We start from the raw sequence: 56643 nt of genomic DNA on the forward strand, positions 1-56643 counted from the left end.
GATTGGGCGCGGCTCGCGCTGTCGGGCGCAACCGTTGCCGTCTATATGGGCCGTACGGTCGCCGCCTCCGTCGCCGAGCGGCTGATGGCGGGCGGCCTCGCCGAAGACACGACGGTTGCCGTTGTCGAGAATGCCGGGCGCCGTGACAGCCGTCTGCTGCACGGCACGCTCAAGGAATTGCCGGGACTGGAGGCTCGCACGGAGCTGACCGGCCCGGTCATGGTCATCATCGGCGACGCTGTCGCCGGCGCCGATTTCAGCCGCTCCGAACCGCTCGGTGCGCATGTCTCGGCTGAACTGGAAACTGCAAGGATTTGACGATGGTAGACAAGGTTCTCACAGCAAACCGCCTGACTGACGGCATCGCCGTCTGGCTGGACGCCAATGGCCAGTGGACCGAGCGTCTGCAGGAAGCCTTCGTCGCCCGCCATGCCGAGGCGGTCGAAGCCCTGGAAGCCGCCGGCAAGCAGGCCTTCGCCAGCAACCTCGTCGTTGACGTCAATGTCATCGAGATCGAGGAAAAGGATGGCAAGCTGCGCCCCTTGCGCCTGCGCGAGCGCATTCGTGCGGAAGGCCCGACCATTGCATATGCCGAGGGTCACGGCTATGCCGACCCGGCATTCATCGCCGCTTGAGGCTTGAGGTAAGACATGTATCGTTATGACGAATTCGACCACGCCTTCGTATCGGCGCGCGTAGAGCAGTTTCGCGACCAGGTGGCCCGCCGCCTCTCCGGTGAACTTGCCGAAGACGCCTTCAAGCCGCTGCGCCTGATGAACGGCGTCTATCTCCAGCTCCACGCCTATATGCTGCGCGTCGCCATTCCCTATGGCACGCTGAATTCGAAGCAGATGCGCATGCTGGCCCATATCGCCCGCAAATACGACCGTGGTTATGGACACTTCACCACCCGCCAGAACATCCAGTACAACTGGCCGAAGCTTTCGGACACGCCCGACATCCTGACCGATCTCGCAAGCGTCGAGATGCATGCCATCCAGACCTCGGGCAACTGCATCCGCAACGTTACCGCCGACCATTTCGCCGGGGCTGCCGCCGATGAAGTCGCCGATCCGCGTCCCTATGCCGAAATCCTGCGCCAGTGGTCCTCGCTGCATCCGGAATTCTCCTTCCTGCCGCGCAAGTTCAAGATCGCCGTTACCGGCGCCGAGAAGGACCGTGCCGCGATCCAGGTGCATGACATCGGTCTGCATCTTAAGAAGAATGAAGCTGGCGAACTCGGCTTTGCTGTCTATGTCGGCGGTGGCCAGGGCCGCACGCCGCTGATCGCCAAGAAGATCCGCGACTTCCTGCCCGAAGCCGATCTCCTGACCTACATCACCGCGATCGTGCGCGTGTACAATCTGCATGGCCGTCGCGACAACAAGTACAAGGCCCGCATCAAGATCCTGGTGCATGAAACCGGCGTCGAGGAGCTGACTCGTCAGGTCGAGGCCGAGTTTGACCAGATCCGCGACAGCGAGCTGAAGCTGCCGGAAGGCGATATCCGCGCCATCGAGACCTATTTCGCTCCGCCGGCACTCGCTGCCCGCGCCGATGGTTGGGATGCCCTTGCCCGCGCGCAGAAGGCAGATGCCGCCTTCGCCGCCTGGGTGCGCCACAATGTCCAGGAACATCGCCACCCGGATTATGCCATGGTGACGATGTCGCTGAAGCCGATCGGCGGTACGCCGGGCGATGCCTCGGACGCCCAGATGGATCTGGTGGCCGACCTTGCCGAAACCTATGCCTTCGACGAGATCCGCGTCAGCCACGAGCAGAACCTGATCCTGCCACATGTCGCCAAGGGTGATCTCTATCCGCTCTATCAGGCGCTGGAGAAGGCCGGCCTCGCGACGGCCAATTCCAACCTCATCACCGACATGATCGCCTGTCCCGGCTTGGACTACTGCGCGCTTGCCAACGCGCGCTCGATTCCGGTCGCCCAGGCGATCTCCGAGCGCTTTGGCTCCCAGGCCCGCCAGGAAGAGATCGGCCAGCTCAAGATCAAGATCTCCGGCTGCATCAATGCCTGCGGGCACCACCATGTCGGCCATATCGGCCTGCTCGGCGTCGAGAAGAAGGGTGCCGAACTCTACCAGATCACGCTGGGCGGGTCCGGCGACGAAAACTCCTCGATCGGCGAAATCATCGGTCGCGGCTTCGAACCGGAAAAGGTAACCGATGCGGTCGAGACGATCGTCGATACCTATCTCGGCCTGCGCCTCGACCCGAAGGAAACCTTCCTCGAAGCCTATCGGCGCGTCGGCCCCAAGCCGTTCAAGGAGGCGCTTTATGGCAACGCTTCTGTCGAAGCCGCGTGAGACTGGAAAAAGTATGACCAAGATCTGGAAAGAAACCGGTTTCGTCGATGGCGACATCTGGGTAACCGAAACGGAAGAGCGTAAGGCAGGCGAGGGCGAAAAGGCCCTGCTGCCACTTGAGGCCTTCCTGGAAGCGGTCGCTGAAACCAATGACGTCGGCCTCGGCGTTTTGGTCGCGCCCGCTGATGACGTGAAGAAGCTGGAGCCGCATCTCGACCGCATCGCGTTGATCGCCGTGGCTTTCCCGGCCTTCAATGATGGCCGTGGCTTCAGCCATGCCACGCTGTTGCGCGAGCGCCTCGGCTATGCCGGCGAACTGCGCGCCGTCGGCGACGTGCTGATCGACCAGGTGCCGCTGATGCTGCGCACCGGCTTCGACAGCTTTGCCGTAACCAACCCGGTGGCCCAGCGGCGGCTTGCAGAAAACTGTCTCATGGGCGTTGCCCAGCGCTACCAGCCGACGGCTCGAGATTCGCAAGCCGTCGGTGGTTTCAGCTGGCGTCGCCTCGGCTCCACTGGCGCCTGAGACATATAAAAACCGCTATTGAAGGGCGGCGAATTGACCTCGGTCAAGGTTGCCGCCTTCGCTTTAACGGATATCTTGGCTGCGAAATGCGCATGCCGGCTGAATTGTGGAATGGGACGGTCTGGATTATAGGCTTGGTCCCAATCGACTGAACGATGGGACCGACAGCCTATGAATGCTCCTGTGAAGACCGACAACGCCGAACTGATCGTGCCCGAGGGCGTCTATGCCGAAACGGTTCTGAGCGTCACGCACTATACCGACCGCCTGTTCCGCTTCCGCATGACCCGTCCCGCCGGCTTTCGCTTCCGCTCCGGCGAGTTCGCGATGATCGGTCTGATGGTCGAGGGTAAGCCGATCTACCGCGCCTATTCGATCGCGAGCCCCTCCTGGGACGAGGAGCTCGAATTCTTCTCGATCAAGGTTCCGGACGGCCCCCTGACCCAGCACCTGCAGCGCATCCAGCCGGGTGACACGGTGCTGATGCGCAAGAAGCCGACCGGCACGCTGGTGCTGGATGCTCTGACCCCGGGCAAGCGCCTCTACATGTTCTCGACCGGCACCGGCATCGCACCCTTCGCGAGCCTGATCCGTGACCCGGAAACCTATGAGAAGTTCGAGGAAGTTATCCTCACCCATACCTGCCGCGACGTCGCCGAACTGAAATACGGCTTCGATCTGGTCGAGGAAATCAAGAACCACGAATTCCTCGCCGAACTTGTTGGCGACAAGCTCAAGCACTATGCGACGGTCACCCGCGAAGACTTCCCCTTCAAGGGCCGCATCACGGACCTGATCGCAAACGGCAAGATGTTCACCGACCTTGGCGTCCCCCCGCTCGACCCGGCGATCGACCGCGGCATGATTTGCGGTTCGACGGCAATGCTGAAGGACACCAAGGAACTGCTGGAAAAGGCAGGACTGACCGAAGGCGCCAACAACAAGCCGGCGGAATTCGTCATCGAGCGCGCCTTTGTCGGCTGATACAACAGCAAATCACTGAAACGGAAAGGGCGCCCTGCGGCGCCCTTTTTCATTTCAGTGGATTGGTCTTGCCTCAGTTGCCGCGACGACGGCTGCGGCGGCCGCCTTCCTGTGCGCCGCTCTCGTCGGCGGTCTTGTTGCGCAGCGGTCCGATCCGCTCAACGATGACCTCGAGCGTCGGGCGCGGACCCGGGGTGTAGTCATCGAGTGCCTGGCGCATCGCAGCCAGATGGCCACAGGATGTGCCGCAGCAGCCGCCGATGATCTTGGCGCCGGCGTCGCGCGCGAGCCGGGCATAATCGGCCATCAGCGGCGGCGTGCCGGAATAGAAGATCTCCGAGCCACGGAATTCCGGAATGCCGCAATTGCCCTTGACGATGACCGTGGCATCCGGATTGGCGCTCGTCATGTCGAGCAGGCTCTGCAGGATGTCGGAGGCGCCCACGCCGCAATTGGCACCAACGGCCAACGGGCCTGAGCCAATGTCCGCAGCCACACCGTGAATGTCCTTCGGATGCAGACCCATCATCGTCTTTCCGGCCGTGTCGAACGAACCGGTGAACGTGTAGGGTAAGCCAACCTTGACGGCGGCTTCGGCCGCAGCACGGATTTCCTCCGGCGACGACATGGTTTCGATCCAGGCCACGTCGGCACCACCGGCCTTCAGGCCTTCCATCTGCTCGACAAAGGCTGCGACCGCATCCTCGTAGGAGAGGGCGCCAAGCGGGATAAGCAACTCGCCGGTCGGGCCGACGGAACCGGCGACGATCACCTTGCGCGGCGCCTTGTCGGCGACCGAACGGGCAATCTCGGCTGCCTTCTTGTTCAGCTCATGAACCCGGTTCTCGGCATGGTGCAGCTTCAGACGATGGCGCGTGCCACCGAAGGAATTCGTGAGGATGATGTCGGCACCGGCATCGACGAAATCCTGGTGCAGCTTGACGATCTTTTCCGGCTGCGCCTCGTTCCAGAGCTCCGGCGCCTCGCCGGCCTCAAGGCCCTGAGCGAAGAGATTAGTCCCGGTCGCGCCGTCGGCGAGCAGCACGCCTTTTTCGGCCAGAAGTTCGGAAAGCGGATTGGACGGACTTGCCATGGAGGTTCCTCTGATTGTCATGCTGATCATATAAAGAAGTCTTTATATGGTTTCAATCACCAAAACGATAGCGGCCCCGCTGAGGGCGGGGCCGCATGGGAGTAGGGACCGCAAGTCAGCCGCCGTCAGGCCGCCGCCATCTGCGTGTCTTCATGCGACTTGGGCTTGACCATCGCCGCGATGATCTGCTGCAGGTCGACGCGACCGATCGGAGCGCCAGCATCATCGGTGACGAGAACGCTCGACTGATGCGCGTCGGTCATGATGCGTGCGGCGGCCTCGAGCACCGTGGCACCCGGCAGCGAGAGACCCTCGCTCTGACCGGAAACCGGTCCCATGATCGTATCCAGCCGGATGACGCGGCCGCGGTTCACTTCCTTGACGAAGGCCGAGATGTAGTCGTCGGCCGGCTGCAGCACGATCTCCTGACCCGAGCCCTGCTGGATGACTTCGCCATCCCTCAGGATCGCGATCTTGTCGCCGAGACGCAGTGCTTCGTCGAGGTCGTGGGTGATGAAGACCACGGTCTTCTTCAACTCCTGCTGCAGATCCAGCAGAACCGTCTGCATGTCGACGCGGATCAGCGGGTCGAGTGCTGAATAAGCTTCGTCCATCAGGAGGATGTCGGCGTCGTTAGAGAGTGCTCTGGCAAGCCCGACACGCTGCTGCATGCCGCCCGAAAGCTGGTTCGGATAATGGCCTTCGAAGCCGGAGAGACCAACACGATCGATCCAGCGACGGCCGATGTCCTCGCTCTTCGAGCGCGGGATTCCCTGTATATCCAGACCATAGACGGTGTTTTCGAGCACGGTCCGGTGCGGGAGCAGGGCGAACTTCTGGAAGACCATCGCTGTCTTGTGACGACGGAATTCGCGAAGCTCCGTGGGGTTCATCCGACAGACATCGACGCCGTCATAGAGCACTTCGCCGGAAGTCGGCTCGATCAGCCGGTTGATATGCCGGATGAGCGTGGACTTGCCGGAGCCGGAAAGACCCATGACAACGGTGATGCCGCCACCGGGCATCTGGATGTTGATGTCCTTCAGACCCAGAACGTGGCCATGGGTCTCGTTCAGTTCCGCCTTCGACATGCCGGCCTTCACCTGGTCGATGAAGGCAGACCCATCAGGTCCGAAGATCTTGTAAAGATTGCGGATCTCGATGTCGTGACTAGCCATGGACCACCTCCGTATGGCGCTGAAGGCGCTTGCCATAAGCCTGGCTGGCGCGGTCGAAGATGATGGCAATGGCAACCAATGCAAAGCCGTTGAGGAACCCAATGGTCAAGAACTGGTTGGAGATAGCCTGGAGAACATTCTTGCCGAGACCACCGACACCGATCATCGAGGCAACGACGACCATGGCGAGCGACATCATGATGGTCTGGTTGATGCCGGCCATGACGGTTGGCAGGGCGAGCGGGATCTGCACGTTGAACAGCTTCTGGCGCGGAGAGGAGCCGAAGGCGTCGGCCGCTTCCAGAACTTCACGGTCGACGAGCCGGATGCCGAGATTGGTCAGGCGGATCATCGGCGGGACGGCATAGATGACGACGGCGATGACGCCCGGCACCTTGCCAATGCCGAAGATCATGACGACGGGGATCAGGTAGACGAAGCTCGGCATCGTCTGCATGACGTCGAGGATCGGGTTGACCACCGACTGCGCTCGATCCGAACGGGCCATCAGAATGCCGATCGGGATACCGATGGCGATCGCAAGCAAGGTGGAGACGGTCACAATGGCGAGGGTCACCATCGTATCCTCCCACAGGCCGACAAAGCCGATGAACAGCATGCCGATGATCGTCAGGGCGACGATCCGCATATTGCGGCTGGTCAGATAGACGATCAGCACCATCGCCGCGAGGATAATGAACCATGGGGTATTGACGAACAGGGCTTCGAGCCAGTTCAGAAAAAGCTGGAGTGGATTGGTGACGGCGTCGATCACGTTGCCATAGGCGCGGACGAAGCCCTTGAAACTGTCGTCGACACTTTTGCGCACTCCGCGCATGACTGAGTCGTCGATCTCCGGAAACCTGCAGAGCAGTTCCGGCAAATAATTGCATAGACTAGAAGCCATCTCTTTCCCCTTTTCGACCCCCGCTTGTTTGGCGTTTCCAACGCTGCAGTGAGCCCTGACGGCGGTGCCGTGTTCCCGAGAAGAGAGGCTAGTCGAGTTCCGGAAGGGAATTCATGCCGTCTGCGACGTCGGGAGTCGTTCAATGGCGTGATGCGGCATGCCGCTTCGCAGAAAGCGCGGCGGGCTTTTGAGCCCGCCGCATTGTCAACTCAAGTAAGGCTCAGAGAGCTGCCTTGACCTTCTCGGCGACCTCAGGAGCGACCCAAGTGGTCCACATTTCCGGATAGGTTTCGAGGAAGTGCTTGGCGCCGTCTTCGTTGGTGCCCTGGTTTTCTTCCATCCAGGCGAGAACCTTGCCGACGGTCGCGTTGTCCCACTTGCGGGTCTTTACGTAGTCCATGGCAACGCCGGCCTTTTCGGAGAAGCCCTTGGTCACGACGGTATAGACGTCGGAAACCGGATAAGCATTGACCTTCGGGTCGGCGCAATCCGGAACGGCGGTGCAGGCATCCCAGCTCGCCTTGTCGTGCTCGACGCCGAAGGACAGCTTCACCATCTCGTACTTGCCGAGGATAGCGGTCGGAGCCCAGTAGTAGCCGAGCCAGCCCTTCTTGTTTTCAAACGCGTTGGCGATCGAGCCGTCGAGACCGGCAGCCGAGCCGGTGTCAACCAGTTCGAAGCCCTTATCCTGTGCGCCGAGGGCCCGATAGAGGTTGGCGGTCGAGACCTGGCAGTTCCAGCCGGACGGGCAGTTGGTGACGGCACCCTTGGACGGATCTTCCGGAGCCGGGAAGAGATCCGGGCGGGCCAGGGCATCCTGCACCGTCTTGATTTCCGGATGTTCGTCGGCCAGGAACTTCGGGATCCACCAGCCTTCGACACCGCCGTCAGACAAAAGCGGTGCAGCCTGGATCAGGCGGCCTTCAGCGATGGCCTCGTCGAGCGCGGTGCGCACGGCGTTGACCCAGAACTCCGGCGCCATGTCCGGCTGTCCTTTTTCGTTCATGGAGGCGAAGGTCGGCATGGTGTCGCCGGTCACGACGGTCACATTGCAGCCATAGCCGTTTTCCAGAATGATCTTGTCGACGTAAGCGGCGACGCCGGCCGAGGCCCAGTTCATTTCTGCGATGGAAACATCGCCGCACTCGGCAGCCTGGGCAGAGCCCGCAACTGCGTAGAGACCCGCGGCGAGAATGGTGGAAGCGATCAGCTTCTTCATGGAGTAAGACCTCCCAGTCTTATCTTGCAGCGTTCATCGGGACGGGCAGAAACGGCTACTGCGGACCGTTCTGCCAATTTGCACTGGCTTCGGATGTCGGTCGGGGCGCGTCACGCCGACCCGCATCCTTGCAACCGGGCCTTGTCGTAAGAGGCTGAGCGCCTGTCGACCGCATGTTACGTCCTTAAGCCTACGTCTTTGGTTTTGAAAATCAACCTCTCGCCGCGGCCGGTGGGCATGTCGTGCCCGGAACCAAGCTGTTGTTGCGACTGAATTTGCCGCATTTTCGATGTCTGGCGAGGTCAACCCGCTCAAGAGACGGGCAGTTGCTCACGACGGAGCAGAAGCTTCGAAAACTCGCCCTCTCACCTGAGACTTAGGGTATCTCAGCTGCGTCAATATGACGAGAGGGCGCCTGCTTTCACGCAGGCACAAAAAAAATTGAAAAAAAGCTTAGGAAGGATGGCTGCTAACGGTCCGGTAACATCTAGAGCGATAGATGGAGGGGCCGGCGCGTTACTGTCGGTTGCGCCCCGGATCGAGTATCGCGTACCGGGGCGTTTGTATTTTTGGCACACGAAACAGCGTGTCGAAGGCTGCCGTGGTCGCGGCGGGAAGTCCCCGGATCAGCGCTTCTTAAACGAGAACGGCACACGCGCTTCCCAGCGCGCGACGGTGCGGTGCTGCGGCGCACGACCATTCCAGGCGATGGCGAGACTATTGCGGTTCTGCAGGATGTAGAGCATGGGTGTTTCCTAAGGTGTCACGCCTCTTCGGGCGCTGATTTCGAGCGGCAGATAATCATTTCACGAACGCCGCGCCAGAGCGCAAACCGTCATGGCGCGTCGCAAATGACAAAGTCTGACTAAAACATCTGCGACAGGCTGCCGCAGTGTCGCATTCGCGGTAATGTCCAAGGCAAAATCGCGGCAAAAGCATGAAAAACCGGCGATCTCCGGCGGGGCGGAAACAGGACAGAATGCGATGGCAAGAACGATCATGTTGCAGGGAACAGGGTCGGATGTCGGAAAGACGATATTGGTCGCGGGGCTCTGCCGACTGGCCTCCAATCGCGGGCTGAAGGTCGCGCCGTTCAAGCCGCAGAACATGTCGAACAATGCCGCCGTTTCCGATGATGGCGGGGAGATCGGCCGCGCCCAGTGGCTGCAGGCGCTCGCCGCCCGCACGCCCTCATCCGTGCACATGAACCCGGTGCTGCTGAAGCCTCAAAGCGAAACCGGCAGCCAGATCATCGTGCAGGGCAAGGTCTTCGGTCAGGCCAAGGGCCGCGACTATCAACGCTTGAAGCCGCAACTGCTCGGCGCGGTCCTCGACAGCTTCGCAAGGGTCAGCGAAGGCGCAGACCTCGTGATCGTCGAAGGCGCGGGCTCGCCGGCTGAAATCAATCTGCGCGCCGGGGACATCGCCAATATGGGCTTTGCCACACGAGCCAATGTGCCGGTGGTTCTCGTCGGCGACATCGACCGGGGAGGGGTCATCGCCTCGTTGGTCGGTACGCACACGATCCTGCCGGACGAGGACCGGGCGCAGATATCGGGCTATATCATCAACAAGTTCCGCGGCGACGTCACCCTGTTTGACGAGGGGATTTCTGCAATCGGAGCCTTTACCGGCTGGCCCTGTTTCGGCGTCGTTCCCTGGCTGAAGGCGGCCGGACGACTGCCGGCAGAAGATTCGGTTGTTCTGGAACGGCTGGTCAAAGGCAATGGCGGCGCGCTCAAGGTCGCCGTTCCGGTCCTGTCCCGCATCGCCAATTTCGATGACCTCGACCCGCTGGCCGCCGAGCCGGACGTCGATCTGGTCTATGTCCGCGCCGGTGAACGGCTGCCTGCCGACGCCGGTCTGGTGGTCCTACCGGGATCGAAGTCCACCATCGCCGATCTGGAGGAGTTCCGCTCCCATGGCTGGGACCGCGATCTTGGCATGCATGTCCGCCGCGGCGGGCGCGTGATCGGCATTTGCGGCGGCTACCAGATGCTGGGTCGCAGCGTCGCCGATCCGCTCGGACTGGAAGGACGCCCGCGTACGGTGGACGGTCTTGGCCTGCTTGATGTCGAGACGGTGATGGCTGCGGAAAAGACGGTGAGGAACAGCAAGGCCCATTCGCTGGAACACGACGTGCCGCTGTCAGGCTATGAGATCCATCTCGGCGTCACCGAAGGTCCCGATACGCTCCGCGCGCCCATCTCCATCGATGGCCGCAGGGACGGCGCCGGCTCGGCCGACGGCAAGGTGATCGGCACCTATCTGCACGGGCTGTTTTCGAGCGACCTCTATCGCCAACGTCTGCTGGCTGATTTCGGGATCGAAGGGGGAGGGCGCAGCTACCGCGCGATGGTAGATGAGGCGCTCGATGATCTCGCGGCCGAACTCGAACAGCGCCTGTCTTCGCAATGGCTCGACGGATTGATGGCCTGAGGCCAGCTCAGCGGACCGAACGGATACGAGCGCTCACTGCGCTTCCGTCACATCCATGGGCGAGGCCATGAGTTCTCCGCCACCCAACGAGTTGTTGGAATATTTGAAAGCGAGAATGCTGAGCACCGAGGCGACCAGCAGGATGAAGATGTATCGCATTGCTTTTGCTCCTGCTTGACGACCTTCAACGAGATTGTGGCAGAAGCGGTTCCGCGGTCGCCGCTGGCACTGCGCCGCAAGGCATCTTGGCAGGTTCCTGTTGCCGTTCAGCAACAAATCAGGCGGTGATTCCGCTCAGCCGGTTGCCACTTCAGCCGGCGAGGCCGTCAGCCGCTGTGTGCCGAGCGAATTGTCGGAATATTTGATCGCCAGAATGCTGAACACTGTTGCGATCATGAGAATGACCATCACGCGCATGAGCTACCCCTAGCCTTGAGCATGCGTCAGAATAGAACAGCGCTCCTGTGAGATCGGCTAAACCAATCGTTAGAATGTGAGCGATCTCGCGTTTTCTACGAGGCAGCCATCGGCGCCCGGACAGCAAAGGTCGGTCTGGCCCGGATGCCCGGGCCAGACACAAGCCCACCCTCAACGCGAGGCACTGAGCCGCAGCAGGCGGCAGAGTTCGACGAGCGCCGGATCATAGGCGGACGAGGTCACACTGCTGCAGCGCTTCAAGAGCCGCTGGCGCTCCCCCGGCGACATGTCCCGCAGAGCCTGGCGCTGCGGTGCGGTCAGGCCTCCGGGGCCGGAGCCGTCCGGTCCGGAACCATCGCCGCCGTCTCCACCGGGTTTTCGTCCGATCCCGGCATCGATGTCGATCCCGGTGCGACTGCCGCCGAGCTCCGCCCCGACGGACGCATTCAGGCCGCCTTCGCCGCCCACACTTGCATCGACATCCGCAGAGAGGCCGCCCCGTCCGCCGACATTGGCCGAAGCGTTCACGCCCCGCCCACCTCCGACGGAGGCGTCGACATCGGCGACGTCGCGGCTTCCGCCGACGCTGGCTTTCGCATTGACGCCACTCCGCCCGCCGACCGAGGCGCCGACTCCGACACCGTCGGACGTATCGACATCAACGGAGATGCCCCGCGATCCACCGATGCTGATTCCCTCCGCCGCAGCGGGCAGGGACACGGATATCGCCAGAGCGCCTGACAGCACCGCCATTCCCAGAGTTTTATACATGGATACTCCTCCTCTGAAACACCGGGCAAAGGCGCCCGGCATCAAGCCCAACCGGGAGGAGCGGAGGCGGTTGCGAAAGACGTTCTGCGCAGCACAATCTTGCCAAACAGGGATTGAACAGCAGCATGGCAACCGTGCCGGAATGACACAGGAAGAGGAATCGGGCCACAGACTGGGAGGAGGGAGAGTGGTGAGAGCGCAGGGATTCGAACCCTGGACCTACTGATTAAAAGTCAGTTGCTCTACCGGCTGAGCTACGCTCTCCCGTGCGGTTTTTGCGCCGCCTCAAGAGGTGCGCGGAACATATGCAGGTGACCCCGGCCGGTCAACCGCAAAAATGCAGTTTCGTCACCAAAATGCAGCCCTGTTGTCGCAGCCTACGCAATGGTGATTGGCAAGCAGGGTATCGGGGCATTAGGTAGGGCCCGTTCGGGTTCCGGAGTTCACCGTGTCGATTGCCGATATTTCCTTCTTCAGCGCGCTTCTGGCCGGAGCCCTGTCGTTTCTGTCTCCCTGCGTCCTGCCGCTGGTACCGCCCTATCTCTGTTACATGGCCGGCATTTCCGTCGACCAGTTCCGCGCGGGCGAACAGGCTGAAAATGCGGCGGCCCGGCGCACGGTGCTCTTGACCTCGCTGGTGTTCACCCTTGGGTTCGCCACCGTCTTCGTGTCACTCGGCGCCGGTGCGTCGACGATTGGCGGCTTGCTGCGCCAGCACATGGATCTTCTGTCCAAGATCGGTGGCGTGATCATCATCATCATGGGCCTGAATTTCCTCGGCCTCTTCCGCCTCGGCTTTCTCTCGTCCGAATACCGATTTGCAGGCGGCGGAAAGCCCGCAACCCTGTCCGGCGCCTATGTCATGGGGCTTGCCTTTGCCTTTGGCTGGACGCCGTGCATCGGCCCAGTTCTCGGGGCCATCCTTGGCGTGGCGGCATCGAAGGAGACGGTGGGGGACGGCGCGCTTCTGCTCGCCATCTATTCGCTCGGCCTTGCCGTGCCCTTCTGGATCGCCGCGGGCTTCTCCGGCGCCTTCATGCGCTTCCTCACCCGCTTCCGCCGCCATCTTGGCCTGGTGGAGAAGGCCATGGGGGGCCTCCTCGTGCTGACAGGCCTTGCTTTCATCTTCGGTTATGTCTCCGACATGGCAATCTGGTTCCAGCAGACCTTTCCAATCCTCTCCCAAATCGGCTAAGCCCGATCAGGACGCAGTTTCGCGTCCAGGAGGAGACAAGACGTGGCGGATATCGTTGCGCTGGTATTGCCGTTCTTCGGCCTGATCCTGATCGGCTACATCTCGGGCCGTCTGGGTGACCACTCCGCGCAGGCGCTCGGCTGGCTCAACTTCTTCGTCATCTACGTCTCGCTGCCGGCACTCTTTTTCAAGCTTGTGTCGCGCACGCCGATCGAGCAGCTGACGCGCATCGACTTCATCGCCGCCTGCCTTGCGGCAACCTACACGATCTTCGCGCTGGTCTTTGTCATCGGCCGCTATGTTCGCGGTAACAACATCGCCGAATCGACCGTCCAGGCGCTGGCCGGCGCCTATGGCAATATCGGTTACATGGGCCCCGGCCTTGCGCTACTGGCCTTCGGTGAAAAGGCGGCCGTTCCGGTTGCACTCGTCTTCTGCTTCGAAAACGCTGCCCATTTCATCGCAGCACCCGCGCTGATGGCCTTCGCAGGCGGCGACAAAAGACCCCCAGCGCAGCTCGCGCTCGATGTCGCGCGCAAGATCCTGACGCATCCCTTCATCATCGCCACACTTGTCGGCTTTCTCGCCGCAGCCCTCGCCTTCGAGCCGCCGCTCGCGCTGCAGCGCCTGATCGACTATCTCGCACAGGCTGCAGCGCCTTGCGCGCTCTTTGCCATGGGCGTGACGCTCGCTCTGCGCCCCTTGAAGCGCATCCCGGCCGAGATCGGCTACATCGTGCCGATCAAGCTCGTGCTGCATCCGATCCTGGTCTATGTCGTGCTGAGCCTCGTCGGCAATTTCGATCCGCTGTGGGTCTACACCGCGATCCTGCTCGCTTCACTGCCGACGGCAACCAACGTCTTTGTCATCGGCCAGCAATACGGCGTCTGGCAGGAACGGGCCTCGGCCACGATCCTGATCACGACGGTGATCTCGGTATTCTCGGTCTCGGCGCTGCTTTTTGCGATCACCCAGGGCGTCTTACCGCCGGACCTTTTCCCGTAAAAGTGACGGCAGGTTTCTCAGGCCGCGACCCGGCGCGACACCCTCTTGCATCACGAGGTTGCGCAAGGGTGGAACGCTGGCGAGCACCTGAAGGCCGGCCGCGCGGAGCATCTGGACCGGTAACAGGCCTGAGAGAAGCGAGCGGTTGAGCAGGTCGACGCTGGCTGTGCGGCTTGCAATGTCCAGACGCCGCTTCCTGTCGAAGCGATCGCCACTGTCCGCGGGAATGGGCGTAGAGCCTCGATCGATGAGGATATCCTCCAGCGCTGCGATGTCCCGCAGGCTGAGATTAAGCCCTTGTGCACCGATCGGCGGGAAGGCGTGGCCGGCCTCGCCGATGAAGGCGGAGCGACCTTTGCCATATTGCCGTGCCGTCATGCCGGAGAGCGGCCAGGCCTGGACGCCGTCTTCGACCGTCACCTTGCCGAGCATCGACTGCATGCGCGCTTCGACCTCACCGGACAGCTGCTCGGTCGAGAGCGAAGTGAGGCGCTCCGCTTCCTGGGGTGTGACCACCCAGACCAGGCTAGAACGCAGGCCGGGCAGGGGAACCTGGGTGAAGGGGCCCGATTCGGTGTGGAACTCCGTCGAGATGTTCTGGTGCGGCAGGGTGTGCGCGAAGTTCATCACCACCGCGGTCTGCGGGTAGGACCAGGTCTTGACGCCGACGCCCGCACTGTCCCGTGTCTTCGACCGCCGACCGTCGGCACCGATCGCAAACGCTGCCGTCAGGACCTCGCCGCCGTCGAACCCAATGGTGACGGCATCCGTACCGATATGGATGGTTTCCGCAGCGACCGCCTTTCGGGTGATCAGCGGCTCGGCAGCAACGGCGGCGGCCAGGGCCGAAACCAGAGCGGCGTTGGGAATGTTGTAGCCAAAGGCATCAAGCGAGATCTCGGCGCTGCGGAAGGCTACGGTCGGCCCCCGCAGGAGTCGCTTCGTCCCGTCGATGATCTGCATGACGGCAAGCGGTGCCGCCTGTGCCTTCAGATCCTGCCACAGGCCCAGCCGCTCCATCATCGCAAGCGACTGATCCATCAGTGCCGTCGTGCGGCGATCCGAGCCATCGGGTTCCGGCCCAACCAGCACCACACGCCGGCCGCCGCGGGCCATCGCGATCGCGGCGATCTGCCCCGCCGGTCCCGCACCGATCACGGCAATGTCGAATTCGTGGCTCATTGTCAACTTCCCGATTGGCGATTTCACGATGATATCTAGAACCCCATCCTCACAAAATCCATGGGCCCAAATGGCGCAGCCAGTGGAAAGAGCGCAGGCGAAATCCGGGCAAAGACGGCCACTTGTGTTGCAAACCGCGTCGTTTCGTCCGATACCGTTTCCTTCGAAATGCCGCCGACTGGAGCAGGGATGAAGATCTTCAATTACAAGCGGGTGCCCTATGCGGAAATCCGCGCCTTCTCGGTCCATATCCTGACCGCTTCCGGATCCTTCCTGGCATTCCTTGGGGTCGTTGCCGCGGCCGAGCGTCGCTTCGTCGATATGTTTTGGTGGCTGGGGCTCGCCCTCCTGGTCGACGGCATCGACGGCCCGATCGCCCGCAAGGTCCGCGTCAAGGAAGTCCTGCCCAACTGGTCCGGCGATACGCTCGATAACATCATCGACTATGTCACCTATGTGCTTTTGCCCGCTTTCGCGCTCTATCAGAGTGGCATGATCGGCGAGCCCTGGTCCTTCGTTGCCGCCGGATTGATCGTCGTCTCGAGCGCCATCTATTATGCCGACATGGGCATGAAGACGGATGAATACTTTTTCTCCGGTTTCCCCGTCGTCTGGAACATGCTGATCTTCACGCTCTTCGTCATCGATGCGAGCGCCACCACGGCCCTGATCGCGGTTCTCGTCTCTGTCGTCCTGACCTTCCTGCCGATCTTCTTCCTGCATCCCGTGCGCGTGAAACGGCTCCGCAATCTGAACATGGCCGTCTTCCTTCTCTGGTGTGCCTTCGGCGGATATGCGCTCCTCCTGCATTTCCAGTCGCCTCCCTGGGTCGTTTGGGGCATGATCCTGACGGGCATCTATCTGTATGTGATCGGCGGCGTGTTGCAGTTTTTCCCGAGCCTTGGACGGCGAGGCTGATCCGACGGGTGATGGCTGGGCAAAACCAAAAAAAACTTTTGCCTATATATTGTGCGCCGCCGCAAACCGGTTATGAATTGAGCGATGGACCGGGCGCAAGACCCGGCCGACGCGCATGAGAGTGCAAGGGGGACCTGTGCCGCAACGACCGCCCGAGGGCGAAAAGCCGCTTTTGACCGTGCGCGGCCTGACGAAGCTGTTCGGCAGTTTCAAGGCCTGCGATGGCATCGATCTCGACATTGGCCACGGCGAGATCCACGCGCTGCTCGGCGAAAACGGCGCAGGCAAATCGACCCTCGTCAAGATGTTGTTCGGCATCCTGGCGCCGTCCGCCGGTACCATCGGATGGGAAGGTGAGGAACGCGTCATCCCCAATCCGGCTGCCGCACGCCGCCTTGGCATCGGCATGGTTTTTCAGCATTTTTCCCTTTTCGAGGCGCTGACGGTCGCAGAAAACATAGCACTGTCGCTGGACGAGAAGATCTCCATCTCCGAACTCTCGAAGAAGGCGGCCGAGCTCTCCGTTGCCTATGGTCTGCCGCTCGATCCGAATGCGCACGTGGCCGATCTCTCGGTGGGTGAGCGCCAGCGGATCGAAATCGTCCGCGCGCTTTTGCAGAATCCCAAGCTGATCATCCTAGACGAACCGACCTCGGTCCTGACGCCGCAGGAAGCCGACAAGCTGTTCGAGACCCTGTTCAAACTGAAGGCCGAGGGACGCTCGGTCCTCTATATCAGCCACCGCCTGGAAGAAGTGCAGCGCATCTGTGACCGCGCCACCGTGCTGCGCCATGGCAAGGTCACGGGCGCCTGCGATCCGCGCCAGGAAACACCGGCGTCGCTCGCCCGCATGATGGTCGGTGCGGATGTGGCGGGTGTCGAAAAGGCAGAGCCGCCGTCGGACGGTGCGGTGCAGCTCCAGGTGAGCAACCTGTCGGTCAGCCCGCGCACACCTTTCGCCATGCCGCTCAAGAATATCTCGATGACGGTCAAGGCGGGCGAGATCCTCGCGATTGCCGGTGTTGCCGGCAATGGCCAGAGCGAACTCTTCGATGCCCTTTCCGGCGAATACCCGGTCCAGACCCCGGAGGCCATCCAACTGCGTGGCAAACCTGTTGGTCGCCTGGGGATCAACGAGCGCCGTCTGCTCGGCGCGGGTTTCGTGCCCGAGGAGCGTCACGGCCATGCCGCGATCCCCGCGATGAGCCTTTCCGAAAATCTCTTCCTCTCGCGCAACGCGTCTGATCGCAGCGCTTACCTCTCCGGTGGCAAGATCGGGCTCATCCGTCACGGCTTGGTGCAACAGGCCGCCCGCCGCATCTCCGAGATGATGGACGTGCGCAAGAGCGGTGAAGACCCGGCAGCCGGCTCGCTCTCGGGCGGCAATCTGCAGAAATTCATCGTCGGTCGTGAACTCGACCGCCAGCCCTCGGTGCTCGTCGTCAACCAGCCGACCTGGGGCGTCGATGCGGGCGCTGCGAGCCGTATCCGCCAGGCGCTCGTCGATCTCGCCAAGGCCGGCTCTGCGGTCGTCGTCATCAGCCAGGACCTCGACGAAATTTTTGAAGTCGCCACCTCGATTGCCGCCATCTCGGAAGGCAAGCTGTCCGACGCCTATCCCGCCTCGACCATGACCCGCGAACGCATCGGCATCCTGATGGGCGGCGTTCATGGTCTTCAGACTGCCCCGGAGGCAGCCCATGCGCATTGAACTCGAACGCCGTTCCCGTCAGTCGAGCCTGTTTGCCATCGTCTCGCCTTTGCTCGCGCTGGCGCTGACCGTCTTCTTCGGCGGCATCATGTTCGCGCTGCTCGGCAAGGACCCGGTCTCGGCGCTTTACAGCTTCTTCATCGAACCGCTGCTCGAGGTCTGGTCGCTGCATGAATTGGCGGTCAAGGCGGCACCCCTGATCCTGATCGGCGTCGGCCTTTCGGTCTGTTATCGCTCGAACAATTGGAACATCGGTGCCGAGGGCCAGTTCATCGTCGGCGCCATTGTCGGCTCGATCTTGCCGATCACCTTTTACGAATGGACTTCACCGCTGCTTCTTCCACTGATGCTGGTCATGGGCGCGGTCGGTGGTGCGGCCTATGCGGCAATCCCGGCTCTGTTGAAGACGCGTTTCAACACAAACGAGATCCTGACCAGCCTGATGCTGGTCTATATCGCGCAGCTGCTTCTCGATTGGCTGACGCGTGGCATCTGGAAGGACCCGGCCGGCTATAATTTTCCGCAGTCGCGCTCCTTCGTGTCAGAAGCCGTGCTGCCGGAAATCCTGTCGTCGGGCCGCGCCCATCTCGGCATCGTCTTCGCCCTGATCGCAGCTGTCGCGGTCTGGTTCATGATGCGCTACACGCTGAAGGGCTTCCAGGTCGTCGTTCTCGGCCAGTCGGAGCGGGCAGGGCGCTTTGCCGGCTTCTCGTCCCGCAAGATGGTCTGGTTCTCGATGATGTTTTCCGGCGCGCTTGCAGGCCTTGCCGGTATTTCTGAAGTCTCCGGCTCCATCGGCCATTTGCAGCCGACGATCTCGCCGGGCTATGGCTTCACCGCCATCATCGTTGCTTTCCTGGGCCGCCTCAATCCGCTGGGCATCATCGCATCCGGTTTCGTGCTGGCGCTGACCTATCTGGGCGGCGAGGGTGCGCAATTGTCGATCGGCGTCTCCGACAAGGTGACCCGCGTCTTCCAGGGCCTGCTGCTCTTCTTCGTGCTCTCCTGCGACACGCTCATTCTCTACAAGGTGCGCGTGGTGTTTGACCGCGCCCGTAATGCCGCGACGAAGGGTGCGTAACGATGTTTGAAGCCATCCTTCTGACCATCATCACGGCATCCACGCCTCTGGTGATCGCGGCCATGGGCGAACTGGTCGCCGAACGGTCTGGCGTACTGAACCTCGGCGTCGAAGGCATGATGATCATCGGCGCGGTCTGTGCCTTCATCGCGACCAACATGACCGGTTCGCCCTATCTCGGCGTTCTCGCCGGCATCGCGACTGGCGCGCTCTTCTCGCTGCTATTCGGCTTCCTGACGCTGACACTGGTGGCCAATCAAGTGGCGACCGGCCTCGCTTTGACCATTCTCGGCCTTGGCGTTTCCGGCATGGTCGGCGAGAGCGTCGTGGGCGTCCCGGGCGTCAAGATGCAGCCAATCGTCATTCCGCTCCTGTCGGACATCCCGGTCCTCGGAACCATCCTCTTTGCCCAGGACATCTTCTTCTACCTGTCGATTGCCCTCGTCATCGGGGTCAACTGGTATCTCTTCAAGAGCCGCTCGGGCCTGAAGCTGCGCGCGATCGGCGACAGCCATGGTTCGGCGCATACGCTCGGCCTCCCGGTCATCCGCACCCGTTATCTCGCCGTGATGTTCGGCGGCGCCTGTGCCGGTCTCGCCGGGGCGCAGCTGTCGCTCGTCTACACGCCGCAATGGGTGGAAAACATGTCCGCCGGCCGCGGCTGGATCGCGCTGGCGCTGGTTGTCTTTGCGGCCTGGCGGCCGTGGCGGGTTCTCGCCGGCGGTTATCTCTTCGGCGCCGTCACCATCGGCCAGCTGCATGCCCAGGCACTTGGCATCGGCCTGCCGTCCCAGTTTCTGTCCGCGCTTCCCTATGCGGCGACCATTGTCGTCCTGATCATCATCTCGCATAATCGCCGCACGACGCTGATCAACACGCCGGCCTGCCTCGGCAAGCCGTTCGTGCCGGATAGATAATCAAAACAAGAGCTTCAACCTAACCAGACAGGGGTAATCCATGAAGAACTTCCTCCTCGCGCTTGCCGCCTCGGCAGCCGCCATCGTCGGCGTCGCGGCACCCGCCGCCGCCCAGGACAAGACGAAGGTCTGCTTCGTCCATGTCGGCTCCAAGACCGACGGTGGCTGGACGCAGGCCCACGACATCGGCCGCCAGCAGCTGCAGGAACATTTCGGTGACAAGATCGAAACGCCTTACCTCGAAAACGTTCCGGAAGGCCCGGATGCCGAGCGCGCCATCGAGCGCATGGCCCGTTCCGGCTGCGCGATCGTCTTCACGACCTCCTTCGGCTTCATGGATGCGACCCTGAAGGTCGCCGAAAAGTTCCCGGACGTGAAGTTCGAGCACGCGACCGGCTACAAGACCGCCGCCAACGTCGCCACCTACAACTCGCGCTTTTATGAAGGCCGCTTCATCAACGGTCAGATCGCCGGCAAGATGTCGAAGACCGGCGTCGCCGGCTACATCGCCTCCTTCCCGATCCCGGAAGTCGTCGCCGGTATCAACGCCTTCCTGCACGGTGCCCGCACCGTCAATCCGGACTTCAAGCTGAAGGTCATCTGGGTCAACACCTGGTTCGACCCGGGCAAGGAAGCCGACGCCGCCAAGGCTCTGTTCGACCAGGGCGTCGACATCCTGACCCAGCACACCGACACGACCGCGCCAATGCAGGTTGCCGAAGAGCGTGGCATGAAGGCCTTCGGCCAGGCTTCCGACATGATTGCAGCCGGCCCGACGGCACAGCTGAGCTCGATCGTCGACACCTGGGCACCTTACTACATCAAGCGCACCCAGGCTGTTCTCGACGGCACCTGGACCTCGGTCCAGACCTTCGACGGCCTGAAGGACGGCATCCTCTCCATGGCGCCCTATACCAACATGCCTGACGACGTGAAGGCCATGGCCATGGACACCGAAGCCAAGATCAAGTCCGGCGAACTGAAGCCCTTCACCGGCCCGATCAACAAGCAGGACGGCTCTGCCTGGCTGAAGGAAGGCGAGTCGGCTGATGACGGCACCATCCTCGGCATGAACTTCTACATCGAAGGCGTAGACGACAAGCTGCCGCAGTAATCGGCAGACGATCGGAAAAGGGAAAGGGCGCGTTTTCGCGCCCTTTCTTGTTGAGGCGGTGTAAAAATACGAAGTTCGAGAGATAACGACTTCACCAATTTTAGCCTTTCGTATAATTAACCGAGCAGTACAGTCGGTAGTGAGAGGCGGCATGCGCAGGGAAGAAGTTGGGGAACTGAAAGTCGTTTCCAATCTTCGTACGAGCCATGCCAAGGTGGTCGAGCAACTCGGCCTTTCGATTGTCGGCGGCCGATTCGGGATCGGCGAGCCCTTGCCCGGCGACACCGAGCTCGAAGCCCAATACGGCGTCTCCCGCTCCGTCCTGCGCGAAGCGATGAAGACCCTGGCTGCCAAGGGTCTGGTGATCGCCAAATCACGTGTCGGCACGCGCGTCACCGACCGCTGTCATTGGAACCTGATCGACGAAGACGTGCTGCGCTGGCATTTCCGCACGGGCGTCACCCGGGAATTCATCGACCATCTCTATGATGTCCGTCTGGTCCTGGAGCCGGCTTCTGCAGCCTTTGCGGCCATGCGGGCGACGGCAGAGGATTGCGAGCAGTTGAGAGGCTACGCCAACCTGCTCGGCTCGAACGATCTCGATTGGCCAAGCCAGGTGGAGGCGGACCTGCGCTTCCACGTGCTTCTCACGATCGTCGGTGGCAATCCGTTTCTCGAAAGCATGATCGGCTTCATCAAGGCCTCGCTCGACGGCGCCTTCACCATGGCGTTCGACCCGCAGCTGGCCGGTCGCGGCGAAGCCATTACCGAGCTTCACCTCGCAATCGTCGAGGCAATCGAGAAACGCGACCCGGATGGCGCCCGTCGCGCCACGGAAAAGGCGATCGAACAGGGACGCGCAGCCGCTCTGAAGGCCGTCGACAGCTCCAACAAGAGAACCTGACGGCGCGACACCCTTGCGGCTGGCGCCGGCTGGCATTAGTCAGGAGCGCCATCGTCATCCTTTGGAGCCACCATGACCCGCACCTGCCTTGCCATCGTCCTTGCTGCCGGCGACAGCACCCGGATGAAGTCGTCGATGTCCAAGGTGCTGCATCCGGTCGGCGGCCGCCCCATGATCGCCCACGTGATGGCGTCGATCGCTGCGTCCGGCGTGTCGGATGTCGCGCTGGTTCTGGGCCGCGATGCCGAAAAGGTGGAGAGGGCCGCCAGCATCGAGGGCCTCGCCGTCGAAAGCGTGCTGCAGACCGAACGCCTCGGCACTGGCCACGCGGTCCTGATGGCGAAAGACGCCATCAGCCGCGGCTATGACGAAATCCTCGTCGCCTATGGCGATGTACCGCTGATCACCGCAGCCCCGCTGAAAGCGGCACGCGAAGCGCTAGCCGGCGGCGCGGATGTCGCTGTCATCGGTTTTCATACGCAAAACCCCACGGGTTATGGCCGCCTGCTCGTCGAGAATGGCGAACTGATCGCCATACGCGAGGAGAAGGATGCGACCGAAGCCGAGCGCGCCGTCACCTGGTGCAACAGCGGCCTGATGGCAATCGACGGCAAGAAGGCGCTCGATCTTCTGTCGCGCATCGGCAACCAGAACGCCAAGGGCGAATATTACCTCACCGATCTCGTCGAGATCGCCCGATCACTCGGCGGCAAGGCAGTCGCAGTCGATGCGCCCGAGAGCGAGCTGACCGGCTGCAACAACCGCGCCGAACTCGCCGTCATCGAACGCCTCTGGCAGGAGCGCCGCCGCCACGAACTGATGGTGTCGGGTGTGACGATGATCGCGCCGGAGACGGTGTTCTTGAGTCATGACACGGTCATTGGCCAAGATGCGTTCATCGAACCCAATGTCGTCTTCGGTCCGGGCGTCACCGTCGAGGGCGGCGCGGTCGTCCATGCCTTCTCGCATCTCGAAGGCGCCCATGTCGCGGCCGGCGCAATAGTTGGGCCCTTTGCCCGCCTGCGCCCCGGTGCCAACCTCGCGGAAGGTTCCAAGGTCGGCAATTTCTGCGAAGTGAAGAAGGCCGAGATCGGCAAGGGCGCCAAGGTCAACCACCTGACCTATATCGGCGATGCTGTCGTCGGCGCGGACACGAACATCGGCGCCGGCACCATCACCTGCAATTATGACGGCGTGAACAAGCACGAGACGAAGATCGGGGCAGGGGCCTTCATCGGCTCCAACTCGTCCCTCGTTGCCCCGGTCACGATCGGAGACGGCGCCTTGATTGCCTCCGGCAGCGTCATCACCGAAGACGTTCCCGCCGATGCGCTCGCCTTTGGCCGCGCCCGCCAGGAGATGAAGCCGGGACGCGCCGCCGTCATCCGCGAGCGGAACCTCGCGATCAAGGCGGCCAAGAAGGCCGGCAAGTAACCGCGCAAAACCGAACTTCACCGCTTGTTATGCTGCGTTGCATTACGAGACGAAACGCAATTTGACCTGGCGCATGATTGCCTCTTGGCGTGGAACCGCTAGGAACAGTGCGCGTGAGATGAACAAGATACGGAGAAGTGCATGTGCGGCATCGTCGGCATCGTCGGTAACAAGCCCGTGGCGGAGCGTCTGGTCGACGCCTTGAAGCGGCTGGAATACCGTGGCTACGATTCGGCCGGGGTCGCCACCATCAATGATGGCAAGCTCGATCGCCGCCGCGCCGAAGGCAAGCTCTTCAATCTCGAGACCAAGCTCGCCGGCGAGCCGCTGCCCGGCACTATCGGCATTGCGCACACCCGCTGGGCAACCCATGGCGTGCCAAACGAAACCAACGCCCATCCGCATTTCGTCGATGGCGTGGCGGTCGTCCACAACGGCATCATCGAGAACTTCGCCGAGATCAAGGAAGAGCTCGCCGCCGAGGGGGCGACATTCACCACCCAGACCGACACGGAAGTCGTCGCCCAGCTGCTCGCCAAGTATCGCCGCCAGGGCCTTGGCCGCCGCGAGGCCATGCACGAGATGCTGCGCCATGTGACCGGCGCCTATGCGCTCGCTGTCATCTTTAATGACGACCCCTCGACGATCATGGCGGCCCGCTCCGGCCCGCCGCTTGCGATCGGCTTCGGCGATGGCGAGATGTTCTTAGGGTCAGATGCCATCGCGCTCTCGCCCTTCACCAACCGCATCGCCTATCTGCATGACGGCGACTGGGCGGTCATCGGCAAGCAGGGCGCTCATATCTTCGACCTCGACGGCAACCCGGTCGACCGCCCGGTGCAGATCTCCTCGGCTTCCGCCTACATGATCGACAAGGGCAATCATCGCCACTTCATGGAAAAGGAGATCTACGAGCAGCCGGAAGTGATCTCCCACGCGCTGTCGCACTATGTCGACTTCGCCGAACACAACGTGCGCGACATGGCGGCCGAGATCGATTTCGCCAACCTGCGCGGTCTTGCCATCTCCGCCTGCGGCACGGCCTATCTCGCCGGCATGGTCGGCAAATACTGGTTCGAGCGTTATGCCCGCCTGCCGGTCGAGATTGATGTCGCCTCGGAATTCCGCTACCGCGAAATGCCGCTGTCGAAGGATCAGGCTGCCCTCTTCATCTCGCAATCAGGCGAAACAGCCGACACGCTGGCGTCGCTGCGCTACTGCCGCGACAATGGTCTGAAGATCGGCGCCGTCGTCAACGTTAAGGAATCGACCATCGCCCGCGAATCGGACGCGGTCTTCCCGATCCTTGCCGGCCCGGAAATCGGAGTCGCCTCGACCAAGGCCTTCACCTGCCAGCTCGCAGTCCTCGCCTCCCTGGCGCTCGCCGCCGGACGTGCGCGCGCCACCATCTCGGAAGTGGAAGAAAAGCAGCTGGTGAAGAGCCTGGCTGAAATGCCACGCATCATGAGCCAGGTGCTGAACGCGGTGCAGCCGCAGATCGAGGCGCTATCGCGCGATCTCTCCAAGTTCAAGGACGTGCTCTATCTCGGCCGTGGCACCAGCTACCCGCTGGCGCTTGAAGGCGCGCTGAAGCTCAAGGAAATCTCCTATATCCACGCGGAAGGTTATGCCGCCGGCGAGCTGAAGCATGGCCCGATCGCCCTGATCGACGAGAACATGCCCGTGATCGTCATTGCGCCCTTCGACCGATTCTTCGAGAAGACCGTGTCGAACATGCAGGAAGTCGCAGCCCGCGGCGGACGAATCATCTTCATCACCGACGAGAAGGGTGCCGCCGCCTCGAAGCTCGAGACCATGGCGACCATCGTGCTGCCGGTCGTCGCTGAGATCGTCTCGCCGATGATCTATTCGATCCCCATCCAGCTGCTCGCCTATCACACGGCCGTCTTCATGGGCACAGACGTCGATCAGCCGCGCAACCTCGCGAAGTCCGTCACGGTCGAGTGAGGATCGGCGGGTGGATCCCGCCGCCCCAATTCTAGCTCTTGCGCCATCTGTCACCCTCCGGCATTGTCCGCTGCGTTACGGCGCTGCACAATGACGGTGGGCATGACCGAAGGTTCAGACAGAATTTCGCTGGCGACCCGGCTCAGGAACAACTTCCTGACCGGCCTGATCATCTGCGCGCCCATGGCGATAACCATCTACCTGACCTGGACCTTCATCCATTGGGCAGACAGCTGGGTGAAGCCCTATCTGCCGGACCGCTACAATCCGGAAGCCTATCTGAAGTTTGCCGTCCCCGGCACCGGCCTGCTGATCGCCGTGGTCTTCATCACGCTGGTCGGCTTCCTCGGGCGCAATCTGATCGGTCGCTCGATCGTCTCCTACAGCGAAAACATCCTGAACCGGATGCCGCTGGTGCGCACCGTCTACAAGAGCACCAAGCAGATCTTCGAGACGGTGCTGAAGGAGCAGGGCAACTCGTTCAAGAAAGTCGGCCTCATCGAATTCCCGCGCGCCGGCACCTGGGCGCTGGTCTTCGTTTCCACCGATGCCAAGGGCGAGATTGCCGCAAAGCTCAACGAGAGTGGCGAGGAAATGGTCGCCGTCTTCCTGGCGCCGACGCCCGTGCCGACCGCAGGCTTCCTGATGTTCGTGCCGCGCAGCAAACTGATGCTGCTCGACATGACGCCGGAGGAGGGTGTGAAGCTGCTGATTTCAGCGGGTCTCGTTACGCCGGACTACAAGCCGACAGCGGCAGACGCCATGGCTGCCTTCGCGAACCTCCCGGATGAAGAGGCTGCCGAGCCGCCCAAGCGCGCCGGCCGCTACTGAGCCGATCGGGCGTCACCCCGCATGCAGGAAGCGGATCGCCTCGTCGCGGCGATGGAGATAGAGAAGCGTCCTCACCGCCTCGCCACGCGCAGACGTCAGCTCCGGATCCCGCTCCAGCAGATAGGCCGCATCCTTGCGGGCGATCTCCAAGAGGTCGCCGTGATGCTCCAGGCTGGCGATCTTGAAGCCCGGCGTGCCCGACTGCCGTGTCCCGAGAAGCTCGCCTTCACCCCGAAGCTTCAGATCCTCCTCGGCGATCAGGAAGCCGTCTTCCGAATCGCGCAGGATCGACAGCCGCGCCTTGCCGGTCTCGCCCAGCGGACCCTTGTAGAGCAGGATGCAGCTTGACGCCTCGTCGCCACGACCGACGCGACCGCGCAGCTGGTGCAGCTGGGCAAGGCCGAAGCGTTCGGCATGTTCGATCACCATGATCGTCGCGTCGGGTACATCGACGCCGACCTCGACCACGGTGGTGGCAACCAGCAGCCGCGTCTCGCCATTCTTGAAGGCAAGCATGGCGGCATCCTTCTCCGGCCCGCTCATCCGCCCATGCACCAGCCCGATCGGCGCCTTGATGAACTGCGCCAGCACCGACTGCCGCTCCTCGGCCGACATCAACTCGCTTTCTTCCGTCTCCTCGACGAGCGGGCAGATCCAGTAGGTCTTCTTGCCTTCTGCAATCGCAGCCCTCAGGCGCTCGATGACATCGGGCACGCGTTCCGTCGGCACCGTCACCGTCTGGATCGGCTTGCGGCCCGCCGGCTTCTCGGTGAGTTTGGAGACATCCATGTCGCCGAAGGCGGCCAGCACCAGCGTGCGCGGGATCGGCGTTGCCGTCATGACCAGCATATGCGGGGAAATGCCTTTGGAGGTGAGCCGCAGACGTTGGTGCACGCCGAAGCGATGCTGCTCGTCGACCACGGCGAGCGTCAGGTTCCTGTAGTTGACGGCATCCTGGAAGAGGGCATGCGTGCCGATGACGATCTGCGCTTCGCCAGACGCAATCCGCTCAAGGATCGCCTCGCGCTCCTTGCCTTTGGTGCGGCCGGTCAGTACCTCGATCTTGAGGCCCGCTGGTGCACCGAGCTTGGCAAGCGTGGCATGATGCTGCCGCGCCAGGATTTCCGTCGGCGCCATCAGCACCGCCTGTCCGCCGGCCTCGACGGCAGCGGCCATCGCAAACAGCGCCACCAGCGTCTTGCCGGCGCCGACATCGCCCTGGATGAGCCGCAGCATGCGCTGGTCGGAGGCCATATCCTTGAGGATATCGTCGATCGCCGCCAGCTGGCTGTTGGTCGGCGTGAAGGGCAGGGTGGCGCGGATCTTCCCGCTGATCTCACCCGTCGGCTTGACGGGCACGCCCGGCACCCGCCGAAGCTTCTGCCGCACCAGCGCCAGAGACACCTGACCTGCCAGAAACTCGTCATAAGCGAGCCTGCGACGGGCCGGTGCCTGCGGATCGATGTCCTTCTCGTCGCGCGGATTGTGGAGTGCTTGCAGGCTCTCGCGCACCGTCGCAAAACCCTGTTTCGTCACAAGCGGCGCATCCGCCCATTCCGGCAGCTCCGGCATGCGCTCGACGGCAGCCTCCACCGCCTTGCGCAGCACCTTGGGTCCGAGCCCCGCCGTCAGCGGATAAACCGGCTCGACCAGCGGCAGGTTCTCCGCCTCGCTCGCCTTCACCATCAGATCGGGATGCACCATCGAGGCGCGGCCGTTGAACCAGTCGACCTTGCCGGAGACCATCACGGTCTCATCGATGGGCAGCGCCTTTTCCAGCCAGTTGCCCTTGACCCGGAAGAAGGTGAGCGCCAGTTCCCCCGTCTCGTCATGCAGCATCACGCGATAGGGCAGGTTGCTCTTGCCCTTGGGCGGCGGCAGATGGCGGTCGACGCGGCCGGTGATCGTCACCAGCGAACCTTGCTGCGCATAGGCGATGCCCGGCTGATGCCGCCGGTCGATCAGCCTGTGGGGTGCCAGGAAGAGCAGATCGACGACCCGCGCATCCTCGGCATCCTCGCGCCCGAGCAGCGTGGCGAGAAGCTGGGCGAGCTTGGGGCCCACTCCGCTGAGCGAGGCCACGGAGGCGAACAGGGGATCGAGAAGTTGGGGACGCATGATGGCCGCAAAATGCATTGCAAATTGCCCCTTTGGCAAGCTGACATTTGCCGGTCGCTGCTCTATAGAGGCGCAAGATTGAAGAGGATCCCGACATGACAGGACTGGTGAGAAGCAGTGCCGACCTCGATCCGCGCCGCCGGCGCATCCTGTTCCGCTGCTGGCATCGTGGTATCCGCGAGATGGATTTGATGCTCGGCCAGTTCTGCGAGGCCCACATCGCCGAGCTTTCTGACGAAGATCTGGACGAGCTCGAGCGCATCATGGCCGAGGAAGACAACGACCTCGTCAAATACATCACCGGCGCCGAACCCGTTCCCGCCCACCTTCAGACGCCACTCTTCGAACGCATAGCCGCTCTCCGGCCGGATTTTTCGCCGGTCACGGGCGAAGAAACCGCTGCAAAGTAATTGATGATGTCCCTGATCGATGTGAAGCGGATTGTCGGCGCACAATCCGCGCTGACGCTCTCCCATGTGCCCGACGGCATGGATGCCTTTATCCTCGCCGAGTTGGCGCGCGAGGGTAAACCGGTCGCCTATGTGGTCTCGGACGGGCAGCGCCTGCAGAACATCGAACAGACGCTGAGCTTTGCCGCGCCCGACATCCCGGTGCTCACGCTTCCGGCCTGGGACTGCCTGCCTTATGACCGCGTCTCACCCTCGGCCGACGTCTCTGCACGCCGCCTTGCAGCACTTTCGGGCCTCATCTCGCTCTACCTGAAGCCGCATCCGGCGATCGTGCTGGTGACCGTCAATGCCATGCTGCAGAAGGTGGCGCCAGCTGACGTGATCGACAGCCTCGGATTTTCTGCAAAACCCGGCAACCAAGTCCGCATGGACGACATTGCCGCACGCCTGGAGCGCAACGGCTTCGACCGCGTGGCCACAGTGCGCGAGGTCGGCGAATTCGCCGTGCGAGGCGGCATCCTTGATGTTTTCGTGCCGGGTTCGGAAGAGCCCGTGCGCCTCGATTTCTTCGGCGATACGCTCGAAAGCATCCGCTCCTTTGATCCGGCAAGCCAGCGCACCATCGGCCAGGTCCGCTCGCTTGACCTCAATCCAATGAGCGAGGTGACGCTGACACCGGAAAACATCAGCCGCTTCCGCAAGAACTATCTCTCGCTCTTTGGCGCTGCCAACCGCGACGACGCGCTTTACGCCGCCGTCTCGGAAGGCCGTCGCTATGCCGGCATGGAGCATTGGCTGCCGCTGTTCTACGATCAGCTCGAAACGACCTTCGACTATCTGCGCGGCTTCCGTATGGTCACAGACCATACCGTGCGTGAGGCAGCCGAAGAGCGCGCCAAGCTGATCCGCGACTATTACGAGGCCCGCCTCAACTCGGCGACGCCCGGCAAGGGCCATCTTGCCCAGGGCACGCCCTACAAGCCGGTCCCGCCGGAGCGGCTCTATCTCGGCGCCGGTGAATTCGGCCGAGCCCTCGACGCCTTCGACCCGATCCGCATCACCCCCTTTGCCGAACATGGCGGCGAAAGCCGTCTTGTCATCGAAGTCGATGCGCGCCCGACGCCGCGCTGGGCCAAGACGGCGAATGAGGCAACGGAAGAAGGCAACCGCACCAACGTCTTCGGCCAGGCCGTCACCTATATCGCCGACAAGCGCGCAGCCGGTGCGAAGGTCGTCGTCTCCGGCTGGTCGGAAGGCTCGCTGGATCGCCTGCTGCAGGTGCTGAACGAACATGGGCTGGAAAAGCTCGTTCCCGTCGCAGCCCTCAAGGATGTCGACAAGCTGAAGAAGGGCGAGGCGGGCACCGCAGTCCTCAGCCTCGAAGGTGGCTTCGAGGCCGGCAACCTCATCATCGTCGGCGAGCAGGACATCCTCGGCGACCGCATGGTCCGCCGCTCCAAGCGCCGCAAGCGCGCCGCCGATTTTATCTCCGAAGTCGCTGGCCTCGACGAGGGCTCGATCGTCGTCCATGCCGAACACGGTATCGGCCGCTTCATTGGCCTGCGCACGATCGAGGCCGCCGGCGCGCCGCATGCCTGCCTCGAGCTGCAATATGCCGACGAGGCAAAACTCTTCCTGCCGGTCGAAAACATCGATCTCCTCTCTCGCTATGGTGGGGAGGCGACCGAGGTCCAGCTCGACAAGCTGGGTGGCGGCGCCTGGCAGATGCGCAAGGCCAAGCTCAAGAAGCGCCTGCTCGATATGGCTGGCGCCCTGATCCGCATTGCCGCCGAGCGCATGACCCGTTCCGCGCCTGTGCTGACGACGCAGGAAGGCCTCTACGACGAGTTTGCCGCCCGCTTCCCCTATGACGAGACGGAAGACCAGGAAAACGCCATCGAGGCCGTCCGCTCCGACCTGGGCCAGGGCCGTCCGATGGACCGCCTCGTCTGTGGCGATGTCGGCTTCGGCAAGACGGAAGTGGCACTGCGCGCCGCCTTCATCGCGGCGATGAACGGCATCCAGGTCGCCGTCGTCGTGCCGACCACGCTGCTCGCCCGCCAGCACTTCAAGACCTTTTCCGAACGCTTCCGGGGACTGCCGATCCGCGTCCAGCAGGCCTCGCGCCTCGTGGGCACCAAGGAGCTGAACCTCGTCAAGAAGGAAGTGGCAGAGGGCAAGACGGATATCGTCGTTGGAACCCATGCTTTGCTCGGCTCCGGCATCACTTTCGCCAACCTCGGCCTTCTCATCATCGACGAGGAGCAGCATTTCGGCGTCAAGCACAAGGAGCGCCTGAAGGAACTGAAGTCCGACGTTCACGTCCTGACGCTCTCGGCCACGCCGATCCCGCGTACCCTGCAGCTCGCCATGACCGGCGTGCGCGAACTCTCGCTCATCACCACGCCGCCGGTCGACCGCATGGCGGTGCGCACCTTCATCTCGCCCTTCGATCCACTGGTCATTCGCGAAACCCTGATGCGCGAGCATTATCGCGGCGGCCAGAGTTTCTATGTCTGTCCGCGTCTCGCCGATCTCGCCGATATCAAGGCCTTCCTCGACGAGAACGTGCCGGAACTGAAGGTCGCCGTGGCACATGGTCAGATGGCGGCTGGCGAGCTTGAGGACATCATGAACGCCTTCTACGAAGGCCGCTACGACGTTCTGCTCTCGACCACGATCGTCGAATCCGGCCTTGATGTTCCCACAGCCAATACGCTGATCGTCCATCGCGCCGACATGTTCGGTCTCGCCCAGCTCTACCAGATCCGCGGTCGCGTCGGCCGCTCCAAGGTCCGCGCCTTTGCGCTCCTGACGCTGCCGGTCAACAAGGTGCTGACGGCGGGCGCCGAACGTCGCCTCAAGGTCCTGCAATCGCTCGACACGCTCGGCGCCGGCTTCCAGCTTGCCAGCCACGACCTCGACATCCGCGGCGCCGGCAATCTGCTCGGCGAGGAACAGTCCGGCCATATCAAGGAGGTCGGCTTCGAACTCTACCAGCAGATGCTGGAAGAGGCCGTTGCGGAAGTGAAGGGCGTCGACGAAGTCGTCGACACCGGCTGGTCGCCGCAGATACAGGTCGGCACCTCGGTGATGATCCCGGAAAACTATGTGCCGGATCTGCATCTGCGCATGGCGCTCTATCGCCGCCTCGGCGAATTGGACGACTTGCGCGAGATCGACGGCTTCGGCGCCGAGCTCATCGACCGCTTCGGCCCGCTGCCGATCGAGGTCCAGCACCTGCTGAAGGTCGTCTACATCAAGGCGCTTTGCCGCAAGGCGAATGTCGAGAAGCTGGAAGCCGGTCCCAAGGGCGTCGTGGTCCAGTTCCGCGGCAAGCAGTTCCCGAATCCGGCAGCGCTGGTCGGTTACATCGCCAAGCAAGGCACCATGGCCAAGATCCGGCCGGACCACTCGGTGTTCCTGACCCGCGATCTGCCGACGCCGGAAAAGCGGCTGGCAGGCGCGGCGGTGGTCATGACGCAACTGGCGGAACTGGCGAAGGCGAGCTGAGAGGCTGCTTCTCTGCGTTAGACGCCGGGCTCTTCCGGTTTGATCGCCAGTGCTGCATCTGTCTTGCCGGCCACCGGTGGCGGAAGCGGCGTGTCGCGCTTGCGCTCGCGGATCAGCGTCAAAAGACCCGAGCCTACGATCAGCGCTATGCCGATCCCCATCGGCCAGTCGACCTTGTCGCCGAAGACGAGATAGCCGAGCAGGATGGCCCAGAGCATCTGGCTGTACTGGATCGGACCGACGATCGCGGCCGGCGCATAGAAGGAGGCGAGCATCATGAAGATGTTGCCGACCGCACCGAGAATGCCGAAGGCTGCGAGCAGACCGAGATCATAGGCACTCGGAGCGTGGAAGTCCGGCAGGGAAAGCACACCGCAGAGGATGACATTGCCGAGCAGGCCTGCGCCATAGAGCGAGATGTTCTTCTCCTGCGGTCCGATGGCGCGGTAGATGACGATCGACACGCCGCCGGCAAAACCCGAGATCAGCGCTGCAAGATGTCCGATCTCGAGCTCTCGGAAGCCGGGCCGCAACACGACGAGAACTCCGAGGAAGCCGATGATCACGGCTGCCCAGCGCTTCATGCCCACCTGTTCCTTGAGAAAAAGCACCGACATGATCGTGGCGAAGCTCGGCAGAAGGAAAATCAGGCAGAAGGCCTCCGCCATCGATAGCCGGGTAAAGGCCACGATACTGCCGACGGTCCCCACCGTCGCGCAGACGAAGCGCAGCCACCAGAGCGGCCAGTTGGTGCTGCGTACCAGATCGGTATAGCGATCTTCGCGCTTCATCAGGAAGGGAATGGCAAGGAAGCCGAAGAGGCTGCCGATAAAGCCCGCCTCGAAGGCGGGCACACGCCCCTCGACCAGCTTCACCGAAGCATCACTGAAGGAATAGGCGGCAAAACAGATGAAGGCGAGCAGAATGCCCTTGAAGGTGGTGTCGGCGGACAAGATGATGATCCCGGGGAGGAGGTGACCTCACCGGGATACGGGTGTTCGGTAAAACCGTCAATTGAGATTACGGATCGCCTCAGCCTTTGCCTTGGCGATTTCACGCAGCGCGTTTGCCAGTTCCGCCGGCGGCTGGGCACCGCTGACTGCATATTGCTGGTCGAAGATGAAGAAGGGCACACCGTTCACACCCATCTGCTTGGCGGCATCCACTTCCGAAAGAACATGCGTGACGTCGGCATCGCCCGAGAGAAGCGATTCGATCACCGGCCGCGACAAGCCGGCTTCGGTCGCGATATCGAGCAGCACTGCCGGGTCGCCGATATTGCGGCCCTGTTCGAAATTCGCCTTGAACAGGAGATCGACGACGCGCCCCTGTGTCTCGCGGCTTTCCTGACCGGCCCAGTGGATCAGGCGATGCGCATCGAGCGTGTTCGGCCCGACCTTGATCGCCGCGAAATCGAAGTTGATCCCGACTTCCGCGCCGAGCTCCTTCAAATGGGCATGCGCCCGGTCCATGTTGTCCTTGCCGCCGAGCTTCTTGGCGAGCTCGACCTGCTGGTCTACACCCTCCGGCGGATAGTCCGGATTGAGCTGATAGGGGCGCCAGTTGATGTCGACGCTCACCTCGTCCTGCACCTCGGCAATCGCGAGCTCCAGCCGGGCCTTGCCGAGATAACACCAGGGGCAGACCACGTCTGAAACGAGGTCGATGGTGATGCGGTCCATGATGTGTCCTTCCTGCGGCAGGGCGTGTTCTGTCATCCGTCACTTAAATCAAAACGGGCCGGAGGCAAGCTCCGGCCCGAAAACACAGCGTCAAACGGTTCGTTCTTATTGCACCCGCGCGTCGAACCAGGTTGGCCGCTGGTAACCGTAGAGCGGGTTTGCGTCCGGCCGGCCGATATGCTTCCAGCGTGCAACCCACTGTTCGCCGATATGGTAGAGCGGCACGACATAGTGACCGGCCACCAGAAGGCGGTCATAGGCGCGCACCGCCGCTTGAAAATCGGCCGGGTCGCGGGCCTGCAGCAGCGCTTCCATCACCCGATCGATATCCGGATCGGCAACGCCAGCATAGTTGAAGCTGCCCTGCGCGTCCTTCGACTCCGAGCCCCAACGATTGACCTGCTCGGCGCCCGGCGAGAGCGACGAGGTGTAGGACTTGATGATCATGTCGTAGTCGAAGCTGTTGGAGCGCGCCTGATACTGCGCATCGTCCACAGTCCGGATCGCCATGTCGATGCCGATCAGCTTCAGCGTCCGCTGAAAGGCGAGCGCCATCTTCTCCTGGCCCTCGTTCTGGGTCATCACCTCGAAGGCGAGCGGCTTGCCCGAGGCATCGACCATCTTGCCACCCTGGATCTTGTAGCCGGCCTCGCCGAAGAGCTTCACGGCCTTGCCCAGCGCCTTGCGGTCACCGCCTGAGCCGTCGGTCGCAGACTGCGTGTACGTGCCGGCAAGGATCTCCGGCGAGAGCTTGTCCTTCGCGGGGCCGAGCAGGGCGAGTTCCTTCTCGTCGGCCGCATTGCCGTAGGCGCCGAGCGCCGAGTTCTGCCAGTAGCTCTGTGTGCGCGTGAAGGCATTGCCATAGAGCGTCTTGTTCAGCCATTCGAAGTCGAAGGCCGTGCTGATCGCCTCGCGCACCTTCACGTCGCCGAAGATCGGGCGTCTGGTGTTGAAAACGAAGCCCAGCATGCCGGAAGGCAGCCCCGGCTTGAAGCTTTCCTTGATGACGTCACCGTTCTGCGCTGCCGGGAAGTCGTAGGCCCTTTGCCAGTGATTGGCGTCGCCTTCCGGATAGATATCGATCTCACCCTTCTTGAAGGCCTCGAACAGCGTCGCTTCCTGCAGGAAATAGGTGACGCTGATCTCGTCGTAATTGTCGAAGCCGATCTTCGAAGGCAGGTCCTTGCCCCAGTAATCGGGGTCTCGCGCCCACGTCACCTTCTCGCCGGGCCGCAACTCCTTGATCTTGTAGGGGCCGGAGCCGACGGGAATGTCCAGCCCGCCCTGGTCGAAGGTCTCGGGATTGATCGCATGTTTCGGCAGGATCGGGGTCGAGGACGCGAAGATCAACGGCGTCTCGCGGTTGGCCTTGTCGTTGAAGGTGAACTTCACGCCATGCTCGCCCACCTTCTCCATCTTCTCGACCGCGCTGAGTCGGCCGTTGAACGGCGGGCGCCCCTTGTCCCGCAGGAGTTCGAAGGTGAAGATCACATCCTCGGGCGTCACTGGCTTGCCGTCATGCCACCGGGCCTTGGGATTGAGGTTGAACTGCACATAGGTCCGGTCCGCATCCCATTCCACGGTTTCAGCCAGCAGGCCATACAGCGTGAAGGGCTCGTCGGCGGAGCGCGTCATCAGCGGTTCGTAGAGCAGGTTTCCGAATTCCGGGTCCCAGACGCCACGGGCCGTCGTGCGCATGCCCTTGAGGACGAAGGGGTTCAACGCGTCGAAAGTCCCGACTACGCCGTAATTGACCTTGCCACCCTTTTTCACATCCGGCTTCACATAGGGAAAATGGGTATAATCCGCCGACAATGCGGGTTCACCATGCATCGCGATCCCGTGAACGGGTTCCGCCTGGGCGACGGTCGCGAAAGGCAGGAGACAAAGGCTGAAGAAGAGACGGCGCAAGATTGAGGTCCTCTCGGCATGTGAATCTGTAATGTGCGCGAAGGCTAGCACAATCACCATAAAACCAACACAAGCGGGTGGGATTTAGGCGGAGTGAGTCGATCCGGCGTCAAAGAAACGCTGGATATTCCGGCCGCCACAATGTAACAGGTGAGCCAGATCGCCGGGTCATGTATTTGCCTCATTTGAACGACAGGTGAGGGCACACACGACTGGTGAATGACGCGGCAACGAAGTCCGCGCGACAGGGGTTTTCAGGAGACGGAATACGTATGATGTTCAAACTTAGCAACGCAACGCGGACGGCTGTGTCTGCACTCGCACTGTCCTTCGCTGCCAGCGCCATGCCGGTTGTCGCGCAGGCTCAGGAAGCCGCTGCTGCACCGAACTCGGCCAAGTGGTTCAAGACCTGCGCCAAGCAGGAAGAATCCGATGTCTGCGTCGTTCAGAACCAGCTCGTGGCTGCCAATGGCCAGCTGATCACCGCTGTCGGACTGATCACAGTTGAAGGCAAGGTCAATCGCAAGCTGCTGCAGGTCACGGTTCCCTCGGCCCGTCTGATCCCGCCGGGCGTGATGATGCAGATCGACGGCGGCAAGGGCACCAAGCTCGATTACGCTGTCTGCTTGCCGGATCGCTGCACCGCCGAGATCCCGCTGACCGATGCGATCATCGACAGCCTGAAGAAGGGTGGCGAGGTCGTGTTTACCTCGATCAACTTCCGCCGCGCGCCGAACCCGATCAAGATCCCGCTAACCGGCTTCACCGGCGCCTTCGATGGTGAGGCCATGTCGCAGTCGCAGGCCGAAGAGCGCCAGCGTCTCCTGCAGGAAGCCATGCAGAAGAAGCAGGAAGAGCGCAACAAGGCGATCACCGACGCCCAGAACGCTGCCAAGCAGGGCAATTAAGCTCCGCCAGGCCACTGAAATGCAAGAAGCCCGCGTCGCAAGACGCGGGCTTCTTCGTATCTGGTATCTGCAAGATCGTCAGTGCGCGAAGTTCATCTTCGGCTTGTAGCGGCCGGTCTGCTGCGGTTCGAAGATCTGCTGGATCTGCGGATTGCGCAGCGGCTCCTGGCTCTGGTCGCGTTCGAGGTTCTGCTCGGACACATAGGCCACATATTCCGTCTCGGAATTCTCGGCGAGCAAGTGATAGAAGGGCTGATCCTTGTGCGGCCGCACCTCGGCCGGGATCGCGTTCCACCACTCCTCGGAATTCGCGAACTCCGGGTCAACATCGAAGATCACGCCGCGGAACGGAAAGAACTTATGCCGTACGACGTCCCCGATACCAAATTTAGCGCTTCGTTGTTTCATGGCTTGACTTCCTTTCCCTGTCATATTTGGGAAGAAAGCCCGGCAAAATCAAGGGATGGTGTGTGACACCGTGGCAGCCTGCCACACCTAGCCACTCTTCCGCCCCGGTGCGGTCGCGAGTATCAAGCCGCCGGTCACCAGAACGATGCCAACTGCGTGGTAACGCTCGAAGTGCTCGCCGAGAAAGACGACGGCCATGAGGATCGACATCGGCGGCATCAGATAGAGCGTCATGCCGGCAATTCCGGGTCCAAAGACCTGGACGGCATGCTGGAAGCAGTAGAAGGCGGCAAGTGACGCGAAGAGGATGATGCCTGCAAGCTTGGCGAATTCCGTCATCGTGTCCGGCAGAAGGCCACCGGACGCCATCTCGACCACGCCCGCTGGGATGAGCACGATCGCACCTGACAGAGCCAGCAGCGCAAAAAGAGGCAGAGGCGGCATCGCCCGCACCGAGGGACGCCGCAAGAGCAGCGAATAGGCCGCAAACGCAATCGCGGCCACCAGGATCGCGAGGTCGCCGATGTTGAAACTCAGCGAAAGCAAAGCCTCGGGGTGTCCCTTAAGCACGATCGCCACGACGCCTGAGAAGGCGATCACCATCCCCAGCAGCTCGAGCCTCGTGATCGCCCGCTTCTGAAAAAGCCACTGGAACAGGATGATGAAGAGCGACGAGGTCGTGTAGATCAAGGTTGCGTTCGATGCCGTGGTCAGCGTCAGCGCCCAGTAGACGACACCGCCACAGATCCCCATGCCAAGTATGCCGAGCGTGAGCCAAAGGGCCGTGTGCTGGCGCACGAAGGATAGGCAAGCCCGCCGTTCCTGCCAGATGAAGGGCGACATCAAGAGCGCTGCCCCCAGCCAGCGCAGCAGTGCCGTCGTGAACGGGCCAACTTCGCCGGTGATGCCGCGGCCGAAGATGAGGTTCGACGAAAAGAACAGGGGCGCCAGGAGAAACAGGATCCAGTCGAACAGGCGCGGGGAGGAGATATTCTGGGAGGCTGCCATCGGAACCGTGACATGAGAAGAAGACGCCACACTGCTAACCCGACCCTGGGGGGCGAGAAAGCGCTATTCGCGTCGGAGCTTGTCTTCGACCAACAAAAAAACGCCGGCGGATCTCTCCGCCGGCGCCTGGATCGAAACCTGATGGATCAGGCCGAGTAGTACATGTCGAATTCGACCGGATGCGGGGTCATTTCGAAACGCATGACTTCCTGCATCTTCAGTTCGATGAAGGCATCGATCTGGTCGTCGTCGAAGACGCCGCCGGCGGTCAGGAACTTGCGATCCTTGTCGAGGCTTTCCAGCGCTTCACGCAGCGAACCGCAGACGGTCGGGATCTTCTTCAGTTCCTTCGGCGGCAGGTCGTAGAGATCCTTGTCCATGGCCTTGCCCGGATGGATCTTGTTCTTGATGCCGTCGAGGCCGGCCATCAGCATGGCGGCAAAGGCGAGGTAGGGGTTCGCCATCGGGTCCGGGAAGCGGACTTCGACGCGCTTGGCCTTCGGGTTGGTGCCGAAGGGGATACGGCACGAAGCCGAGCGGTTGCGCGCGGAATAGGCGAGCAGAACCGGTGCTTCGTAACCCGGGACCAGACGCTTGTAAGAGTTGGTCGACGGGTTGGTGAAGGCGTTGATCGCCTTGGCATGCTTGATGATGCCGCCGATGTAGTAGAGGCAGCTTTCCGACAGGCCGGCATATTCATCGCCAGCAAAGGTCGGCTTGCCGTCCTTCCAGATCGACTGGTGCACGTGCATGCCCGAGCCGTTATCGCCGAAGATCGGCTTCGGCATGAAGGTGGCCGTCTTGCCATAGGCATTGGCGACCTGATGCACGACATACTTGTAGATCTGCATCTTGTCGGCGTTGCGCACCAGCGTGTCGAACTTGATGCCGAGCTCGTGCTGCGCAGCTGCCACTTCGTGGTGATGCTTTTCGACGACGACGCCCATTTCACCGAGAACCGTCAGCATTTCGGAGCGCATGTCCTGCAGGCTGTCGATCGGCGGAACCGGGAAGTAGCCGCCCTTGACGCGCGGACGGTGACCGAGGTTGCCGGTCTCGTAGTCGGTGTCGTCGTTCGACGGCAGTTCGGTCGAATCGAGCTTGAAGCCGGTGTTATAAGGGTCGGCCTTGTACTTTACGTCGTCGAAGACGAAGAACTCGGCTTCCGGACCGACGAAGACGGTGTCGCCAATGCCCGATGCCTTCAGATAGGCTTCGGCCTTCTTGGCGGTGCCGCGCGGGTCGCGGTTATAGGCTTCGCCCGAGACCGGATCGAGAATGTCGCAGAGGATGACCATCGTCGACTGGGCGAAGAAGGGATCCATGTGGACGGTTGCCGGATCCGGCATCAGCACCATGTCGGACTCATTGATGGCCTTCCAGCCGGCGATCGAGGAGCCGTCGAACATGACGCCGTCGGCGAACATGTCTTCGTCCACACAGGTCACGTCCATCGTCACGTGCTGCAGCTTGCCCTTGGGATCGGTAAAGCGCAGGTCGACGAACTTGATGTCGTTGTCCTTGATCTGTTTCAGGATATCGTTTGCGGTCGTCATATTTTTTATGTCCTCGCGTGAGCTGACGATTTAAACCCGACCTCCCTTGATGTCGGGTCCGATTAGATGGCGTCGATACCGGTTTCGCCGGTACGAATGCGGACGACTTCTTCGACGTTCGAAACGAAGATTTTGCCGTCGCCGATACGGCCCGTCTGGGCAGCATTGCGGATGGCGTCGATGACGGCCTCCACGTTTTCGTCGGCCAGTACCACTTCGACCTTCACCTTGGGCAGGAAGTCCACGACATATTCGGCGCCACGATAGAGCTCGGTATGGCCCTTCTGACGACCGAAGCCCTTGGCTTCCGTCACGGTGATACCCTGCAAACCGACTTCCTGAAGGGCTTCCTTCACTTCGTCGAGCTTGAAGGGCTTGATGATCGCTTCGATCTTTTTCATGAGAAAATTTCTCTCCGCTTCCTCATTAAAGCAGGATGAGCCCCGCCCGCCGGGCTGGATGCATGGAATGTGCCAATCTTTCGCGAAAATCGTGCGAAATCCAGCGCCTCCTCCGTCCGACCGGGCAAATCTCCAGCAAAATGGCCGGAAAAGCCAGCCCGTTTCGATCAAAATAACGCTTTTGGCCAATCTTTTTTATGCCGGCGACTGCACCGTAAGCCCTTGTGGTCTCTGCGTTATCTCGAATGAAGAGGGCTAATTATAGGGCAAATGCACACGAAATGGGCATGTGTGGCTGCCTAAAATCGTGCATCTTTGCGCACGGGATGGTTTGTGGTCTAACCTCGACCCATGAACCGATCGAACACCAAATTCCTTTTGACACCCCAGGCGATGGGCCGCGTCGATGCCGCTGCCGCGCGCTCGGGCATCGATAGCTACGGCCTGATGCGAAGGGCAGGAGAGGCCATCGCAGCCTCGGCCCTGCGCCACTACCCGCAGGCCCTGCGTTTCGTGGTCCTCTGCGGTCCGGGCAACAATGGCGGTGACGGTTACGTCGCCGGCGCTGCTCTGGCCCGGAGCGGCGCGCAGGTTGCCCTTTTCAGTCTGGTGGACGTAACCCTTCTGAAGGGAGATGCCGCGCAGGCAGAGGCGGAATGTGATCTTCCGGTGGCCCCGCTTGAACGTTATGATCCAAGCCCCGGAGACGTGGTAATCGACGGTCTCTTCGGTGCCGGCTTGGCAAGGGACATCCCCGATGGAGCGAAAGCCGTTGTCGACGCGGTCGGGAAAGCGGGTCTGCCCGTCCTGGCGATCGATCTTCCCTCGGGCATTGACGGTGCGACGGGCGCCGTCCGGGGTGCAGCCTTTAAGGCACGCCATACCGTGACCTTCATGACGCGCAAGCCCGGACACCTGCTGCTTCCCGGTCGCCTCCATTGCGGCGAGGTCGAGGTGTTCGACATCGGTATCCCCTGGCGCATTGTCGAGCGCGAGGCGGGAGGGCTCTGGGTCAACGGTCCCGCAATTTGGGCCGGACACGACAGGGCCGTCTCCGCGACGGATCACAAATATCGCCGCGGCCATCTGACCGTCTTTTCCGGCCCCGAAACCGCAACGGGTGCCGCGCGCCTCACGGCTGCTGCGGGGTTAAAGGCGGGGGCAGGCCTGGTCACGCTGGCATCCCCCGCCTCGGCCTTGTCCATCAATGCCGGACATCTGACGGCGGTGATGCTGACGCGGCTGGATACGGCTCAGGAGCTCTCCTCATGGCTCGAAGACAGCCGCCGCTCCACCTTCGTGCTCGGACCGGGTTTTGGCGATCTCGATCGTGCGCGTCGCTTCGCGCTCACGCTGGGAGACGCCGGCCGGAGCCTCGTCCTCGATGCCGATGGCATTTCGGCATTCAAGGACATGGCCGGCGAACTTTCGGCCGCCTTTTCCGGTGGAGAGCCCCGGTTGGTCGTGACCCCGCATGAGGGTGAATTCGCAAGGCTCTTTCCAGACATCGCGTCCGAGGCTGATCCGGGAAAGGTCGAGAAGGCGATCGCTGCCGCGCGGGCGATCGGTGGCATCGTTGTCTACAAGGGCGCCGACACGGTCATTGCCGCGCCTGATGGCCGGGCCGCGATCGAAGAGGAGGCTCCGCCCTCCCTGGCGACGGCGGGGTCCGGCGATGTCCTGGCGGGGATCATCGGTGCCAGGATCGCAAACAGCATGCCCGCCTTCGAGGCTGCCTGCGCCGGTGTCCACTTACATGGCCAGACAGCCTCAAGGGCAGGGCAGGGCATGACGGCAGAAGATCTCGTGGCTCATGTCAGGCCAGACTGACAGAACGGCTTATAATTCCGCAGGCTGGACCAGACGGCTCCGCCGCAGCAGGCCTTCACCCTCAAGCAGCGGATAGGCGATCGAGACAAAGAGCGAGTTGATCTCCTTGAGGTCACGCATCGTGTCGATATGCAGCGAGCTCGACTCGAAGCTTGCCGCATTGCCCTGCCGCAGACGCTGCAGATGGCTCTCCTCGCTGGTCTTCACCAGCATCCGGATCGCTTCCTTGCGCGCCACGAGCTGGCGGGCATGCTGGAGATCCCGGGTCACCAGAAGATTGAAGGCGAGATGCGCATTCTGCAGCACCTCGTTATGCATGGCGCAAAGTTCCGCCCAGCCCTCCGCCGAAAAGGCCACGTTGCGCTCGTTCTTCTTGCGCGCCCGGGTCAGCATGTTCTGCGAGATGATGTCGGCGGCCTGCTCGATCTTGATCGTCGCCCCCAGGAGGTTCTGGCACTGCGCGGCAGAGGCCTGATCCAGCGCGGTTTCCGAGATGCGGGCGAGGTAGAACTTGATGTCCCGGTGGATCGTGTCGATCTGGTCGTCCAGCGTCTCGATGCGCTGCGTCTTCTTCGGATCCCAGCGCTCGAACAGATCGAAGATCCCGTTCAGCATCACCTCCGTCTTGTCACAGACGGCCAGCACTTCTCGCGTCGCGTTGGAAATCGCCTGCTGCGGGTTCGCCAGATCGGCAATGTTCAGCGCAGAAAGCCGGTCGTCATTGGCCGCGCGATCATCTGTTCGCGCAAGAAGCCGCTCGAGAGCCGCAGCGACGAGGCCCGCAAAGGGCAGCCCCAGAACCAGAACCGCCCCGTTCAGTGCCAGATGGGCAAGCACGACGGAATCGCCGGGTTGCGTCGAGAAGACAGTTGGGCTCAGCGCAAAGCCGAACTGAGCTGCAAGCGCGATCAGTGTCATCAGGCCACGGATGACGACATTGCCGAGCGGCACGATCCGCGCATTGGCCTCGGCATTCTTGGTCAGCAGTGCTGCGATGATCGCCGCGCCGAAATTGATGCCGAGCACCAGCGGAATGATCAGCGCATCCGGCAGCAGGTGTTTGTCTGCCAGCGAGGCCACGAGCAACACGGCCGCCACACTGGAATGGAAAGCCCAGGCAAGAAGGGCAGCGAGCGCAAAAGCCGAAATCCAGTCGCTGGCGAGATAATTGAAGAGCACCGGCAGGATACGGCTCTCTCGAAGAGGCTCTGATGCCTCGCCGATCAGACGCAGCGACAGGAGAAGCAGCCCGAGCCCGAAGAGGATCCGGCCCAGCTGCCGCCAGCCGCGCGCTTCCGACGCGCGAAAGGCAACCGTGCCCGCCAGCAGCAGCACCGGGACCAGCAGGGAGAGATCGTAGCGCAGAATACGAACGACGAAGGCGGAGCCGAAATCGGCCCCGAGCAGCGTCGCCACGCCGATTGCCGGCAGCACATAACCGGCCGCCGAGAAGGAGGCCACGATCAGGGCGACCGCCGTCGCACTCTGCAGCGCCACGGCAAAGAGAAAGCCGGCAAAGGCCGCGGAGAACCGGTTGCCCACCGCATGGCGCAGCTTGTCCTTCAACACGCCGCCATAGGCCCGCTCGATCCCGGTGCGAACCATGCGGGTCGCCCAGAGGAGCAGCGCGACGGCGCCAGCCAGATGAATGAAAACGGCGATGCCCGACATGGAAGTGCCCCGAACTCTTGAACTCTGGACGCGCACGTCCAAAGAGGGAAGCATGCCGGTCCAGAATGCGGTCGCGACCGCGACTCTGCGACCGAGCCTAGTCCAGTTTCGCCAATGTCACAAATTGGTGACCGTCAGCGCCAAGCAGATCAGCCGATGCGTTGCTGCAACTCGACAGCGCCTCGCGGCGCATTGACCTTGCCGCCCGAGATGAAGAAGGCGAAGACGTCGCGCGGTTTCTGCTCGGCCGGGTTTTCCTTCGTTATCAGCGGCAGATCGTCAGGAACACCGCCGGCTGCATAGGTTTTCAGCCGCTTCGCCCATGCATCGATCTCCTTCGGCGGATAGCAGGTCGGCGTTTCGTCGTCGCCCTTTTGCAGGCGGGCATAGACGAAGTCTGCCGTCGGGTCGGCAAACATCGGATAGTCGTGATGATCGGCACAGACGGCTGCCACACCATGCCGGCGCAGCATGTCGAAGAAGTCCGGCACCTGGAAGCTCTCATGCCGGGGCTCGACCACATGTCGAAGCGGCAGCCCGTTCAACGTCTTGGGCAGGAGCTTGAGGAAGGCCTCGAAGTCCTGCGGCTCGAACTTCTTCGTCCCCATGAACTGCCAGAGGATCGGCCCCAGATGCTGCCCGAGCTCCTCGATACCCTGATGCACGAACTTCTCGATCGAAGGCCCGGCCTCCGCCAGGATCTTGCGGTTGGTGCAAAACCGGCTGGCTTTGAGCGAGAAGACGAAATTCTCCGGCACGTCCGATGCCCATTTCGCAAAGGTCGCCGGCTTCTGGCTGGAATAATAGGTGCCGTTCACTTCAATCGCCGTCAGCTGCCGGCTCGCATATTCCAACTGGCGCTTCTTCGGCAGGTCGGACGGATAGAAACTGTCGTCCCACGGATCGAAGGTCCAGCCGCCGATGCCCGTGCGGATCGTGCCTGATTTGGTCATGGTTGCCATACATCCTGTTCGGTTTCGCCAAATCCAGCCGCCTGGTCGACATCTTGCAGAACCAGTCGATAGACACGGCCCTCGCGTGCAGCCGCTGGTAGATCCCCCCGTCGCAGCGCGTCTCTCGCTCGGTCCAATTTGCGGATTTCGTCCAGCCCTGCGCTGGTTCCCCACGATCCCGCGGCGTCATCCATGGCGACGGACACCTCGACCGCGAGATCGCCTTCCCGAACCATGTGCAATGATGTGATCATCCAGCATTCCTCCTGGAATAATTGTCCGTCCAGCGGTCCGGATCGGGCCGATAGACCGTCACGAGCACTGCAGGCTCTAGCGCACCTGCCGGGAGCCCCCAGACCAGATGAATTGGCTCTCCAGCCTCATCGAACTGCAAAACCAACACGGCGGGTCCCTTGAAATAGTCCGGATAATCCTCAACCAGGACGGCGCCCGATATTCCATCGATCAGGGGCTCAATAGGGAGACGGTAGCCTAGCAGCCTCTCCAGCGCATGAGCGGAAACCCGCAGCTTCTTGTCACCAACCAGCTGGACAATGCGCTGCAGGGTGTCGCTCACCAAAGTCACTCCGCCGCCTGCACCTTCTTCACTGGTCGCCGCTCCAATAGCTCCTTAAGGAACTGCCCCGTGTACGACGCCTCGACCTTCACCACCTCTTCCGGCGTACCCTGGGCGACGATCTGGCCGCCGCCATCGCCGCCTTCGGGGCCGAAGTCGAGGATGTAGTCGGCGGTCTTGATGACCTCGAGATTGTGCTCGATGACCACGACGCTGTTGCCCTGATTGACCAGTTCCTGCAGCATTTCCAGAAGCTTGGCAACATCGTGGAAATGCAGGCCGGTGGTCGGCTCATCCAGAATGTAGAGTGTGCGGCCCGTCGAGCGCTTCGACAGCTCCTTGGCGAGCTTGACGCGCTGCGCTTCGCCACCCGACAGCGTATTGGCCTGCTGGCCGACCTTGATATAGCCGAGACCGACGTCATAGAGCGCCTGCAGCTTGTCGCGCACCGCCGGCACCGCCTGGAAGAACTCCACACCTTCCTCGACCGTCATGTCGAGCACGTCGGCGATCGACTTGCCCTTGAAGGTGACGTCCAGCGTCTCGCGGTTGTAGCGTTTGCCGTGGCAGACGTCGCAGGTGACATAGACGTCAGGCAGGAAGTGCATCTCGATCTTGATCACGCCATCGCCCTGGCAGGCTTCGCAACGGCCGCCCTTGACGTTGAAAGAGAAGCGCCCGGCCTGATAGCCGCGTGCCTTCGCCTCCGGCAGTCCGGTGAACCAGTCGCGGATCGGCGTGAAGGCGCCGGTATAGGTCGCCGGGTTGGAGCGCGGCGTGCGGCCGATCGGCGACTGGTCGATGTCGATCACCTTGTCGATGAATTCGAAGCCGTCGATGCGCTCGTGTTCGGCCGGATTTTCACGCGCGCCCATGACACGCCGCGCCGCCGCCTTGTAGAGCGTTTCGATTAGGAAGGTCGACTTGCCGCCACCCGAGACTCCTGTCACCGCTGTGAACACGCCGAGCGGGATCGAGGCGGTCACGTTCTTCAGATTGTTGCCCTTGGCGCCGACCACCTTGATCTGCTGGCCCTTCTTCGGCTTGCGTCGCTGCGCGGGAACGATGACACCCAGTTCGCCGGTCAGATATTTGCCCGTCAGCGACTTCGGATTGGCCATGATGTCCTGCGGCGACCCTTGCGCGATGACCTGACCGCCATGAATGCCGGCCGCCGGTCCGATGTCGACGACATAATCGGCCGTCAGGATCGCATCCTCGTCATGCTCGACGACGATCACGGTATTGCCGATATCGCGCAGATGCTTCAGCGTATCGAGAAGCCGGGCGTTGTCGCGCTGATGCAGGCCGATTGACGGCTCGTCCAAGACGTAGAGTACGCCCGTCAGACCCGAACCGATCTGCGATGCCAGACGAATGCGCTGGCTCTCGCCGCCCGACAGCGTGCCCGAATTCCGCGACATCGAGAGATAGTCGAGACCGACATCGTTGAGGAAGCGCAGGCGTTCCCGGATCTCCTTCAAGATGCGGACCGCGATCTCGTTCTGTTTGTCGGTGAGCGTGGCCGGCAGATCCTCGAACCAGGCACCCGCATTGCGGATCGCCATGTCGGTCACCTGGCCGATATGCAAGCCATTGATCTTCACCGCCAGCGCCTCCGGCTTCAGGCGGAAGCCGTTGCACGCCGGGCAGGGGGCCGCCGACATGAAGCGCTCGATCTCCTCGCGCGCCCAGGCACTATCGGTCTCCTTCCAACGCCGCTCGAGGTTCGGCACGATCCCCTCGAAGGTCTTGGTCGTCGTATAGGAGCGCGCACCGTCGGCATAATGGAAGTCGATCTTCTCTTCGGTCCCGTGCAGGATCGCCTTCTGCGCCGCCTCGGAGAGATCCGACCATTTCGAGGTCAGCTTGAAGCCGAAGGCCTTGCCGAGTGCTTCGAGCGTCTGGTTGTAGTAGGGCGAGCTCGACTTGGCCCAGGGCGCAATCGCGCCGTCATTCAGCTTGCGGTTGGCTTCGGGCACGATCAGTGCCTCGTCGATCTTCTGCTGGCTGCCGAGGCCGTCGCAGGTCGGGCAGGCGCCGAAGGGGTTGTTGAAGGAGAAGAGCCGCGGCTCGATTTCCGGAATGGTGAAGCCGGAGACAGGGCAGGCGAACTTTTCCGAAAACAGCACGCGTTCATGCGTTTCGTTCAAGGACTTGTTGGCCGAGCCGCCGGCAGCGGTTTCCTCTGGCGGCAGCGGCTTGTCGGCATATTCGGCAACGGCCAGACCGTCGGCGAGCCGCAGGCAGGTTTCCAGACTGTCGGCCAGGCGGCTTGCAATGTCAGGGCGCACCACCACGCGGTCGACCACCACATCGATGTCGTGCTTGTACTTCTTGTCGAGCGTCGGCGCCTCGGCGATTTCGTAGAACTGCCCGTCGATCTTGACGCGCTGAAACCCCTTCTTCATCAGCTCGGCGAGTTCTTTCTTGTACTCGCCCTTGCGACCGCGGATCATCGGCGCGAGGATATAGAGGCGCGTTCCTTCCTCCAGGGCCAGGATCCGGTCGACCATCTGGCTGACCGTCTGGCTCTCGATCGGCAGGCCCGTCGCCGGCGAATAGGGAATGCCGACGCGTGCAAACAGGAGACGCATATAGTCGTAGATCTCGGTGACCGTGCCAACCGTCGAGCGCGGATTGCGCGAGGTCGTCTTCTGCTCGATCGAGATCGCAGGCGACAGACCCTCGATCTGGTCAACGTCCGGCTTCTGCATCATCTCGAGGAACTGGCGGGCATAGGCCGAAAGGCTTTCGACGTAACGCCGCTGACCCTCGGCATAGATCGTGTCGAAGGCGAGCGACGACTTGCCCGAGCCGGAAAGCCCGGTCATCACGATGAGGCTGTTGCGCGGCAGATCGAGGTCGATACCCTTGAGATTGTGCTCGCGCGCGCCACGGATGGAAATGGTCTTGAGTTCGCTCATGTCAGGCTCTGATCGGCAAAGGGAAGGGGACGGTTCCTGGGAGAACTGTCCTTATGTAGTGAACGCAGCCCTTGAGTCGAGGCACAAGGCGCAACCGTTGTGGAATTTCGATTCTGTTGACAGGATCATAGAGAAATACTAGAACAAATAAAGAACATTTTCGCTGTGGATTTAAGCCGGTCATCGCCCAATCGCTGCAGCGGATGGGATAAGGTGGCATTTGATTGGAATTTGAACGCCGCGGCGGCGCGGCAGTAAGGTGAGTGTCATGGCTGGTAGCGTCAACAAGGTCATTCTGATCGGCAATCTCGGAGCCGATCCCGAAATCCGCCGGACCCAGGACGGCCGACCGATCGCCAACCTGCGCATCGCGACATCCGAAAGCTGGCGCGACAAGAACAGCGGCGAGCGCAAGGAAAAGACCGAGTGGCATCAGGTCGTCATCTTCAACGAAGGCCTCTGCAAGGTCGCCGAACAGTATCTGAAGAAGGGCTCGACTGTTTATGTCGAGGGCCAGCTGCAGACCCGCAAGTGGCAGGACCAGAACGGCAATGACCGTTACTCCACCGAAGTTGTGCTGCAGGGCTTCAACGGCAATCTGACCATGCTCGGCGGTCGCGGTGATGGCGGCGGCGCCTCGCGCGGCGGCAACGACTTCGGTGGAGACAGCTACGGCGGCGGCGGTTACGACGGCGGCTACGGCTCGCCGGCCCCCTCGCGCGGCGGCTCCTCCGGTGGCGCCAGCCGCGGCGGCAGCGCCCCCTCCGGCGGCTTCTCGCGCGATCTCGACGACGACATCCCGTTCTGAGAAGCCGGAAACCACCACACAAGCAAACGGCGGCCGATTGGCCGCCGTTCTTTTTTGTCGATCTGGGAGGATGCGATTACGGGGTCGTGCTTTCTGTCGAGCCGCTCTCGGAAGAGCTGGAACCCGAAGTCCCGGATCCCGACTGGCCGCTCATGCCCGAACCACGCATCGGCGGGTCGATGACCATGAGGACCGTATTGCCCTCTTCGGTCTGTGCCTGCACCAGATAGGATGCATCCAGGATCTGGACATTGCTGAAGCCCGCGCCTTCGAGCTGGCTCTGGAGCTTCTGCTGCGTGACGGCCGACGGCTGGCCGGACTGCGATGACGTGGTGGTCGTGGTATCGGTCGAAGAACTGTCCTGTGCATCGGTGCTGGACTGGGCATGTGCCGGTGCGGCAAACAGGCCGAGGGCGAGGGCGGTAGCAACATATTTCATGGTGTTTTCCTTCCTGCTTTTGGGGTGTGAGGTTATGACTGCCATCATGCTGCGGCAGCCGATGTCGCTCCTTGGCGGAGCGGAGATGCCGGCCCGGCATGGTCATGCCGGCCCGGCATGGTCATGCCGGGCGGTCATTCCGACGGTCAGCCGGAATTGAGCGTCAGCCCTCGTTGATCCGATCGTAATCGAAGGGTGTGAGGGTGACGGAGTCGTCACGGGAATAAGGCAGGTCGTAGTAGCGGCTGCCCGGAGCCCAACCGTAGCCATAGCCGTAGAACGGGTAGGCATAGCGGCCTCGCGTGCCGTAACCGGCGTCCCGGTTGACGATCGCCGCGGCGACCTTGTCGTTCTGGAAGACGATATCCTCGACATAGCCGTAGCCGAGGCGGCTTCCGGGAGCCATGGTTTTGCGACCCTGAGCGTCACCAGTCTTGGCGGCTGCCTGTTCGTTTTGCGTTGTTGCAGCGGCATTGTTCTGGGCGTCACCGGTTTCCATGCCGGCCTGCGCGCCGCGGATGCGTGCGATGTCACCGATCAGTTCAGACGCGCGCCAGACGCGCGGTCCAAGTTCCTCGTCATCGAGCCCGCTGGCCACATTCTCGGACAGGCTGCCCGTCGTCAACTCGTTGATGACGCTGAAATCATCGGCATTGTCTTCGGTCACGGGGATCGTGACGGTCCGGTCCTCGCGGAAGGACACCTGGTCCCAGGGAACGCTCACATGCGTGTCGCCGATGTCCCAGAGACCGCCGACTTCGGCCACGAGCGCCACGAGATCACCATTGGCACCGATGATCAGGTCCTCGACGTCACCGATCTCTTCGCCACCCGATCCGTAGACCGTGCGTCCGAACAGGGCCTCGGCCGTCCAGCCGTTGTCATAGAGCGTGTCCGTGTCCCAGTCCCGCAGCGGGATGATCTCGCCGACTCGAAGCTCGCCGTCGTTCTGGGCGCGATTGCTAGCGGATGCCTGCTGCTGGCCGGTTTGCGTGGTCGTGTTGTCGACAGTGTCCCGCTGCGTCGAAGCGGTTTCCGTCTGATCGGGCGCCACGACGGCGATCACGGAGACGACGGCGTCGACTTCGGCCTGATCGAGCGATCCATCGCGGTTCCTGTCGCCGACGGTGTTCACCCCGGCCTGGAACTCCTCTCGCGTCAGATAACCATCCTCGGCGCCCTGCCAGTTTCCGCGCAGGTCCGTGTCGGACAGCGCTGCCCGAAGCTCGGTTTCAGAGATGCGGTCATCCGAGTCTTCATCGATTTCCGAGAACTCCGGGCGTTCGCTGCTGAACCAGTTGCCCCAGTTGTTTTCGAACGCTGCCTGATCGAGTTCACCGGATTCGCCGCTCCAATTCTGGTGCAGGCCCTGTGAAAACTCGCCGTCATCCAGGCGGTCATTGTTGTTGGCATCCCAGCGGGAAAATGCCGATGCGCTCAGTTGGTCGACCTTACCGGTCTGGGCGGATGCGTTCTGCGATGCTTGATCGCCGACCTGCGATGCCTGAGTGTCCGGTGCAGTCGAGTTGGCCATTGCCGGCGCGCCGGCGGCCAGGATAAGCGCGAGTGCCGTGTGCGAGGTCTTCATGGAGAACTCCTTTCAGGTTGGTGGCGAGCACGGATGTGCGGCAGCCAGGCGCCTCTCGAGCTCCCGTCCTCGCCGAATGAAATGGTTCGTTCCTGGTGGCTCGACGTCGCCGCAAAATGCGGCGTCGCATGTGGGGCTACACTTGAGCGCAGCCCGGAGCTTTCGATGATCCGTGTCGGAAGTCTTCGACAGTGCCGTCATCACGGAACACCGGGCTAACCCGAGAGCGCCGCCACTGTTCCGTAGAAATGTCGATTTTGCGGCAAAAAAGTGAGCTTCTTCAACAGCTTCTACTGCAGCAACGGGCGGCCGAGCAAGGCGCGACTGCGCTCCCAGTCCAACAATGTTTGCTGCGATCAGTTGTTTCCGGGGTCGCCGCGCAAACGCTGGAGATCGGCGTCGCTCAGCGCCTTCTCGGCCCGCGAGAGGGCCAGCGCCGAGTGGTGAGCGGCAGCAGCGCGAAAATCGGCGTCGCCCAGACGCGCGAGAGCGGCCAGACTTTTCTGCAGGCGCAGCTGGACCTCCACCTGCTGCGCCCCGTCGCGCGCCACCGTCATGAACGCGTCCTCGAAAAGATCCTCCGCGGTCAATGCAGGAACATAGACGCGGGAAAACTGCGGATCCTGATCCTTGATCGGCTCCGCCCAGCGCGTGAGCAGCCGCGTGGCGCGGCCGATGATGTCGATGGCCGTGCCCGGGTCGTTGACGGCAGGCGACAGCGCACGCTGGCCGGTCTCGCTCAAGACAACCAGGCCGAAGCGGGGGTCCTGGTCGAAATTGCGCTCAGGCCCGATGGTGACCGCGCCCCGCAGCGTGTCCTCGGGCGAGGGCATGTCCTCGTTCTTCTCGACGGGCGGCGCATCGATATAGGCGATTACGCTGTCCCGATAAACGAAGGCGCCGGGGTTGATTACCATGTAGATCTCGCCATCGATCCGGTCGGCAAGCGCCGATAGCGCTTGCATGTCGAGATGCTGCACATATCCGATGGTATTGGCCTCGACAGGCGTCATGCCGTCGAACCGCGTGCGCGCACTCTTCACCAGCGGCCGTCCGCCGAGGTAGGGATTGTTGCGCCGTGCCTCGATCGCGCGCTCTGCCGCGTGCTCGATCCGGCTCGCCGTCTCGCCGACGCGCCCGAGTTTCGTCAGGTGATCGATCCAGCGCAGCAACTGAAAGACGATGAGCGCGATGACGCCAATCGTCACAACGAAAAGGATGACGCGCCCCTGATCGCCATAGGCGCCGGTCTGAAGCACCACGATGCCGACGATCCCGTAGAGAAAGGAACCGACGAAGGTCGACAGCACATTCTGGGTCAGTGGGTCTTCAATAAGCAGCTTCGTTGCCCGCGGTGTCACATTGCTGGTTGCCGAACCATAGGCCGAGGTCATGGCGCTCAGCGAAAACGTGGTGACCGCCAGCATGCTGGAAGCGATGATGTTGAGGATGGTGTCGACCGAATCCGCCTTCATCGTGCCAGGGATATCGAAGGGCACGAAGCGCTCGGCAACGGTCGCGAGAACGGCAGCTAGAACGCCGATCGCGCCGATCGCACTCGCCCGGACCCACAGCCGTCGACTGAATTGCCTGAGAATGAATCGCCAGCGGCTGAAAACGGCGTCTTGTGACATCGGTGGCTCCTCAGCCCGCGAAGGCGGACTTCACACCATCAACGACGAACTGGACCGAAAGTGCCGCAAGAAGCACGCCGAGCAGGCGCGTCAGCAGCGCCCTGCCGGTCACGCCCAGGAAACGGTTAAGCCTTTCGGCAAGGTAGAGCGACGCAAAGACGAGGCCCAGTACGATGGCAATCACGGCGATCAGCTGCAGCTTACCGACCCAGCCGTCCATCGTGCCGGAAATCAGCACCGTCGCCGAAATCGCGCCGGGACCGGCAATCAACGGGATGGCAAGCGGGAAGACCGCGAGGTTGTGGATGTGGTCCTTGGTGATCGCGTCGCCCGTCGTCTTTTCCTTACGCTCATTGCGTTTCTCGAAGATCATCTCGAAGGCGATGGCAAACAGCATCAACCCGCCGGCAATGCGGAAGGCGCCCATGGAAATGCCGAGCGCGCCGAGAATGCTGGCGCCGAACAGCGCAAAGACGGTGAGGATTGCAAAGCCCATCACCGAGCCGCGCACGGCCACCTGCTGGCGCTGCGCCCGTGTCATGCCCTGGGTCAGGCCGAGAAAGAGCGGCGCAAGCCCGGGCGGGTCGACGGTGACCAGCAGGGTGGTGAAGGCGCTGATCATCGTATCGGACATGGCCATGGCGTCGTTTTCTCCTGTGCAGGCGCCCATAAAGCCGAAGCGCTGGTGGCCTTGCAAGCTTTTGCCCCAAGATATTGAGGAAAATGCCTTTCCGCAGCCGCAAAAGCCTGTTTATAACCGGGTGCAAAATTGGCGCTCCCGCGCCTGTTCCGCTATAAATTCCGCAGTGATTCCGAACAGAGATCGTGACCTGATTTGACTGAGCAAAGCACTCCCGGCGGCGGCAAGTTTCCGTCCGACATCGAGCCGATTTCCATCATGGAGGAAATGCAGCGGTCGTATCTCGATTACGCCATGAGCGTGATCGTGAGCCGCGCGCTGCCTGACGTGCGCGACGGCCTGAAGCCGGTGCATCGCCGCATCCTCTACGGCATGAACGAGCTGGGGCTCGACTGGAACAAGAAATACGTCAAGAGCGCCCGCGTCACCGGTGACGTCATGGGTAAGTATCACCCCCATGGTGATGCCGCGATCTATGACGCGCTGGCGCGTATGGCGCAGCCCTGGTCGCTGCGCATGCCGCTCATCGACGGTCAGGGCAATTTCGGTTCCGTCGACGGTGACCCGCCGGCAGCCCAGCGTTACACGGAATGCCGTCTCCAGAAGGTCTCGCACGCGCTGCTCGACGACCTCGACAAGGAAACGGTGGACTTCCGCGACAACTACGACGGCACCATGTCGGAGCCGGTCGTCGTTCCCGCCAAGTTCCCGAACCTGCTGGTCAACGGCGCTGGCGGCATCGCCGTCGGTATGGCGACCAACATTCCGCCGCACAACTTGACCGAAGTTCTCGACGGCTGCACCGCGCTCATCGACAACCCGGCCATCGAACTGCCGGAACTGATGCAGATCATCCCGGGTCCGGACTTCCCGACCGGCGCCATGATCCTCGGCCGCTCCGGCATCAAGTCGGCCTATGAGACGGGCAGGGGTTCGGTTGTCATGCGTGGCGTGGCCCGCGTCGAGCCGATGCGCGGCGACCGCGAGCAGATCATCATCACCGAAATCCCCTATCAGGTGAACAAGGCGACGATGATCGAGAAGATGGCCGAACTCGTGCGCGAAAAGCGCATCGAAGGCATCTCCGATCTGCGTGACGAATCCGACCGCGACGGCTACCGCGTCGTGATCGAGCTGAAGCGAGACGCCAATGCCGACGTCATCCTGAACCAGCTCTATCGTTACACGCCTCTGCAGACCTCCTTCGGCTGCAACATGGTGGCGCTGAACGGTGGCAAGCCCGAACAGCTGACGCTGCTCGACATGCTCAGGGCCTTCGTCGCCTTCCGCGAGGACGTCGTCAGCCGCCGTACCAAGTATCTGCTGCGCAAGGCGCGCGAGCGCGCGCATGTCTTGGTCGGTCTGGCGATTGCCGTCGCCAATATCGACGAAGTCATCCAGCTCATCCGCAATGCGCCGGACCCGGCCACCGCCCGCGAGCAGTTGATGACGCGCCGCTGGCCGGCCAAGGACGTCGAAGCGCTGATCCGCCTGATCGACGATCCGCGTCACCGCATCAACGACGACCTGACCTACAACCTGTCGGAAGAGCAGGCGCGCGCGATCCTCGAACTGCGCCTCGCCCGCTTGACGGCCCTCGGTCGCGATGAAATTGACGAGGAACTGAACAAGATCGGTGCCGAAATCGCCGATTACCTCGACATCCTCTCGTCGCGCGTCCGCATTCAGACGATCGTCAAGGACGAGTTCGCCGCGATCCGCGACGAATTCGGCACCCCGCGCCGCACCCAGATCGTCGACGGCGGTCCTGACATGGACGACGAGGACCTGATCGCCCGCGAAGAAATGGTCGTGACCGTTTCCCATGCCGGCTATATCAAGCGCGTGCCGCTGACGACCTATCGTGCCCAGCGTCGTGGCGGCAAGGGCCGCTCCGGCATGGCGATGAAGGACGAGGATTTCGCAACCCGTCTCTTCGTTGCCAACACGCACACGCCGGTTCTGTTCTTCTCCTCGCGCGGCATCGTCTACAAGGAAAAGGTCTGGCGTCTGCCGATCGGCACCCCGACCTCGCGCGGCAAGGCCATGATCAACATGTTCCCGCTGGAACCCGGCGAGCGCATCACCTCGATCATGCCGCTGCCTGAGGACGAGACGAGCTGGGAAAACCTCGACGTCATGTTCTCGACGACCCGTGGTACGGTCCGCCGCAACAAGCTGTCGGACTTCATCCAGGTCAATCGCAACGGCAAGATCGCGATGAAGCTCGAGGAAGAGGGCGACCAGATCCTCGGCGTCGAGACCTGCACGGATCGCGACGACGTGCTCCTGACGACGGCACTTGGCCAGGCCATCCGCTTCCCGGTCGATGAAGTGCGCGTCTTTGCCGGCCGCAACTCGATCGGCGTGCGTGGCATGACCATGGCCGAGGGCGACCGCCTGATCTCCATGACGATCCTGGCCCATGTCGATGCCGAGCCGTGGCAGCGCGCCGCCTATCTCAAGCGCTCGGCCGCCGAACGTCGCGCCATGGGTGTCGATGAGGAAGACATCGCTCTGGTCGGCGAAGATGTGGGTGCGGAAGGCGAGCTGCCGGAAGACCTGTATCAGGAGCTGAAGGCCCGCGAACAGTTCGTCCTCACCGTCTCGGAAAAGGGCTTCGGCAAGCGCTCCTCGTCCTACGACTTCCGCACATCGGGCCGTGGCGGCAAGGGCATTCGCGCCACCGACACCTCGAAGACCGCAGAGATCGGCGAACTCGTCGCTGCCTTCCCGGTCGAGGACAAGGACCAGCTGATGCTGGTGTCCGACGGTGGTCAGCTCATCCGCGTTCCCGTCGACGGTATCCGTATCGCGAGCCGCGCGACGAAGGGCGTGACGATCTTCTCGACGGCCAAGGACGAAAAGGTCGTGTCCGTCGAACGCATCAGCGAGCCTGAAAACGATGAGGAAGTGGTGGAAGCCGTCGAAGGCGCAGAAGGTGAGGGGGCTGCATCCCCGGCACCCGAGGCCGATGGCGACGCTGCAACGGAATGATCTGGGGCTGCCTCAGAGGCTGCCTCAAACATCGAGTGATCCAAACGAAAAGCCCGCCGGACATTGTCCGCGCGGGCTTTTTGCTGGAGGTCTGCATCAAGTTCGATGTGGTCTTGTCGTGGCGGTCTTGATTGGGGCCGGCGTGTGGATCCACCGACTGTGACCGCCTTTAAAAGGGGTCTCAGAATGCCTTGCGGCGTTCCATCATGGCCCGGAAATCGTCGTTTTCGCGCTTGAGCGCCGTGATCGTCGAAGCGACCGAGGCAACGAACATGCCGCTGATGAGAGCAGCCAGAACCGACAGGGTGATAAACATGGCTTTTCCTTTCTTTCTCAGCGTTGTGTTGCGTTTCCAGCGGCGAATTCCGAAGTCCGATCAGTGACTGAAGCTGTGATAGCGGGCGGTCATCGGGGGGCCGTAGAAAGCAGCGTCACCGCTGTCTTTGATGTAAAAGGTTGCGGAGGTGGCAACCATGGCAGTCATCATCATCATCCATACGAGGTTGATCAGGGTAACCTTGTCATGCATTGCTTTAGTCCTTTGCG

General features: G+C 62.2%; 50 protein-coding genes and 1 tRNA gene (1 of these 51 running past the window's edge). 23 read left to right on the forward strand and 28 right to left on the reverse strand.

Going from position 1 to position 56643, the window contains the following annotated elements:
• From cysG to FAA86_RS11850, 5 genes are all read left to right on the forward strand, one after another.
• Positions 1-318 carry the end of a siroheme synthase CysG gene (gene cysG / locus FAA86_RS11830; RefSeq protein ID WP_136540784.1) on the forward strand. It extends 1125 nt beyond the left edge of the window, so 318 of the gene's 1443 nt are visible here — the last part of the coding sequence; its start codon lies off the left edge, out of view; its stop codon occupies positions 316-318.
• Between the two features lie 2 nt (positions 319-320).
• The gene (locus tag FAA86_RS11835) at positions 321-635 is read left to right on the forward strand and encodes a DUF2849 domain-containing protein (protein WP_136540786.1); all 315 of its coding nucleotides are present in this window, start codon (positions 321-323) and stop codon (positions 633-635) included.
• Positions 636-650: 15 nt separating this feature from the next.
• Entirely contained in the window at positions 651-2324 is a 1674-nt protein-coding gene (locus FAA86_RS11840) for a nitrite/sulfite reductase (RefSeq protein ID WP_136540788.1), read from the forward strand.
• Positions 2325-2337: 13 nt separating this feature from the next.
• Entirely contained in the window at positions 2338-2850 is a 513-nt protein-coding gene (locus FAA86_RS11845) for a DUF934 domain-containing protein (protein ID WP_136540790.1), read from the forward strand.
• A gap of 171 nt (positions 2851-3021) precedes the next feature.
• Positions 3022-3834, forward strand: a complete 813-nt coding sequence (locus FAA86_RS11850; RefSeq protein ID WP_136540792.1) for a ferredoxin--NADP reductase — start codon at positions 3022-3024, stop codon at positions 3832-3834.
• A gap of 73 nt (positions 3835-3907) precedes the next feature.
• Here the strand turns inward: FAA86_RS11850 and bmt are convergent, their stop codons facing one another.
• The 4 genes from bmt to FAA86_RS11870 form a co-directional block, all read right to left on the reverse strand.
• Positions 3908-4927 carry a betaine--homocysteine S-methyltransferase gene (gene bmt, locus FAA86_RS11855; RefSeq protein ID WP_136540794.1) on the reverse strand — a complete coding sequence of 340 codons (1020 nt, stop codon included), beginning with the start codon at positions 4925-4927 and terminating at the stop codon, positions 3908-3910.
• Between the two features lie 125 nt (positions 4928-5052).
• On the reverse strand, positions 5053-6105 hold the full coding sequence (locus FAA86_RS11860; protein WP_136540797.1) for a quaternary amine ABC transporter ATP-binding protein: 1053 nt from the start codon (positions 6103-6105) through the stop codon (positions 5053-5055).
• Entirely contained in the window at positions 6098-7012 is a 915-nt protein-coding gene (locus FAA86_RS11865; RefSeq protein ID WP_136540799.1) for an ABC transporter permease, read from the reverse strand. The genes FAA86_RS11860 and FAA86_RS11865 overlap by 8 nt, the downstream gene beginning before the upstream one ends.
• Before the next feature lie 220 nt (positions 7013-7232).
• Positions 7233-8231, reverse strand: coding sequence for an ABC transporter substrate-binding protein (locus FAA86_RS11870; protein WP_136540801.1), 999 nt, complete (start codon positions 8229-8231; stop codon positions 7233-7235).
• A gap of 984 nt (positions 8232-9215) precedes the next feature.
• Here FAA86_RS11870 and FAA86_RS11875 point away from each other — a divergent pair.
• A complete protein-coding gene (locus tag FAA86_RS11875) occupies positions 9216-10670 on the forward strand; it encodes a cobyric acid synthase (protein ID WP_136540803.1) in 1455 nt (484 codons plus the stop codon).
• A 33-nt stretch (positions 10671-10703) separates the two neighbouring features.
• Here the strand turns inward: FAA86_RS11875 and FAA86_RS25100 are convergent, their stop codons facing one another.
• The 4 genes from FAA86_RS25100 to FAA86_RS11885 all read right to left on the reverse strand — a co-directional run bounded on the left by FAA86_RS25100 (position 10704) and on the right by FAA86_RS11885 (position 12122).
• Positions 10704-10829 carry a hypothetical protein gene (locus FAA86_RS25100; protein ID WP_281281744.1) on the reverse strand — a complete coding sequence of 42 codons (126 nt, stop codon included), beginning with the start codon at positions 10827-10829 and terminating at the stop codon, positions 10704-10706.
• A gap of 135 nt (positions 10830-10964) precedes the next feature.
• Entirely contained in the window at positions 10965-11087 is a 123-nt protein-coding gene (locus tag FAA86_RS25105; RefSeq protein WP_281281745.1) for a hypothetical protein, read from the reverse strand.
• A 171-nt stretch (positions 11088-11258) separates the two neighbouring features.
• A complete protein-coding gene (locus FAA86_RS11880) occupies positions 11259-11858 on the reverse strand; it encodes a hypothetical protein (protein WP_246035054.1) in 600 nt (199 codons plus the stop codon).
• Positions 11859-12046: 188 nt separating this feature from the next.
• A tRNA-Lys gene (locus tag FAA86_RS11885) sits at positions 12047-12122 on the reverse strand.
• 184 nt (positions 12123-12306) lie between these two features.
• On the opposite strand from FAA86_RS11885, the gene FAA86_RS11890 reads away from it, so the two are divergent.
• Positions 12307-13053: a cytochrome c biogenesis CcdA family protein gene (locus FAA86_RS11890; RefSeq protein WP_136540807.1), complete on the forward strand. Its 747-nt coding sequence runs from the start codon at positions 12307-12309 to the stop codon at positions 13051-13053.
• 42 nt (positions 13054-13095) lie between these two features.
• Positions 13096-14058: an AEC family transporter gene (locus FAA86_RS11895; RefSeq protein ID WP_136540809.1), complete on the forward strand. Its 963-nt coding sequence runs from the start codon at positions 13096-13098 to the stop codon at positions 14056-14058.
• On the opposite strand, the gene FAA86_RS11900 is transcribed toward FAA86_RS11895, so the two are convergent.
• Positions 14035-15240, reverse strand: a complete 1206-nt coding sequence (locus FAA86_RS11900; RefSeq protein WP_136540811.1) for a UbiH/UbiF family hydroxylase — start codon at positions 15238-15240, stop codon at positions 14035-14037. The two genes, FAA86_RS11895 and FAA86_RS11900, sit on opposite strands and share 24 nt — an antisense overlap.
• 189 nt (positions 15241-15429) lie before the next feature.
• Between FAA86_RS11900 and pcsA the strand changes: the two genes are divergently transcribed.
• The 9 genes from pcsA to FAA86_RS11945 all read left to right on the forward strand — a co-directional run bounded on the left by pcsA (position 15430) and on the right by FAA86_RS11945 (position 26118).
• A complete protein-coding gene (gene pcsA, locus FAA86_RS11905) occupies positions 15430-16158 on the forward strand; it encodes a phosphatidylcholine synthase (protein WP_113461320.1) in 729 nt (242 codons plus the stop codon).
• Between the two features lie 115 nt (positions 16159-16273).
• On the forward strand, positions 16274-17869 hold the full coding sequence (locus tag FAA86_RS11910; protein ID WP_136540813.1) for an ABC transporter ATP-binding protein: 1596 nt from the start codon (positions 16274-16276) through the stop codon (positions 17867-17869).
• Positions 17859-18950, forward strand: coding sequence for an ABC transporter permease (locus FAA86_RS11915; protein WP_136540815.1), 1092 nt, complete (start codon positions 17859-17861; stop codon positions 18948-18950). Before FAA86_RS11910 ends, FAA86_RS11915 begins: the two co-directional genes overlap by 11 nt.
• A gap of 2 nt (positions 18951-18952) precedes the next feature.
• On the forward strand, positions 18953-19867 hold the full coding sequence (locus FAA86_RS11920) for an ABC transporter permease (protein ID WP_136540817.1): 915 nt from the start codon (positions 18953-18955) through the stop codon (positions 19865-19867).
• A gap of 40 nt (positions 19868-19907) precedes the next feature.
• Positions 19908-20981, forward strand: a complete 1074-nt coding sequence (locus FAA86_RS11925) for a BMP family ABC transporter substrate-binding protein (protein WP_113461324.1) — start codon at positions 19908-19910, stop codon at positions 20979-20981.
• 151 nt (positions 20982-21132) lie between these two features.
• Positions 21133-21885 (forward strand): FadR/GntR family transcriptional regulator, encoded by a 753-nt coding sequence (locus tag FAA86_RS11930; protein WP_136540819.1) that lies wholly within the window; start codon positions 21133-21135, stop codon positions 21883-21885.
• A 72-nt stretch (positions 21886-21957) separates the two neighbouring features.
• Entirely contained in the window at positions 21958-23319 is a 1362-nt protein-coding gene (glmU, locus tag FAA86_RS11935; protein ID WP_136540825.1) for a bifunctional UDP-N-acetylglucosamine diphosphorylase/glucosamine-1-phosphate N-acetyltransferase GlmU, read from the forward strand.
• Between the two features lie 141 nt (positions 23320-23460).
• Complete coding sequence (gene glmS, locus FAA86_RS11940; protein ID WP_136540827.1) at positions 23461-25287, forward strand: glutamine--fructose-6-phosphate transaminase (isomerizing); 1827 nt, start codon at positions 23461-23463, stop codon at positions 25285-25287.
• 102 nt (positions 25288-25389) lie between these two features.
• Positions 25390-26118 (forward strand): DUF502 domain-containing protein, encoded by a 729-nt coding sequence (locus FAA86_RS11945; protein ID WP_246035055.1) that lies wholly within the window; start codon positions 25390-25392, stop codon positions 26116-26118.
• Positions 26119-26130: 12 nt separating this feature from the next.
• On the opposite strand, the gene recG is transcribed toward FAA86_RS11945, so the two are convergent.
• A complete protein-coding gene (gene recG, locus FAA86_RS11950) occupies positions 26131-28236 on the reverse strand; it encodes an ATP-dependent DNA helicase RecG (RefSeq protein WP_136540885.1) in 2106 nt (701 codons plus the stop codon).
• A gap of 95 nt (positions 28237-28331) precedes the next feature.
• Here recG and FAA86_RS11955 point away from each other — a divergent pair, with 95 nt between their 5' ends.
• Both FAA86_RS11955 and mfd read left to right on the forward strand, forming a co-directional pair.
• Complete coding sequence (locus tag FAA86_RS11955) at positions 28332-28646, forward strand: FAD assembly factor SdhE (RefSeq protein WP_136540831.1); 315 nt, start codon at positions 28332-28334, stop codon at positions 28644-28646.
• A 6-nt stretch (positions 28647-28652) separates the two neighbouring features.
• Positions 28653-32159 (forward strand): transcription-repair coupling factor, encoded by a 3507-nt coding sequence (gene mfd, locus FAA86_RS11960; protein ID WP_377343208.1) that lies wholly within the window; start codon positions 28653-28655, stop codon positions 32157-32159.
• A 17-nt stretch (positions 32160-32176) separates the two neighbouring features.
• Here the strand turns inward: mfd and FAA86_RS11965 are convergent, their stop codons facing one another.
• The 3 genes from FAA86_RS11965 to FAA86_RS11975 form a co-directional block, all read right to left on the reverse strand.
• Positions 32177-33112, reverse strand: a complete 936-nt coding sequence (locus FAA86_RS11965; protein WP_136540835.1) for a DMT family transporter — start codon at positions 33110-33112, stop codon at positions 32177-32179.
• 57 nt (positions 33113-33169) lie between these two features.
• The gene (locus FAA86_RS11970) at positions 33170-33841 is read right to left on the reverse strand and encodes a DsbA family oxidoreductase (protein WP_136540887.1); all 672 of its coding nucleotides are present in this window, start codon (positions 33839-33841) and stop codon (positions 33170-33172) included.
• Positions 33842-33946: 105 nt separating this feature from the next.
• A complete protein-coding gene (locus FAA86_RS11975; protein WP_136540837.1) occupies positions 33947-35752 on the reverse strand; it encodes an extracellular solute-binding protein in 1806 nt (601 codons plus the stop codon).
• A 272-nt stretch (positions 35753-36024) separates the two neighbouring features.
• Between FAA86_RS11975 and FAA86_RS11980 the strand changes: the two genes are divergently transcribed.
• The gene (locus FAA86_RS11980; RefSeq protein ID WP_113461333.1) at positions 36025-36660 is read left to right on the forward strand and encodes an invasion associated locus B family protein; all 636 of its coding nucleotides are present in this window, start codon (positions 36025-36027) and stop codon (positions 36658-36660) included.
• 78 nt (positions 36661-36738) lie between these two features.
• Here the strand turns inward: FAA86_RS11980 and hspQ are convergent, their stop codons facing one another.
• The 4 genes from hspQ to FAA86_RS12000 form a co-directional block, all read right to left on the reverse strand.
• Complete coding sequence (hspQ, locus tag FAA86_RS11985) at positions 36739-37068, reverse strand: heat shock protein HspQ (protein ID WP_006727720.1); 330 nt, start codon at positions 37066-37068, stop codon at positions 36739-36741.
• Between the two features lie 87 nt (positions 37069-37155).
• Positions 37156-38076: a DMT family transporter gene (locus FAA86_RS11990; protein ID WP_136540889.1), complete on the reverse strand. Its 921-nt coding sequence runs from the start codon at positions 38074-38076 to the stop codon at positions 37156-37158.
• Positions 38077-38222: 146 nt separating this feature from the next.
• Positions 38223-39632, reverse strand: a complete 1410-nt coding sequence (gene glnA / locus FAA86_RS11995) for a type I glutamate--ammonia ligase (RefSeq protein WP_113461335.1) — start codon at positions 39630-39632, stop codon at positions 38223-38225.
• Between the two features lie 62 nt (positions 39633-39694).
• Complete coding sequence (locus FAA86_RS12000; protein ID WP_006727717.1) at positions 39695-40033, reverse strand: P-II family nitrogen regulator; 339 nt, start codon at positions 40031-40033, stop codon at positions 39695-39697.
• Between the two features lie 351 nt (positions 40034-40384).
• On the opposite strand from FAA86_RS12000, the gene FAA86_RS12005 reads away from it, so the two are divergent.
• The gene (locus FAA86_RS12005) at positions 40385-41863 is read left to right on the forward strand and encodes an NAD(P)H-hydrate dehydratase (protein ID WP_136540839.1); all 1479 of its coding nucleotides are present in this window, start codon (positions 40385-40387) and stop codon (positions 41861-41863) included.
• Between the two features lie 9 nt (positions 41864-41872).
• Here FAA86_RS12005 and FAA86_RS12010 read toward each other — a convergent pair whose 3' ends face one another.
• From FAA86_RS12010 to uvrA, 5 genes are all read right to left on the reverse strand, one after another.
• Entirely contained in the window at positions 41873-43534 is a 1662-nt protein-coding gene (locus tag FAA86_RS12010; RefSeq protein ID WP_167494953.1) for a Na/Pi cotransporter family protein, read from the reverse strand.
• Positions 43535-43683: 149 nt separating this feature from the next.
• Positions 43684-44487: a DUF72 domain-containing protein gene (locus tag FAA86_RS12015; protein ID WP_136540844.1), complete on the reverse strand. Its 804-nt coding sequence runs from the start codon at positions 44485-44487 to the stop codon at positions 43684-43686.
• A complete protein-coding gene (locus FAA86_RS12020) occupies positions 44484-44741 on the reverse strand; it encodes a hypothetical protein (RefSeq protein ID WP_136540846.1) in 258 nt (85 codons plus the stop codon). The genes FAA86_RS12015 and FAA86_RS12020 overlap by 4 nt, the downstream gene beginning before the upstream one ends.
• Positions 44738-45064 carry a DUF4258 domain-containing protein gene (locus FAA86_RS12025; protein WP_136540848.1) on the reverse strand — a complete coding sequence of 109 codons (327 nt, stop codon included), beginning with the start codon at positions 45062-45064 and terminating at the stop codon, positions 44738-44740. Before FAA86_RS12025 ends, FAA86_RS12020 begins: the two co-directional genes overlap by 4 nt.
• Before the next feature lie 5 nt (positions 45065-45069).
• Positions 45070-47991 carry an excinuclease ABC subunit UvrA gene (uvrA, locus tag FAA86_RS12030; protein ID WP_136540850.1) on the reverse strand — a complete coding sequence of 974 codons (2922 nt, stop codon included), beginning with the start codon at positions 47989-47991 and terminating at the stop codon, positions 45070-45072.
• 268 nt (positions 47992-48259) lie between these two features.
• Between uvrA and FAA86_RS12035 the strand changes: the two genes are divergently transcribed.
• Positions 48260-48799, forward strand: a complete 540-nt coding sequence (locus FAA86_RS12035) for a single-stranded DNA-binding protein (RefSeq protein ID WP_113377578.1) — start codon at positions 48260-48262, stop codon at positions 48797-48799.
• Between the two features lie 76 nt (positions 48800-48875).
• On the opposite strand, the gene FAA86_RS12040 is transcribed toward FAA86_RS12035, so the two are convergent.
• The 4 genes from FAA86_RS12040 to FAA86_RS12055 form a co-directional block, all read right to left on the reverse strand.
• Positions 48876-49238 (reverse strand): hypothetical protein, encoded by a 363-nt coding sequence (locus FAA86_RS12040; RefSeq protein ID WP_136540852.1) that lies wholly within the window; start codon positions 49236-49238, stop codon positions 48876-48878.
• Between the two features lie 163 nt (positions 49239-49401).
• Positions 49402-50826 carry a PRC-barrel domain-containing protein gene (locus FAA86_RS12045; RefSeq protein WP_136540854.1) on the reverse strand — a complete coding sequence of 475 codons (1425 nt, stop codon included), beginning with the start codon at positions 50824-50826 and terminating at the stop codon, positions 49402-49404.
• Between the two features lie 356 nt (positions 50827-51182).
• A complete protein-coding gene (locus FAA86_RS12050; RefSeq protein WP_136540856.1) occupies positions 51183-52460 on the reverse strand; it encodes a DUF2254 domain-containing protein in 1278 nt (425 codons plus the stop codon).
• A gap of 10 nt (positions 52461-52470) precedes the next feature.
• Complete coding sequence (locus tag FAA86_RS12055; protein ID WP_113461345.1) at positions 52471-53100, reverse strand: MarC family protein; 630 nt, start codon at positions 53098-53100, stop codon at positions 52471-52473.
• Positions 53101-53295: 195 nt separating this feature from the next.
• On the opposite strand from FAA86_RS12055, the gene gyrA reads away from it, so the two are divergent.
• Positions 53296-56097: a DNA gyrase subunit A gene (gene gyrA, locus FAA86_RS12060; protein WP_136540858.1), complete on the forward strand. Its 2802-nt coding sequence runs from the start codon at positions 53296-53298 to the stop codon at positions 56095-56097.
• Positions 56098-56278: 181 nt separating this feature from the next.
• On the opposite strand, the gene FAA86_RS25110 is transcribed toward gyrA, so the two are convergent.
• Together FAA86_RS25110 and FAA86_RS24585 are read right to left on the reverse strand one after the other, a co-directional pair.
• Positions 56279-56413: a hypothetical protein gene (locus FAA86_RS25110; RefSeq protein ID WP_281281746.1), complete on the reverse strand. Its 135-nt coding sequence runs from the start codon at positions 56411-56413 to the stop codon at positions 56279-56281.
• A gap of 60 nt (positions 56414-56473) precedes the next feature.
• Positions 56474-56626 carry a hypothetical protein gene (locus tag FAA86_RS24585; RefSeq protein WP_167494954.1) on the reverse strand — a complete coding sequence of 51 codons (153 nt, stop codon included), beginning with the start codon at positions 56624-56626 and terminating at the stop codon, positions 56474-56476.
• Positions 56627-56643 lie beyond the last annotated feature (17 nt).

The sequence above is a fragment of the Rhizobium rosettiformans W3 genome (assembly GCF_004912135.1).
GTDB lineage: Bacteria > Pseudomonadota > Alphaproteobacteria > Rhizobiales > Rhizobiaceae > Allorhizobium > Allorhizobium rosettiformans.

Excerpts from the sequence above, each read along its gene's own strand:
- FAA86_RS11835 (WP_136540786.1), top strand. The coding sequence starts at position 321 with ATGGTAGACAAGGTTCTCACAGCAAACCGCCTGACTGACGGCATCGCC.
- FAA86_RS11840 (WP_136540788.1), top strand. The coding sequence starts at position 651 with ATGTATCGTTATGACGAATTCGACCACGCCTTCGTATCGGCGCGCGTA.
- FAA86_RS11845 (WP_136540790.1), top strand. The coding sequence starts at position 2,338 with ATGACCAAGATCTGGAAAGAAACCGGTTTCGTCGATGGCGACATCTGG.
- FAA86_RS11850 (WP_136540792.1), top strand. The coding sequence starts at position 3,022 with ATGAATGCTCCTGTGAAGACCGACAACGCCGAACTGATCGTGCCCGAG.
- bmt (WP_136540794.1), bottom strand. The coding sequence starts at position 4,927 with ATGGCAAGTCCGTCCAATCCGCTTTCCGAACTTCTGGCCGAAAAAGGC.
- FAA86_RS11860 (WP_136540797.1), bottom strand. The coding sequence starts at position 6,105 with ATGGCTAGTCACGACATCGAGATCCGCAATCTTTACAAGATCTTCGGA.
- FAA86_RS11865 (WP_136540799.1), bottom strand. The coding sequence starts at position 7,012 with ATGGCTTCTAGTCTATGCAATTATTTGCCGGAACTGCTCTGCAGGTTT.
- FAA86_RS11870 (WP_136540801.1), bottom strand. The coding sequence starts at position 8,231 with ATGAAGAAGCTGATCGCTTCCACCATTCTCGCCGCGGGTCTCTACGCA.
- FAA86_RS11875 (WP_136540803.1), top strand. The coding sequence starts at position 9,216 with ATGGCAAGAACGATCATGTTGCAGGGAACAGGGTCGGATGTCGGAAAG.
- FAA86_RS25100 (WP_281281744.1), bottom strand. The coding sequence starts at position 10,829 with ATGCGATACATCTTCATCCTGCTGGTCGCCTCGGTGCTCAGCATTCTC.
- FAA86_RS25105 (WP_281281745.1), bottom strand. The coding sequence starts at position 11,087 with ATGCGCGTGATGGTCATTCTCATGATCGCAACAGTGTTCAGCATTCTG.
- FAA86_RS11880 (WP_246035054.1), bottom strand. The coding sequence starts at position 11,858 with ATGTATAAAACTCTGGGAATGGCGGTGCTGTCAGGCGCTCTGGCGATA.
- FAA86_RS11900 (WP_136540811.1), bottom strand. The coding sequence starts at position 15,240 with ATGAGCCACGAATTCGACATTGCCGTGATCGGTGCGGGACCGGCGGGG.
- pcsA (WP_113461320.1), top strand. The coding sequence starts at position 15,430 with ATGAAGATCTTCAATTACAAGCGGGTGCCCTATGCGGAAATCCGCGCC.
- FAA86_RS11910 (WP_136540813.1), top strand. The coding sequence starts at position 16,274 with ATGAGAGTGCAAGGGGGACCTGTGCCGCAACGACCGCCCGAGGGCGAA.
- FAA86_RS11915 (WP_136540815.1), top strand. The coding sequence starts at position 17,859 with ATGCGCATTGAACTCGAACGCCGTTCCCGTCAGTCGAGCCTGTTTGCC.
- FAA86_RS11920 (WP_136540817.1), top strand. The coding sequence starts at position 18,953 with ATGTTTGAAGCCATCCTTCTGACCATCATCACGGCATCCACGCCTCTG.
- FAA86_RS11925 (WP_113461324.1), top strand. The coding sequence starts at position 19,908 with ATGAAGAACTTCCTCCTCGCGCTTGCCGCCTCGGCAGCCGCCATCGTC.
- FAA86_RS11930 (WP_136540819.1), top strand. The coding sequence starts at position 21,133 with ATGCGCAGGGAAGAAGTTGGGGAACTGAAAGTCGTTTCCAATCTTCGT.
- glmU (WP_136540825.1), top strand. The coding sequence starts at position 21,958 with ATGACCCGCACCTGCCTTGCCATCGTCCTTGCTGCCGGCGACAGCACC.
- glmS (WP_136540827.1), top strand. The coding sequence starts at position 23,461 with ATGTGCGGCATCGTCGGCATCGTCGGTAACAAGCCCGTGGCGGAGCGT.
- FAA86_RS11945 (WP_246035055.1), top strand. The coding sequence starts at position 25,390 with ATGACCGAAGGTTCAGACAGAATTTCGCTGGCGACCCGGCTCAGGAAC.
- recG (WP_136540885.1), bottom strand. The coding sequence starts at position 28,236 with ATGCGTCCCCAACTTCTCGATCCCCTGTTCGCCTCCGTGGCCTCGCTC.
- FAA86_RS11955 (WP_136540831.1), top strand. The coding sequence starts at position 28,332 with ATGACAGGACTGGTGAGAAGCAGTGCCGACCTCGATCCGCGCCGCCGG.
- mfd (WP_377343208.1), top strand. The coding sequence starts at position 28,653 with ATGTCCCTGATCGATGTGAAGCGGATTGTCGGCGCACAATCCGCGCTG.
- FAA86_RS11970 (WP_136540887.1), bottom strand. The coding sequence starts at position 33,841 with ATGGACCGCATCACCATCGACCTCGTTTCAGACGTGGTCTGCCCCTGG.
- FAA86_RS11980 (WP_113461333.1), top strand. The coding sequence starts at position 36,025 with ATGATGTTCAAACTTAGCAACGCAACGCGGACGGCTGTGTCTGCACTC.
- hspQ (WP_006727720.1), bottom strand. The coding sequence starts at position 37,068 with ATGAAACAACGAAGCGCTAAATTTGGTATCGGGGACGTCGTACGGCAT.
- FAA86_RS11990 (WP_136540889.1), bottom strand. The coding sequence starts at position 38,076 with ATGGCAGCCTCCCAGAATATCTCCTCCCCGCGCCTGTTCGACTGGATC.
- glnA (WP_113461335.1), bottom strand. The coding sequence starts at position 39,632 with ATGACGACCGCAAACGATATCCTGAAACAGATCAAGGACAACGACATC.
- FAA86_RS12000 (WP_006727717.1), bottom strand. The coding sequence starts at position 40,033 with ATGAAAAAGATCGAAGCGATCATCAAGCCCTTCAAGCTCGACGAAGTG.
- FAA86_RS12005 (WP_136540839.1), top strand. The coding sequence starts at position 40,385 with ATGAACCGATCGAACACCAAATTCCTTTTGACACCCCAGGCGATGGGC.
- FAA86_RS12010 (WP_167494953.1), bottom strand. The coding sequence starts at position 43,534 with ATGTCGGGCATCGCCGTTTTCATTCATCTGGCTGGCGCCGTCGCGCTG.
- FAA86_RS12015 (WP_136540844.1), bottom strand. The coding sequence starts at position 44,487 with ATGACCAAATCAGGCACGATCCGCACGGGCATCGGCGGCTGGACCTTC.
- FAA86_RS12020 (WP_136540846.1), bottom strand. The coding sequence starts at position 44,741 with ATGATCACATCATTGCACATGGTTCGGGAAGGCGATCTCGCGGTCGAG.
- uvrA (WP_136540850.1), bottom strand. The coding sequence starts at position 47,991 with ATGAGCGAACTCAAGACCATTTCCATCCGTGGCGCGCGCGAGCACAAT.
- FAA86_RS12035 (WP_113377578.1), top strand. The coding sequence starts at position 48,260 with ATGGCTGGTAGCGTCAACAAGGTCATTCTGATCGGCAATCTCGGAGCC.
- FAA86_RS12040 (WP_136540852.1), bottom strand. The coding sequence starts at position 49,238 with ATGAAATATGTTGCTACCGCCCTCGCCCTCGGCCTGTTTGCCGCACCG.
- FAA86_RS12045 (WP_136540854.1), bottom strand. The coding sequence starts at position 50,826 with ATGAAGACCTCGCACACGGCACTCGCGCTTATCCTGGCCGCCGGCGCG.
- FAA86_RS12050 (WP_136540856.1), bottom strand. The coding sequence starts at position 52,460 with ATGTCACAAGACGCCGTTTTCAGCCGCTGGCGATTCATTCTCAGGCAA.
- FAA86_RS12055 (WP_113461345.1), bottom strand. The coding sequence starts at position 53,100 with ATGGCCATGTCCGATACGATGATCAGCGCCTTCACCACCCTGCTGGTC.
- FAA86_RS25110 (WP_281281746.1), bottom strand. The coding sequence starts at position 56,413 with ATGTTTATCACCCTGTCGGTTCTGGCTGCTCTCATCAGCGGCATGTTC.
- FAA86_RS24585 (WP_167494954.1), bottom strand. The coding sequence starts at position 56,626 with ATGCATGACAAGGTTACCCTGATCAACCTCGTATGGATGATGATGATG.